The sequence below is a fragment of the Bacteroidota bacterium genome (assembly GCA_005882315.1).
In the GTDB taxonomy this organism is placed as follows: domain Bacteria; phylum Bacteroidota; class Bacteroidia; order Chitinophagales; family Chitinophagaceae; genus VBAR01.
The window spans coordinates 1-57,671 of sequence record VBAR01000006.1 but is presented as its reverse complement, the minus strand read 5'-3'; the positions used below and the strand labels follow the sequence as shown (position 1 = coordinate 57,671).

Here is a 57,671-nt window from a genome sequence, read left to right as displayed (position 1 = left end):
AGAATGAAAACATACAAGTGTCCATTTCACTTGGGATTCTGAAGCTAAGTTTTACAGCTTCGCCATTTTCTATTTTGTAAAGGGCAACAGCACTGCCTGTATTGTTATGCACTTTAAAAGTAACCGTTGTTTCAGGACCATTGCCACCATAAACATGTACCGTTACCAGGAACAATAAAACAGTGGTTATTATTTTCAGAGCTTTTTGAAACATACAAATGATTATTTAAGCTTGTTTTTGATTTGCTCTGCGATATAGTTGAGATGATCTTTTGAGTCTTTATCAGTAATTGTAGGGATCGCAGCTAAAATTTCTTCACGCAATTTCTTAAGGTGCAGTGCAAGGAAAGAGCCAGTATCAGTACTAATAGTAACAGGCAGGGCTTCTGCTGCTGCAGGCCCACCAAATAACAAACCAAGGTAATGATCACCTACTTCTGCTTCTTTGATCGAAGCCAATACATTCGATACATAATTCTTCTGTAATCCACGACGGTATATGTCAATTGGTTTTTTATTTTTAAGCTCGGTCCACACACCCGCTTTTACATCGTCCATAAATTCAATGATGGAATATGTATTACCCTTGCCATACCGGTTCTCCTCCAGCAGCAATGTATTGAATACCCTGTCGCTGAGTAAAAGATCAAGTACCCTTGCCTGGCTATTTGCCACTGAACCTATCCTTACAGGATTGCTGATCTTATTCAGCATTTCATTATCGAGTAACCAATCAGGAGTGGTAAAAACTTCTTTATTTAAAAAGGCAACGGCTTCTTTTGATTTTTCTTTTGGTGAATTTACATACACATCACCGGGCTGTTCTACTGTTTTCCATGTTTCATATACACTGGCAACATTGGCAGTTACGTGCATGCAATAACGCAGGTACTGTGTTGCCACCTGGCGATACATATTCCCTAAACCAGTATAGCTGTTGTCATTACTATCCTTAGTCCACTCAGGCAGATGCGCCATTACATATTTCAGGTTCTTAATGCCGTACTCACTTGCCTTCATGCTGTTGTCGCCTACATCTTCTGATTGGCAACGAGCATCATTGTTAAGGCCTTCGCCACCGAACCATAAACGTGGGTTTGCTTTTAAACTGTCAACGATCCATTTAGTTACCACTTTGCGATCTTCTTCATCATCTGATATTCCAGTATATGTGTAACCCCATTTGATAGCCCATTTATCATAATCATTAATGCGTGGCATAATGCCGGCCTGGCCAATACTGTCTTCTGGTTGTGCTACATAGTTAAAACGTGCATAGTCCATGATCGAATTAGTATGTCCATGTTCTTCCACCCATTTTTTATTACGAAGGTTTTCAACAGGTGTAAGACTGCTGCTACCCATGTTATGACGCAGACCTAATGTATGCCCTACTTCATGTGATGAAACAAAACGGATCAATGTTCCCATCAACTCATCACTGAATTTCATAGTACGGGCACGGGGATCGTTTGGTGCAGCCTGTACCATATACCAATCGTGTAACAAGGTCATTACATTATGATACCAACCTACATAACTCTGCAACACTTCACCACTTCTTGGATCATGTATATTCGGACCATAAGCGTTTGCAACTTCTGATGGGAAGTAACGGATCACTTTATACCGTGCATCTTCCAGGCTCATTGTTGTATCATCCTCCGGCCATTCTTTTCCTATGATAGCGTTTTTAAAACCGGCAGCTTTAAATGCTTCATTCCAATCGTTGATACCAGCAATGATATAAGGACGCCATTGCTTGGGGGTAGCAGGATCAATATAATAAACGATCGGTACTTTAGGTTCTACCAATTCACCACGTTTGTAACGTTCCATATCTTCCGGCTTTGGTTCAAGACGGTAACGAACAATAAAAATTTTTGTATCTACTTTTTGTTGTGCATCGGCATATTCCTGGTATGCATCAGCAAAATAACCAACCCGTGCATCAAACCGTCTTGGTGTCATTGGCTTTTCAGGCATCAGCATAATGGAAGTAGAAATTTCCATGGTAATAGCACCACTCAACTTCGCCGCTTCGAGAGGAGCAACTGCAGGGCGACCAGGTATTGCCGGAGGAGTTGTTGCACTATAAGTACGCATCATTTTTATTTCTATATTAATAGGATAAGCTGCAAAACTTTTCAACGAACTTCTGTCGGCTGCCATCGATCCTACGGACATTCTACTCTTAACTTCGGCATTCAACATCGTAAATGAATTTTCTTTTTGCAGAAAATCTGTTGCATCAATTAATGATGTGCCTGTATTGCCACGAGCCTTTATGTCAAACAACATTGCCACAGAATTTACATTGGCATTTTTTACGGCTGTTGAAATAACATTGGTAGTATCAACCTGGTTAATAGTAGCCGTAACATTCAAAGCAATTTTACTCCCACCATTCCATTTTGTAAAACTGATGGTCCTGTTATTCATTATTTCTCCACCAAACTTTGGACTTCCGCCAGGCACTTTTACCAGCCATGTGGTTAAGAGTAATTCTCTTCCCAATAATGAATCGGGAATTTCGAAATAATATTTTTCACCTACCTGGTGAATGGAAAACATTCCTTTTTTGCTGATCGCTTTTGCGGTAACAAAATCACTGATCGTTTTAGGTGTGCTTTTAACCGAATCAGCTTTTGGTTTTTCAACCGGTTTTTTATCCTGCGCCGAAGCAGCATTAAAAAAGCCCGATAATAATATGATGAGAATAATACGTGTCATTTAGTTTCAATTTATCTGGTAGAAAATTGTGTTGTCGTACCGTTTAGTTTTTTGGATAGAGGAATTTGTTGATCTTATTGTATACATATTCTAAATGCGCCAAGGTCATTGTGTCTTTGCAAGCAGGAATAGCCGCCTTACATTGCTTCATTATTTTATCTAACTGTACACGCAGCACTACCGGTATATCTGTTGTTGAAAGATCTGGCGATGTAGATCCCGCTTTGGGTGGCTCGGCTGATTCACTTACAACCCTAAAAATGTTAACGAGCTCTGCTTTTTGAACAAACCTTCTGTATGGATCAATTACAACAGGTGTTGATGTTTTTAATTCGCTCCATAAACCATTATTCAGGTCAGTAAGCATTTCATCAACTGTGTACGTCTTCTCTTTGCCAAAACGCATGGTCTCGATCGTCATTTTGTAAAGAACAGAAGCTTTCAATACCTGGTAAATTGCATCGTCCTGGAATCTCTGAATTTTTTCTTTACTGGCAGGCTTAGCAAATTTATTCAGCAGGTTTTTATCATAAAGCCAGGTTGGTGTTTGAAATACTTCTTTATGCAAAAATGCCATTGCCCTTTTTTGTACATCCTTAGGCACAAGTGTATAAACATCTCCTTTCTGGTCAATACTTTTCAGGTTTTCATTTGTACCGCCTATTTGTGTGTATGCATGACGGGTAAGTATCTGGTACCAGTCAACTACATTTCCATACATGGCGTTAGCGTTATCATACATATCCATATCTTCTTTTGTCCATTCAAGCAAATTGGCTGTAACAATTTTCAGGTTTTTGATACCGTACTCAGCCGCTTTTACAGGATCATTGCTCAGGTCTTCTGTTTGACCTGATGGATCACTGGGATCATTCAGATTCAAATCAATTTCAGGACTGAATTTTAATGCGGGGCTGGCAGCAAATGCATCAACAGTCCATTTCTGTACTAACTTTTTATCGTCTTCAAAATTATTTTTACCAGTGTAGGAGTAGCCATATTTAATAGCCCATTTATCATACTCACCTATTTTCGGCAAAAGGTCTTTTGGAGAAATATGATCTTCAGGTTGTGCTACATAATTGTAATGAATATTGTCCATGATGGAAGCAGAAAAACCATTTGCCTCTAACCATTTTTTATCTCTTAATTTTTCTACAGGATAAGCGCTGCTTCCTGCCATATTATTACGCAGGCCTAATGTGTGTCCCACTTCACGGGCAACTGCTGCCCTGATCAATGAACCCATCAACTCAGTGCTGAACTTTGTTGTTCTTGCACGACTATCAACTGCAGCCGCCTGTACAAAATACCATTCGTATAATGATTGTAGTTTACTATGCGACCAACCTATATAAGTTTGTAAAATTTCACCGCTTCTTGGATCGTACACTCTTGGACCATAAGAAAATGATTGCTCGGTCGGGAAATAGCGTACTATTTTGCAACGCACATCTTCCATACACATGCTGCTGTCATTCTCAGGCCACTCTTTACCAATGATAGCATTTTTAAAACCTGCGGCTTTAAATGCTTCATTCCAATCATTGATGCCGGCAATAATATATTGTCTCCATTGTTTCGGTGTAGCAGGATCAACATAAAACACTAATGGCTCTTTTGGTTCAACCAATTCACCTTTCAGGTAACGTTGTATATCTTCCTGTTTAGGTTCCATACGATGACGCACAATAAAATTCTTGTCTTCTACTTTTTGTTGCGCATCAGAAAATATCTTGTAGTTCTCGCTATAATAACCTACACGGGGATCCGAATGTCTTGATTGCATTGGTACAGCAGGTAATAACATGATGGAAGTGCTTAACTCAAATGTTACTCCAACGTTAGCTGAAGTAGAAGCAGGTGCAGCTTCTCCAGGCGCAGCCCCGGCTGCTGGTGAAGCAGCACCCATGCCAAAGGTCTTCATAGTTTTGATCTCGATGTTTTGTTCATAAGGATTAACAGACATGATAAATGATCTGTCTGCCGCTACAGCTCCCAACGACATGCTCTTTTTTGCATTAGCGTCAAAACCCGTGATCGAATTATCTTTTGCAATAAAATCAGTGACTTCAATAACAGAACTCTTATTATCTTTCTTTGCTTTAATATCAAATATCATTGCGATCGGGTCAATGGTAGAGTTGCGTACAGCTTTTGCAATTGCGTTTGTTGAGTCGGCTACTGCAACGTTTGTGATCACCCGTACATACAACTTATCTTCTCCCGCTTTTTCAAACGAAACAATAATGCTGTTTACAATTTCGCCACCAAAGCGAGGACTGCCTGTTGGCACTTTTACCAAACGAGTGGTAAAAAGAACTTCTCTTTTCAAAAGAGAATCGGGGATCTCAAAATAATATTTGTCATCTATCTTATGAACAGAAAACAAACCCGGTTTGGTTACAGCCTGGGCGGTAATTACATCTTTATACGGCCTTAGTTTAGCCGGAGCAGGAGCCTTACTTGCGGTATCCTGGCCGAAAGCGAAATTTGTTATCACAGTCATCGAGAGAGCAAACAAAACATTGAACAACTTCATAAATATGATTTTTAGCGGTCTTTTAAAGTTTACGGATTAAAACTACTATGGTATAGCCCGGATTTTCAGTCTATAGTACCAACGGGTAAAAGCATTTGACGAATTTCTCTGTGGAAATGACCATTTCGGGGCTGGTTTAAGGATTGCTTCGTCTCGCCCAAGGCGAGATTCACAGGGGCGGGAAGGGAATAAAAAAGCCCGCCAGGTTCAACCCCGGCAGGCTAATAATTGAGAACGGACTTTCAAATTTTTATCAGAACCCTAACCCTTTTTAAATGCTATATCAACTATTTTATCAAACCTGGAATACACACAATCCTTTTTAGTTTCAGAAACAAAATTACTATGCTATACGCCGGATTTTCGGTCTATCGTACCAACTGCTAAAAGCAGTTGACGGAATTTTTCCGGCAACTGTACATTTCTGGCTCCGTCTAAGGAAGTGTGAATAAAAGCATAAAAAAAACCTGCCAGGTTCTTTACCGACAGGTTAATAATTGAGAACAGACTTTCAAATTTTTATCAGAACCCTAACCCTTTTTTAAATGCGATATCAACTATTTTGTCAAAACCGGTGTACACATTCGCAGGTATAGTATTTATTTCGCCAATTGCAGTAAGATTAAAGAAATAAACTTTATGACCAGCACCGCTTGTTGTTTCATCTGTAGCAACTACCAATACCCTGCTTTCTGTAGAAGGAATAGATACAGCATTGTATCCCGATTTGAAAACCTTCATGGTTTTAATAACTGTTCCTGCAGGAAAACTGTATCCCAAATGCGATGTAGTTGTAGCGGGCAAGGTGCCGGTGTAACTTGGATTACAAACATAAATGCTATTGGTACTGTTGCCGGGTACATAATAAAACACATTGCTTACCGAAGCCGTTGAAAAAGCTGGCACAGCAAAAATTGAAGCGGTATTAATGCCAGTAACGTTGATAGTAGCATCCTTCAAAAAATACCTGCCTGTTATAGCGTTATTTGTAATGCCTGTTGATCCGGAAGTGAACTGGTATAGAAATGTTGAATCATTGGCAGAATTCCGGAAAATGCAATAATAACCCGGGGCTGCAATAGCTCCGTCCAACAACTGTGCATTTTCGCTGTATATCAAATTACGTCCAATATTATTCAGATCAAATCCCTTACCTGTTACCGTTAGATTAGTAGCGCCGCCTGTTCCTGAATAAGCCGGCCAGTGCTGGTTAGCTATGTCGGGTAGATTCGTTGGGATCAGCGTGTTACCAGCCATATTAATATGCAAAAAACAGCGGTTAACCTTGTCGTAGAAAGTACAATAAGAGCTGTTTGAGTTGAACATAAAATAGGGGCTTAGTGAAGGCCACGTACCGATCAGCGGTGCGCCAAAAACTATTGGTGGCGTTTTTATGGTATTTGTATTTACAATTTGGTATTGCAATTGTCCATTGTTGAGCATAACCTCATATTGGCCATTAACCGGGGCTGCCCCTGTCGACTCAAAATTTACTACTGAAGGAAGATTTACGAACCATCCATTTGAATTACTGGAATCAAGGAAATCCGTTGACCTCACCTGCAATCCACCATTGGGATAAAAGAATGAAACCTTTTGAATACGCAATGTATTCAGGTAATTAAATACATTCATTTTATAAGTACCGGTGGGAAGTTTATGACCATTTGCCAACGAATAAACATTGGAATAAATATTTCCCCGTACAACGCCGTCACGTGTTGTAATAACAGAAATATCGCAGCCCTGTGCAGCCTGGTCCTGCAAAACAACCCATCCTTCACCACCCCATGGAGATGTATCAACATTCAACGAATAAAATTTATAAAAAGAAACACCAGTTGTTTTGTCGGTTACTTTTATTACAAGCTTATAAAGATTTGGTGAAAGAAGGATCTTTGTTCTTAACTGCGCTGTATTACCAACAACATATTGAGCAGGATTGCCAATAGTGCTGGCACTCTGAATGATCATCCACTCGTATGCCAGGTCATTTGAAGGCTTTGTTTGAGAAATAAGAATATTTACTTTCAAACTGTCGTTCTGTTTTACTACAAGGGAATCATTGTTTATCACAACAGCCGGATCCACATTGGCCATATCAGTAGTAATGGTAATAACGTTGGCATCGGTATAATCATAATTACCTTTGTCCTTTGAACAGGAGTATAACGCTAAAACGATCAGCGCCGGTAACATTATATAGCTAAAAACTTTTTTCATTGTATGTTTATTGAGCTTTTTTAGTTTAATCAATAATTAGCTTTTCCTACCAGGATCACACTGTCTCTGTAATCAGGATCTCTTAAGGTTGCCCCAATGCCACGTGGTATTGAAAAATTTCCCGGGTATCTGGTTCTGAGATAATTTTTTACGAGTTGCAGGTATTGAGTATAGACAACAGGTGGTCCAAATCTGGTGTAAGGAAACTCACTGATCGTTGTATCACTTACCGGATCATATAATGCATCCAATATTACTTTATATTTTGTCTTTGTCCAGGTTCCGAAGTTGTCGCTATAGCCTGCCCATTGTTGGCCAGTAAAATCTCCCCAGGTAGGTGGTTTTTGAAGGTAACCCACCTTTATTTTCAATGCGGTCTTTGCAGAAATACCTGAAACAAAATTTTCATTAGCCTTCAATTGAAATTTGAAATTGAACGAAAGGCTATCCATGTCGCCGGTTCTGTAGATCACAACAGGTAATGTAGTTGAAACTTTACCTGCAGGCAGTGTATAAGGTTGCAATAATTTGTAATGAACACCCTCAATGCCATTAAGATCAGTCCCTGAAAGTTTTTCAATACTTATCGTTCTGTCTGTGCCTGAAGCATTCCCCAATACAGTTACAGGGATCTTGAGCGTATCTATAAGCCGGTTGGGATATTTAGCAAATGTATACGTCATGCTATCGGCAGGAGTACTAAAATAGATGCCATCAGGTTCCGCAAAAAGCGTTGGCACATCTTCCTTACATCCCGGAAGTATGGCAGCGAATAAGATCAAATAAAAAATTCCCTTTTTCATTTTATGATTTTAAACTGAGTTTAATTAGTGATTATATTCTTTTTCTTTTTCAGGTATAGGGAATACATACGCATCCGCAGGTATTGCAGCAGGAGTTCCCGTTACAAGTTTCAGATCTTTATTCAGTCTTTTATAATAAAAAAATGTTTGGCCTTCCTGTATGAATTCTTTTTGATACTCTCTCATTATTTCCGTTGACAAACTGTCTGTGTTCGTGATACCCGCTGCATTCAATGCACCCAGGCCACGGGCCGCTCTTACCTTGTTGAGTAATGCAGCACCTGAACTGATATCATTTTTTTTGTTTGAACACTCTGCGGCGATATAATACATTTCAGAAGCACGGATCACTGGCACATTGCCCTGCAGTTCAAATGGCAGGTTATTATCCTGGAAAAATTTTGAGGGGACATTTAAGGCTGCCTGGTTATTGTCAAACCAAGAGATATAACGGTAATCGCTTGCATTACCGCTACCTGTTGTATAAACTGTGTTCTTACCTGCGGGCAGCAACCGAAGCGGTACAGTACCTGTATAAAGAGCAGAGTTATAATCTTTGATCTTGGTTGAATAAACAGAAAACAAATGCTCCTGGGAAAAAGTTCTGTCACGAATGATATTGGTTGCAGCAGCAACATTGGATGTGATCAGCGGAAATTTATTACTGCCAATTACAGCTTTTGAATAGAGGTCTGCATTTTCAAGATCTCCTTTATATAAATACACACGGGCCAGCAAAGCCTGCACAGCCCAATAGTTCAAATGATTTTGAGTATAAGAAGTAAATGGATCATCCACTCCTTTTAATACTGAAGAAGTATCAGTAGCAGCGAGTAATTCTTTTGCAGCAAGGAGATCAACTATACAGGAATCAAGACCTGCCTGGAGTGTTACAAAGGAAGTTGGTTTTATAGTGAATTGTGTAACATAAGGGATCGCTTTATCTGCAGAACCTGTTAATGGTGATTTGCCAAACATTCTCAGCAGATCAAAATGAAACAATCCTCTTAAAGCGATCGCTTCTCCTTTAACCCGGTTATAATTATCACGATGGAATACTTCACTTTTACTCTCGATCTGAATTAAGATATTATTCAGGTTGGCAATATTATTATACAAGCCACCCCAGATAGCATCAATTTCCTTTCTCACCTCCCCGTCTAAATAAAAATAATAAACCACATTATTATAGAAAGCGCCGCCAGTTCCGGCATTTGCTACGGTAGCATTATCATAATTATAAGCCATTGTCGATAGCATACCCATGGATAGATCAGTAGTGTATAACCCATAAGTGCTACGGTTCTTATCCATTCCAAGATAAACACCGATCAAAGCATCTTTAAAACCCTGTTCATCTTTAAAAAGAGTTGATTGAGGCACCTGGTCTATCGGTGGTACATCCAGGAATTTTTTGCATCCCGGGGCAAACAACATGATCACTGCTATCAAAGCGATCAGTGTAAGTTTTGGAAAGCATTTCCCGGATATTTCCAACAGTTTATTATTCATAAATAATTTTTTTAAAAAGTAGTTGATAAACCGAAATTGTATTTCCATGCAAACGGGTATCCTGTTCCTCTTTCTGTTTTTATGGTGGCAAAACGAAATAGATCGTTAAACGTGACAAAAAATCTGGGAGTTGATATGTGCATTTTCTTTACCCAGGCCAAGTTTGATGGAAAAGTATAGCCAGCTGTAATGCTCGATGCTTCGAGATAATTATTATCCTGCACAAAACGGGAAGTGACATTCGTCTGTTGTGAGCTACCTGAAATGCCATCCTTCACAAGTGATTTAAATGATACAATATCACCAGGTTGCTTCCATCTTTCAGTCAATACTCTTTCATCAGCATTTGAGACAAGCAGGTTTACATTTTCAATTTTATCTACCAGCGTTTGATTATACATCTGGCCGCCAAACTCGAAACTTAAATTAAAATTGAATGTAAAGCCCTTATAATTGAAACTGGAACCGATCATTCCTTTCAGTTTGCTGAAGGCATCACCGACAGGTTTTTTATCATTTGGATCCCAGGTAAATGTTTTACTGCCATCCAATTTTACAAATACTTCTTTTCCTGTTGCCGGATCAATACCCAATGAAGGCACTGCCCATATTTGGGTCATGGATTGTCCAACTACATACCGTGGCAATGGTGAAGTTTGCTTTATGGTAGGGTCATTGGTGGTATTGTTGACTTTATTCAAAGCATCAATTGCCGGTGAAAGTTTGGTGATCACATTTTCGTAATGACTAACATTGAACGACAGTGACCAGAAAATATTCTTTTCCCTGTTTTGTATGATAGGGGAAGTGATGGAGAATTCATAACCGGTGTTTTTAACCGAACCAAGATTATCCTGGTAATTTACAAAACCTGTTGACGGCGCTACATCAAGTGGTAAAATAAGATTATCCGTACTCTCAGTCAAGTATTCAAATCCAATACTTATTTTTCCTTTGAACAATCCTCCTTCAAAACCCAAATTATTCTTTAGTGTTTGTTGCCATTTCAGGTTTGGATTAGCATAGGCCTGAACTGCTGCCCCAAGTTGAAGCCGGTAATTGTTAAAGAGATTATACTGGAAGATCGGCTGCGACATGTGTGCAGCAAAATTCTGGTTACCGGTAATCCCTGTCGAAAACCTTATTTTCAAATTCTGGATGATGTCATTTTTTTTGAAAAATTTCTCTTTGTCTACATTCCATGCAACACCACCTGACCAAAAAGGTGCTAATCTATTATTGGATCCGAATTGGGAAGAGCCACTTGCATTCGCAGTGATCTCCGCAGTATAGCGACCAGCATAATTGTAACTAACGCTGGCATAAGAAGAAAGACTTCGGGTAACATTGTTAGTTGACACAGGTTTAGTACTAGTGCCATAACCATACGCCATTCCTAACTGGTTAAGGTAATCGTTTGGCATACCTGAAACCTGTAGAGTGGTGGAATTGCTTTCCGTAGCTTGTCCCGAAACACCGAATGCAGACATGATGGTGTGGACTCCAAATTTCTTATTGTAACTAAACCCTAATTTACCATCGATCACAGTATTTTTTCCCTTGCTTTGTGTGTATGACCCCAGGTCGGTAAATCCGGCAGATATAGCATTTACAAACATGGTATGATCAGCAGGAAAAAATGCTTCAGAACCCGGCAGGTTATTTCCAAAACTGATAGCAGCCTGCATCCGCATTTCTTTGCTTATTGTCCATTCAAAGTTGGTGTTATTGGTAATTCCCATGGAATAACCATAGTTGTTCATATCCAATCCTGCATTATACGCGGCATTTGTAAAAATGCCTCCCGGTGGTGCCACGGGAATTCCCAAAGTTGTACTAGTGGGTTCAAATATTTTTATTGTGTTTCCAGCAGAATCGGTTGGTTTGAAAAAAGGAAACTGGCTCGCATATGAACTATAACTTCCCCATGGAGTAGCGTTTCCTTTGACATAACTAATACTGGTATTATTCGAAAAGCGTAAACTCTTGTTTATATAGCTAAGGTTATAAATTAATCCGAACCTATCCCGTCCGGAACCTTTCATTACGCCAACTCCATTACCATAACTAAGCGAAAGAGCATAACGGACCGATCTTGCGCCACCGCTGATATTGAGACTGTGATTAGTGCTAACTCCTGTACGTACCGGTTGTGAAAGCCAGTATGTATTCACACCACTCTCTGCCTGGTATTTGCGGTAATCATACCATTGCTTTAAAGCAATATCATTATAATGATTATTTACATCGGTATAAACTCCTGCAAGGCGCTGTGCTTCCAGCAACCCTTTTGCATCCAGCAAGTGATAGGAAGTAAGATCGGCAACTTCCACTCCCACATTGATCGCATAAGAGATCTGTGTGCGGCCTGCAACAGGTTGCTTGGTTTCCACTACTATTACACCATTTGCTGCTTTGGAGCCATAGGCAGTAGTAGCCGCCGCATCTTTTAAAACTGTAATGCTTGCGATCCTGTTTATATCCATATCATAAATAGTCTGCAACGTAGATTGGAAACCATCAAGAATAATAAGTGGTTGATTAGGATTCAGTAAATAAGTTGACATGATATCTCCATTGGAGACAATTGAGGCACCTGCATTAGCGCCACCTTGTGTAGATATGGGTAAATTATTCTGTCCTCTTATTTGAATAATTGGTAATTGGTTGGGATCGCTACCCAATGCATTGTTTTGTTCAATGCGGACAGCAGGGTCTATGACTGCTAATGCCTGCAATACATTCGAAGGATTCACAGATTTTAATTGTTCGCCTGTATAAGTTTTGGCGGCACCTGTAAAATTTCCTGCGGGTCTTTTATATAAACCGTTATTAACAACCACTTCAGCGAGCACCCCACTTGAAGAAGTCATTTTTATTGTTACATCAGCCTGGCCGGGTTTTAACTTTAATTCTATTCTTGTATGTCCAACATAAGAAACTGACAATACTGCTTCTTCCGGCACATTTTTTAATTCAAATGTTCCGTCATTTTTAGTGGTAATAGAAATTTTTGTCCCTTTGATGATAACGGTGGCACCTGCTAAAACTTCGCCAGCATCATCTTTCACAACACCCTTTACAACCGGAATTGTTTTTTCCTGTCCATAGACAATGCTTGTTGCCATAAAGAACAGGAACAACGTACAGCTTGTCACCATTGAAAAAAATCGATGCTTACCGGGAAATTTATTTTTGAAGTAATTCATAACAATAGTTGTCTTTATTCAGTCGGTTTATTTTTCTAAAACAATTTGTTTCTTATTCTGGTTTTATAAAAACATAAGATGCATCTGCCATAACCGGAACCTTGGTAAAAGGCAACGAAGAGAATGGCAGATCTTTTCTTTTATAGAAATAAAACATTTGTCCTTCACTCAAGAATTCTTTCTGGTATTCCTTTCTTATTTCAATATTGAGACTGTCTCTTTTCAAAGCAGGCAATATATACTTTGGTAAACCGCGATGCACTCTTACTGAATCGAGCAGATCAGTTGCTTTGAGTGAATCAAGTGCAGCCGTAGCACACTCCGCAGCGATATAGTACATTTCTGTAACCCTGATCATCGGAAACACATTGGCATTATTGTTTCCGAACGTATAACACTTTCTTGGCATAATAGTATTGCCAAGAGCTACTGCTGTTGCAGGATCCAAAAAAGCACGGCGGAAGTCACTTGTTGCACCACCACCTGTAACAAACAGTGCTGTCTGGTTTTGAGTGGTAAATCCCAGCGGAGGGGTTGTATTCAACACGGATTTATAATACTCCGTTGATATGTTAAGGCTGATGTACAGTGAGAATAAATGTTCTTTTGTGATCATCCAGTCACTATTAACTGCAGTGATCATCGGGAATTTATTACTGTTGATCACCGATAAAGCATAAGATTGTGCATTTTGAAGATCGCCTTTATAGAGATAGATACGGGCCAATAAACCCTTCACGCCCCAATAAGTTAAACGTGAAGTGGTCATATCCGTTTGGCTAAGTAAAGACTCAGCTATTTTCAGATCAGCTATACATGAATCAATAAATGCACCTGTAGTTAAAACAGGAGAAGCATAAGGACTGATCTTAGATACGTAAGGAATAGCTGGCGCATTTAAACCTGCAGCGGCAGGAGATGGAGCAAACATCCTCAGCAGATCAAAATGCAGAAATCCCCGTAATGCTAAAGCTTCACCTTTAATAGTATTGTAGTTATTGCCTGTAAAAACATTTTGTCTTGTCTCTGCATTTTCAAGAAGGTTGTTCAGGTTGGCGATACTGATATAAAAACTTTCCCAGATATTTTTAAAAGTTGCTTTCACTTCCGCATCCTGGAAATTATACCGTGCACCCTGGTAATATAAATTAGCAATTGCAGGCGATATAGTTGTGTCATAACTTCTGCCGAGCACAGACATTAAGCCAAAGGTCATATCTCTTCCATAGACACTTTTGCCGCCCATCTGCAGATACACTCCGTTCAATGCTTCTTTAAAACCCTGTTCATTTGAGAAAACAGTATTCTCACTAACCTGCAAAGGGGGATCTGTGTCCAGCCACTTTTTACAGCCGGTCAAAGACACGATGATCAGTGCAGCAGCCAGGAAATAAATTTTGAAACCTCTATTATACATATCAATACTTTTAAAATATTAGAAACTTGCTGTAATAGAAAATGAATACATTCGATGAACCGGATAATAAATTCCTTTTTCAGCTTTTATACCTCCTGAACTGAATACATTGTTTGCAACAAAACCAAGCTTTGCATTTTTAGCTTTGATCTTTTCAGTTATGCTTTGCGGTATTGCATAATCCAATGAGATCGCCGAACAGTTTATAAAATCATTGTTTTCAACAAAACGGGTAGTAGCATAAGTTGGCGATGTAGCCATGCCATTTAATGATAATGGCTTGTACAATGCATTATCACCAGGTTGAGTCCAGCGATTATCTGCAGATCTCCTGTCTAAATTATAAGTGAGATCAGCATTCTCCAGCCTGTCTGCCAATGTTTGATTATAAATTTTTGCACCAAACTGGTAATTGAAATAAATGCCAGCTGTGATATTCTTAACAGATACACTTGTTCCGAAAGAACCCAACCAGTCAGGCGACATATCGCCGGCAGAAACTTTATCGGCTGCATCCCATGTGAACGTCTCTGTTCCATTTGCCTTCAGAAATTTTTCTTTGCCTGTAGCCGGATCAATTCCTAATGAATTAACAGCCCAGATATTAGTAAGAGATTTTCCAGTTACATAATGGGGTTGTGGTCTTGTCTGATCAACAGACATTGCATCGTTAGCATTATTAAGTTTATCCAGGTATTCTGAAGTTGCTATAATGCGATCTTCATTATGAATTCCATTCAAACGGATATTCCATACAATGGCTTTTTTTACATTTTTGATTATAGTGTAATTAAGATCAAGTTCGATCCCTTTATTTTCAATTGCACCCAGGTTATCATAATAAGTAAAGTTTATAAAGCCTGTTGATGATGGAGAAACTACGGGTAAAACGATGTCTTTTGTTTTATTCCTGTAAGCATCTATACGAACTGATAACCTGTTCTGTAATAACACAGCATCCATTCCAATATTTTGCTTCTGTGTTTCCGGAGCCTTAATATCTTCATTGGCAAAGCCTGTTAAGAAAGCGCCTAACCCGATACCTCTTGTTCCAAAACCACTACCACCTTGTATATATTGCCTGTCAGTATAATAATTATAATAAGAGTGACCGAGGTATGATTGAAAAAACTGGTTGCCTGCTGTACCAACACTGGCACGAACACGCAATTGATTTAAGATCTTGTTCTCATGGAAAAATCTTTCCTGGTGAAGATTCCAGCTTGCACCGGCAGACCAATGTGAAGCCACCCTGTTATTTTCACCAAACTGAGAAGATGCATCAGCATTCACAGAAGCTTCAAACTGGTAACGGTTATCATAGCTATATGCAAAGTTTCCATAACCCGATACTAAACGTGTTTCAATTATACCAGTTGTTGGCCTTGTGTTGGAATAAGCATTACCAAAAGCAAGATCAGATAGCTTATCAGTAGTAAATCCAACTAATTCAATACCTGTAGATTCACTTCTTGTTTCCAAAGCTGTTACGCCGGTTGATCCATAGAACTGGTGCAACCCTGTTTTTTTAGTGTAATCCAGGTTTAGTGTTCCCTCCATACTTAAAAAATCACTAACGGTTTGATTATACTTTCCCCTATTAAAAAATTGGCTGGGAGTATAACCAGCAAAAGCAGTGTGTGTCGGTGGAAGGAAATAATCCTGTTGATCCGATTGTTTACTAATCCCAAATCTTCCATTCAAACGGAAGCCATGGCCGATTGCCCAGTTGATGTTGGTTAAATTGCTTATCCTTGAATATGCTGTTTCATCTGTTGTTGAAATAGTGCCGTTGTATGCAGGATTATAATAACGCACAGTATTACCCTGGTAAGTATAGTCTTCTAATACCCTGGCCATTTCACCCGTTATTGAATCATAAGGATTCCAGTAAGGATTTTGCCTGGCATATTCACTAAAGCTGCCATAAGTTGAATTGGAAGCGTTTGATCTTTGATAACTGAGATAATTATTTATTACAACATTCTTAAGCCGGGTACTGATAAAGCCACCAAAATTTACATTCTTCCTGTCTGATCCTTTCATCACACCTTTTATATCATTATAGGAAAAATCCATCCCATAATTTATATCATCATCACCACCTTCAAGTGATAAAGAATGTTTGCTGCCAACTCCTGTTCTTGTTGGCATATCAAGCCAATTGGTATTGATCCCTTTGTTTACCTGGTATAAACGATCCTGGTATAAAGAAGGATTGTTAGTATAATATCCAGCGTCGTGTTCCAACTGTAATTTTTCCGGAGCATTCCATAAACTGTAAGAAGAAAGATCAGGAGTAGTAACCTGTACCTGTCCTGAATAAGTAACACTGAAATCACCTTTTTGAGGTGCTTTGGTTTGAATTAATAAAACTCCGGTTCCGCCACGTACACCATATATAGATGTAGCTGCCGCATCTTTTAAAATGGTGATCTTTTCTATCCGGTTGATATCGATATCCAGTGCTGTCTGCAATGCAACCTGCACGCCATTTAATAAAATAACAGGTTGATTTGGATTGGCAATATTGCTGGCAACATAATCACCAACTGAAGGATTGATCTGAGCACCAGTAACTACATTTCCTGATTGGCTTGCAATAGTTGCTGAAGCTGGAAAATTATACGAGCCCCTGATCTTTACAGATGGAGTAACATTAGGATCATCGCCATTAAGATTATCTCTTGTAACAATAAAAGAAGGATCATAATATTTCAATGCTTCTGTGAAATTCAGCGGATTTATTTTCCGCAGATCATTGCCTGAAACGATAGTAGCGGCACCTGAAAAATGTTCAATTGGTCTTTCAAATAATCCGTTTTTATAATTATTAGCTGAGGACCGCATATCTCTTTTTCCGATCCGGATCTGCATATCAGCTTTTACTTTTTTTGATTGAACAATATAACCGCTCTTGCTTACAATGGCCATAGTTCCGGCTGGTATACTGTCAAACTCAATGATCCCTTTATTGTCAGTATAACCACGTTTAAGTCCAACGCTGACGTAAACACTATCCAATACACTTCCGTCCATCAGATCTTTTACGGTGATCTTTACTTTTCCAATTATTTTTTTGGGAATACTGTCTTTTGGAGCCTGCTGGTATCCGCTTTCTGCAAACACTTTAGAAGAAATACTGCTAAAAAATAAAACAGCAGTTAATAAAAGCATTAAACGTTTCATGAAAAAATTTATAGGTTTTGACTTCTTCAATTCGATTTTGGTTTTCGTTAGGGGTTTTCGGAAAAGATATCTTCTTCTTGACTCGGATCAACGTTCAGTCCATTTTTGAATAACTATTAATTCCTCTTTTGTAATTCCTGCTTTGGTAGATCCGGTGCAATTGAAAAATTCCTTTAAGACAAAATTCAGTGCGGTAAGTTAGATGAGTTTGGGAGGTCCGATGCGGACTATTAAACAAAGGTCAGGTTTCAGATGACCAAATTGTTAATTCGACGTATGAATTTTTTGGTGAACCGAGGAGTCAAATTCATCCTTTAAAACCCCCCGAATGTCAGTTAGTCGGAATTGGCGTTCAATAAATTACCAGATTGCAGGCATATTTTTCAAATAATTGTACATTGTGGCCGCAGTAACACTAAATACTGATCTCTTGCTAATATCTCCCTTTAGAAAAGGCGGTTTGTTTGTCTTTATTACCCATTGGCTGGCATGGCTCGCACTACATTTTATTACATTTCTTCCCACTCTCGTTAATATGAATATCTCTGTTATGTGGGAGTCTTTGATATTTAATCACTTCGTCCTTGTTACTATCAATTTTTTACTGTTTTACATTGTAGCATTTTATATAATGCCCAGGATGGCAACCCTTCAGCAAAAATGGCTCTGGTTAGTTGCATCTTCCTTATTACTGGCTATCATAGTTACATACCTGAAATTTCGACTCGAGACGTCCTTTAACCAGTACCTGATGCATAAAAGCCCAATGTTTGATAAATTTTCCAGGAAGCCGGTATCGGAGTCTCTCGGCATTTTCAGTTATCGTTTCAGAACCTATTTTCAGATCCATATCCTGACCAATGTATCCGTTGTTATTGTTGCATTTGCTTACCGTCTTTTGTTGCTCTGGTTTCAACAGGAGAAGATCAGGAAGGAATTGGAGAATCAAAAATTGAAAGCAGAGTTATCTTTTTTAAAATTGCAAGTCAATCCGCATTTTTTGTTCAATGCCCTGAATAATATCTATTCACTGTCTGTAATGGAAAAAAGTACAAAGACAGGACAGAGTGTTATGAAACTTTCAGAACTGATGCGCTATGTATTGTATGAAAAAGAAGACGCCGAAAACAGAGTGAGCCTTGATAAAGAGATCCGACACATCAACAGCTATATCGACCTTGAGAAACTGCGACATCCCGGGGATGTTTACATTAATTTTTCAATAGAAGGAGATACGAACGGAAAGAGAATTGTGCCTTTATTGCTTTTCCCGCTTATAGAAAATGCCTGCAAACATGGCATCTTAACTGATGCACAGAAGCCAGTTGATATCAATATAAAAGTCAGCGATCACCAGCTGAATTTCTCAATTGAGAACTCTATTAATTCTTATCAAAAAGATGATGTAGGAGGCATTGGTATTCCCAATGTGCAGAAACGTCTTGACCTTCTTTACGGAAAAAAATATACACTCGACTTAAGTAAAACAGCAGACAGGTTTATTGTGAATTTACAGTTACCTTTATAAGGAACAAACCTACTGTTTATGCTTAAATGCATAGTACTTGACGATGAGCCGCTGGCCGTCCATTTGCTGGAAGACCACATCAATAAAGTTCCATTCCTGCAACTGGAAGGTTCCTTTAATAATCCAATGGAAGCCCTGGTCAGTTTAAATAACGAACCTGTTGATCTCGTTTTCCTTGATATACAAATGCCACAGTTAAATGGAGTTCAGTTCATGCAATTATTGCAAAACAGGGCACAGGTCATCATTACATCGGCTTACCAGGAATATGCAATAGATGGCTTTGAGCATAATGTCATCGACTATTTGCTGAAACCAATTGCGTTCGAGCGGTTTTATAAAGCTGCGGAAAAAGCATTCAATCAAAAAAATCCAACACAAAAGCTCAATCGTTCCCAGGAAATGCTTCCTGAAACCGGTGGTTACATATTTGTAAAAGTAGAAACCAAAATGGTGAGGGTTGAGCTGGATGATATTTTATATATAGAAGGCCTGAAGAATTATGTATCCATATATACGAAGACACAACGGATCATCACCTTGCAGGTGATGAAACAACTCGAAGAAATATTATCTCCTAAACGTTTTGTACGGGTTCACAGATCTTATATCGTGGCTTTAGACAAGATCACATCCATTGAACGACAGGAAATATATATCAAGGACCGCATCATCCCGATCGGCAATACTTACCAGGAACATTTTAATAAATTATTGGAAACAAGAAAGGCGTGAATTTCTGAATATCCTTAATTCATTTATGCGGTCAAATATTTTTTTTGTTTGATACATCAATAAATATCCTCTCTTATTTGCTTCACTCAAAAATAAATGGCTCACCAATGTTTCCATAAAGGGCTGTTTCTTCAAAAATGGAGTCATCAATTTTTCAATTCTCCCTTCTGTTACACCTATTCTTTTTGCAATTTTTTTAAACTCATAAATCAAAAGTAAATATGTAATCAAAAAAAGTATAACTTACAGTAGTGCCCTGTGTTTAACGCAAACAAATATGATCATTAACCTTATCAACTATTGAAAAATGCGTTTTACCTTTTTTTTTATTTTTTTGATGGCTACTGTTTGCCATCTTTCATGCCAGGATACGACTAAAAACAAAAATTCCGAAAAAGTCGGTGCTAATCAATCCAGTTTACTAGACACCTCTGGAACATTTGCAGTAACCCTAAGAGGTGACAGTATCTCTTATATAAATTGGGCTTCTGAAAATGAAATATTAGGATTGGCAAATACTGCATTTGGTGATCTCGATAGCATGATTGCCAGAAGATATATTCGTGTACTAGTTCCTTACTCAAAAACCTATTACTACATGGAAGGGATGAAGACCTCCGGTCTAGCCTATGACCTGCTTAATCTTTTTGAGAAAGAATTGAACAGGCAGTTGAAATTTTATCCACCCAAAGTACGTGTGATCTTTATACCTGTAAGCCGTGAACAGATCGTACCATTATTAACAAGCGGTCATGCAGATATGATCGCATCTGGTTTTACGATAACTTCAGAACGAAAAGAGCAAATCGATTTTTCAACTCCAACCGTAACAGGTATAAAAGATATTGTTGTAGGTGGACCCTCAGCACCAACAATTAACTCAATTGCAGATCTTGCCGGTAAACAAGTTTTTGTTCGCGAAAACAGCAGCTATCAGTATTCATTAAACAGGCTAAATGATTCACTTCAAAAACTCGGACTAAAACCTATACAAATTGAATTCTCAGGCCCGTATCTTGAAGCGGAAGATATTCTTGAAATGGTAAATGAGGGATTGATTCCCTTCACCGTAATTTCTGAGGATCTTGGAAAACTTTGGAATAGTGTCTATACAAAGTTAAAGGTATACTCGAAAATTGCAGTTGAAACTAATGTATCATATGGATGGGCATTCAGAAAAAATTCACCCAAGTTAAAAGCGGCTGTCAACAAATTTATACCACAAATAAGGAAAGGGTCAATGGTGGGAAATATGCTCTATGACAAATACCTAAAAAATACAAACAGGTTACGGAACTCTCAAAGCAAGGAAGCATTAGCAGATCTAAATCATTTCAGAGCTATGTTTATTAAATATGGCGATAAGTATTTTCTTGACTGGCTCTTGTTATCTGCCCAGGCATTCCAGGAATCCCAACTTAAGCAGGAAACTGTGAGTCATGCCGGCGCAGTTGGCGTTATGCAGGTGCTGCCCAGAACAGCCGCAAGTCCTCCAATCAGTATTCCCGATGTTAGAAATTCGGAGAACAATATCCATGCAGGTGTAAAATATATGCGCTATTTAATTGACAACTATTTTGAAAATGCTCAAATAGATTCTTTGAATATGCATCTTATGGCACTGGGAGCCTACAACTGCGGACCTGGCAATATGAGAAAATTAAGACGTGAGGCTAAAGCACATGGGCTGAATGAAAATGTATGGTTTAATAATGTAGAGATCATGGCGGCACGACATATTGGGAGGGAAACGGTACAGTATGTGAGCAATATTTACAGGTACTACTGGTCTTACCAGGCACTTCAACATTTTAAAGATTCAAGGGACACTCACTAAAGTTTTGAACTCTCAGACTTTTTTATTCTGGGATAGCGAATAGATGCTAATCACTAACGGTTCGAAACCCAATTCTTGAAATGATGCGGGGGAATTTATTAAGTGCAGCTAACCAGCAAGAAAATTTTAATTTTTACAAAGTGGATCAGCAAGATATTTTTTACCATAAGCATAAATATTTATCCATTATAATTCTATAATCTTATTCTTACACTGAAATTGACTACACGACCGTCAATTGGCGCCCATAATTGCTTAAACATTGGATTGGTAACAGGAGGAATAACGATCGATTCTTTTTTTGTTTGTCGATAATCAAGCAGGTTTTCGCAGTTCAGAACAAACGAGACCGGGTAAAAGATCAGTGTCCTCGTCCTGATCTCTTAGACAACTTTTGTAAGGCCCAAAAAGAGAATATGACCCAGGCAAATCCTAAAGCGAAACCTGCCAATACATCACTTGCAAAATGATAACGTAAGACTATCCTGCTAATGCCAATGCTTATCGAAAAGATAACAAGCAGGCAGGCCAAAACATATTTTAATAAAGAACTTAGATCACTTTTCCAGATCAAATAAATCAATATGCTGCAAAAAATAAATGAGCTTAAAGCATGACCACTTGGGAAACTATAATCGTGTAAATCCCTGAGTAACGGCAATTCGGGGCGATGACGTCCATAGATCGCTTTTAACCCAAATAAAAGTGCAGTGCTGCTCAAAACGATAACTATTATATTAATGGCATCTGACCTTCTATGCCTGAGAAATAAAACTGTGACCATTAATATATAAGCAGGAATAAGGAAGAAATGATTTCCGAAAAAGCTCAGTCCATTCATAAGTTTAACAAGAGGAGGTGTTGTATGAGCTTTTAGAAAGTGAAACACACTTGTATCAAACATATCTTCTTTTTCGCCAACGACCTCATGGGCTAAAAATGCAAAAACAAAAATGGCTATAAAAAACAAAGATGAAACCAACAATGTTTTGAAGGATATGTCTTTGATTATTTTCTTATGAAGAGCTTTCATTAAACTTAATCTAGGCCTTTTTCATGCAATGATCTTTGAATTCATTTAGCATCTGCCTAAATTAATTTTTTTTGTTGTGATTTGTATTATCAATTCGATAGTTTGAGGATATTAAAAGCCTGTTTCTGTCAGAGAAGGCATTTTCCGATTCCAATCTCTTAGTCTGTATACATAAGACCTGCGAGCCAATTGATTGTTAAATCAACTTTCTGGAAGAATGTTCCATACTTTATTTATTGAACAATTACATACCGGAGACGGACTTCGGAAAACTGAGTTATTGGTCCTGCGACCCACGATTATCAGACTGAAATATACTAATTGGGCATGCCTCTTGTATTAAGAATAGTATATTCATTACTTAATTATGAAAAAATCAGCGATCATATTACTTCCCTTTTTACTGTCGGGATTGGTACGGGATCTTGAAAACAATCATCCTGGCACACCCGGTATCACAAACCAGGTCGATGGACCTTATGTGTTCTATAAAAAGAATAGGGTATCCGTAAATTATATTCTGGATAGCAGTGATCATAAATTGGTTCAAACCGACACAGCATCCCTGGAAACTAAAAGGGACCTGGTTCTAAATATAAATACAGACATTTTGAATCAGTCATTTTCAGTCAGGTTGAAGGATCAATTACAAAATGAAAAAAGCGAATTTGATTCGGTGAGTAAACTATTTGCAATATCAGATATTGAAGGGGATTTTAGTTCTTTCCGGCAATTATTACAGGCGAATGGCGTAATGGATGAAGAATATAACTGGACCTTTGGTGATGGTCATCTTGTATTGACTGGCGACTTTGTTGACCGTGGTCAGCAGGTTACAGAAGTACTATGGCTTATCTATGCATTAGAAGAAAAAGCGAAAGCTGCAGGAGGGTATGTTCATTTTATACTTGGTAATCATGAGATCATGAATTTAAGTGGCGATCTGCGTTATGTAAATAAAAAATATTTAGATCATGCAAGACTCATACATAAAAGCTATGAAAGTTTTTATGATAAGAATTCTGAAATTGGAAGATGGCTTTTCACAAAAAATATTGTCGAGAAGATCGGGAAAAGGCTTTTTTTGCATGGTGGCATTTCAGAAGAAGTCAATAATATGAATCTTTCGGTTTCACGTATCAATCAATTGGCCCGGCCTTATTATGCCAATAGTTTGGATGAACAATTTGACAATAATTTAAAGATCATATTGAGTACTAAAGTAGGTCCTTTCTGGTACAGGGGTTATTATATGGGAGACCAAAGAGCGACCCCGGAACAAATTGACAAGACACTTTCCAAATTTGATGTTACAGAAATTATTACGGGCCACACGGTTGTAAGTGAGAAAATAAACTGGAATTATGGTGGCAAAGTAATAGATCTGGACACACATGACTATCGCGGAAAAATGGAAGCCCTTTTTATTGAAGGCGAAAAATATTATCGCACAAATACAAAAGGAGAGCGGGCCTTACTATAATTTTCCTTGGTTCCTTGTAAAGCATTTCTCTATTCTGTAGCCACTCGCATTGCAAGGATATTTAGGTATCGCTCTTTTCATCAAGAATGATTTCTTTTGGAGTTTCCGATGAGTTGTATCCAAGTTAATTTTTTTTGTTATGATTTGTATTGTCAATTCGTTAGGCCCTTTCAATCTTAATATTCTGGGCGGATTCTTTTATTCAAATTTTAAACGGCTGTCCTGACCGGTTTCGCTTTTTTATAAAGCAACCTAAGCATACTTGGTAATACAATCAAAAGAAGAGGTAAGGCAATTATAAATCCCCCGATCACAGCTATTGCCAAAGGCTGATGCAGTTGTGCTCCTGTGCCAATTCCTAAAGCCAGAGGCATTAGGGCAATAATCGCTCCCAATGCCGTCATTAATTTGGGCCGGAGCCTGGTCGATATAGCAAAGATGATCGAATCATCAACGCCTTTTTCATGTAATGATTCTTTGAACTGCAAGAAAGTAAATATTGAATTTTCACCAATGATGCCGACTATCATGATCAGACCGGTATAACTTCCAACATTCAAAGGTGTATTTGTTAGCCATAAAGCAAGATAGCTGCCTGATATTCCTAATACAGCGATCACTAAAATTAGCAATGCCACCTTGATCTTTTGGAATAAAAACAATATCACTGAAAAAACCAATAAGCTTGCAGCGATCAATATCATCAATAATTCACTGAATGATTTTTGCTGCTCTGCGTAAGCGCCGCCATATTCTATATAATAACCAGCGGGAAGAGTAAGCTCTGAGGTGATCTTTTCCTGCACATCTTTCATAACACTGCCCAGGTCCCTGTTTTCAAGATCCGCAGTAACGACTCCAATCGATTGCAAATTTGATCGTTGAATTTCTGCATCTCCGGGGTTAATAATAACGGTAGCTAATTCATGTATAGGGATCAATCTGCCGTTCGGTAAAAATATCTGTTGATTATTGATGTCAGTTATACTAAGCTTCCTGCTGCCGGGATAAACCAACCTGATCACAGAATATTGTTCCTTCTCAAATAGATTTCCAACAACATTGCCTTCTAATGAAGTTTGTAATTGATATTGAAGATCAGTTGGAGTAATGCCATACTGTGCAAGCTTAGAATAATTAGGTAGAATTGATATGGATGGCCCGGCTATAACAATTCCATCGAAAGGATCTGCAATCCCCGGTATATCTGCGATGATCTCTGAAGTTTGCCGGGATAATTCCTGCAATTTTTTTTGATCTGTGCCGAATATTTTTATTTCAACCGGTTGAATGGAAGCCATCAGGTCACCGAGCATATCACCGATCACCTGCCCAAAATCTATACGAAGAGCTGGTTGTGTGCTTTCAATTTTTTGGCGCAGTTCTTCAATTACATCGTCTGTAGTTTTATCACGGTTCTTTTTTAACTGGATAAGATAATCACCGCTATTCGGTTCGGTAATAAAAAACCCCATCTCAGTTCCTGTTCTTCTTGAGTAGGCCTCAACTTCGGGAACACTTACGATTATTTTTTCTGCTTCACGTAATATCTTATCCGTTTCTTCCAATGATGTTCCAGGTGGTGTTGTATAGTCAAGCACAATGCTTCCTTCATCCATTTCCGGCAAAAATCCAGTTTCGAGTTTTGGTAATATTAAGATGATAGATACTATAAGCCCCGCCATTATAACTAAGCTAATAACAGGATTTAAAATAAAAAACGAAACCCATCTTTGTTTTTTTACAGAAAGTGGTTTTTCTTTTTGCTGTTTTTTTGTGACATGTTTTTTTGAAAGCAATAAATAAACGACCGGCAAGCCGATCCAGGTAACAAAGAAGGAGCTAACCAACGTAATGATCATTGTATTGGTCATTACACTGAAATAAGAACCTGCTACACCTGTCATTAATAAAAAAGGAATAAAGATGACAATTGTGCTTAAGGAAGAACCTACCATAGCTGGAAATAGGTAGCGAATTGCTTTTTGTACTAATACAGGAGAAGGCTCCTCGGGATTTTCTTCATGTGTTCGATGGATCTGTTCCACTACTACAATAGCATCGTCAATTATCAATCCAATGGCAGCAGCAATAGCTCCCAATGTCATGATGTTGAAATTGTAGCCAATGACGTACAAAACGATCAGGGTAAGAAAGATCGTAACGGGAATTGTAATTAAAATAGTAGCACTGGCTTTCAAGGATCGCAAAAAAATGATGGCAACGATGATGGCCAGCGCAAGACCTATCCATAAACTATCGGTAACACTTTTCACAGAATCATTGACAAAATCTGCCTGCACATAATATGGTTTGACCAGCACATCTTTTGGTAAAATTTTTTTAAGTTGTTCGATCTTTACTTTCATTGCTTCCGAAAGATCTACAAGGTTGGAGTTGGGTTGTTTTACTACTGCAATGAGTAATCCATCTTTCCCGTTTGCATTGATCTTGATGAATTCAACTCCTTCTTTTACTTCAATAGCGGCTATATCTTTTAATGTAACGATGCGTTTGCCATCATTTTTAATAACAATATTCTCCAGTTCATCTTTATTATGCACTGTGGCGTCTGTTATGGTAAGGTATAGGTAACGATAATCAGATAAAAAGCCATTTGATTTAATAAAATTGGTTTGACTCAAAGCTGTATTGATCAGATCAGGAGTAATGGAAAAGGTGCTCATCTTTTGCATATTCAGTTGCAACCAATACTCTTTTGTCCGGCCGCCGGTAATTCTTATTTCTGAAATACCTTCTACCTGCGATAAAAATGGCTTGATAGTGTAAATAGCAAGTTGCTTTAGTTCGATAGGTGATCTTCTGTTACTTTCCACCGAATAACCCATTACCGGTAAGATCGAAGGGTTCATTTTTGCAACAGTAATATTTACATCAGGCGGCAATGTATTTCTTATCTCGCTGATCTTTGATTCTATGTGTTGCTGGTTGACATCAATATCACTCTTCCATGACATGAACGCAGATATTTCACAACTACCGCGACTTGTAGTGCTGCGAATCGTTTCCAGGTCGGGAACTTGTTTGATCGCCGCTTCCAATGGCTTCGTTACACTTACCATCATCTTATCTACTGGTTGCAATCCTGCATCAGCAATAATTTTGATCTTCGGAAAAGTTATCTCAGGAAATAAAGAAGTTTGCATTTTGCCATAAACGAAAATACCTGCGGCAATAATAAGAGCAAGAAGAACTGCAAGAGGATTTTTATGTGTGATAAAGAATTTGTTCACTGTGCTTTTAATTTATTACTCTACGATCTTGATCCTGGCGGTGTCAGCTAATCCATAATTGCCTGTCAGCAAAAATTTATCAGATGCTGAAAACTTTGGTGATATGATCTCAATTCTGTCATTGATCTCTAATCCTTTTGTCACCGGCACTTTTGCAGCTGTTGAATCATCAATTAATTTCATCACCCAAAAATTAGTTTGTGTTTCATCTGACAATACAGATTGTTTTGGCAATGAAACCGCATTTGTCTTCTCGGTTTTTATCACCTTTACTTTCGCAATAAGATTAATGGGAAGATTTTTTTCATTGACCTTCAGAATAATATTTTGTGTTTGAGACGCGGAATCAACGATGGGCATAGCTGAAGAAATGCGGGCCATCATTTTTTTGCCGTCAGGTAATAAAAGCTCCACGAAGTCTTTATTCATTACATATTGTCGCAGTTCGTAAGGAAGATTAAGAATGAAAACAAAACTATTTACGTCGTTGATCACAGCAAGTTGCTCTCCTTCCTGTACATAATCTCCCGGCTCATGATTGATCTCTGAAATATAGCCGGTTGTTCCTGCCTTAATATTAATGATGCCAAAAAATTTAAAAGTACTGTCCAGCGCATTGATCGCATTTCCGATGCTTTGGGCTTCTTTAGTTTTTAAAACGAAAACTCTCTGTTGCGAAGACACCATTTTTCCAACCTGGGCATTGACCGATTGTATATAACCATTGGCGCTGGCTTTTACAAATGCTTGTTGAAGATATGTGGATGTTGCATTCAGCTCAATGTACTCAACCATTGATTCTGTATTGATAGAAGTGGCAGTAACAGGAGTGATCGTTTCCTGTTCTTCTTCTATTATTGTTTCTTCAGTTTTTTTTGATTGGCAAGAACTAAGGATCGTACCAAGGATCAAAAAATATAAGCTGATCTTTTTCATACTAATTTATTTACCTACCCCAGTAGTTGAGTTGACTTACAATTTTCAAACGAGCAATATGATTCTGTGTTACCAGGTTCCTTGCGTTAAAATAATTACTCAACGTAAGTATAAAATCCGTTAACCTGATATCACCGGCGGCTAGTAATTTTTCATTCACAATTATCAGTGTCTCGGTGTACTTGATCTGTTTATCGATCAGATCGATCAACCGGTCAGTTGCATTCAATTGTTGCATCAGCTGTAATATTTGCTGATTACGTTGCTGAAAAAAAAAGTTCTTTTTATATACTCTTGTCCTGTCCTGGATATCAATTTTGGAATATTGAAGTTTCCGTTGCTTTCCGTCGTAGATCGGAATGGTTAAATTAAGGCCTATGCTGGCGCCAAAATTTTTATAAGGCAGAAATAGTAAGGAAGAATTATATCCTGCATCGCCGTAAACATTGATCTTTGGCCGGTAATTAATATCAACCAGCATTTTGTCGTTTGCAAGCTTTAAACTATCCAATACAAACTGCTGGTAAAAAACAGAATTGGTAAGATCTCCAAAAGCTTTTGAATTCAATTGAGGATCTTCCAATCTTGTAGTTGTTGTATCCACGATCCCGGCCAGGTAATTCAAAGTAGCATAATCAAATTTGTATTGGGTCTCCAATTGAGCAGTAGTTAATAGCTGTTGTTGCAATATCACGACGAAACCCAGGTATTCATTTTGCTTGAATGCATTATCCTGTGTAAGTTTTTTTAATAAGCTATCTTCTTTTCGTAACAAGCCATTGATCTCATTGTAGAAATCAAGTTGCAGTTGTTCCCCATATGTAACGATGTATTGATCCGTGATCGTTTTAATCACGTCCTGTTCAGACATCTTAACATTGTTCGCCATCAACTGACTTTGCAACTGCAGATTTGCGATCTGCGTATTGATCGTCTTTCCCCCTAAAAATGATTTACTAACCTGGGCCAGTGCAGAAACTTGTTGACCGTTTGTAATGACTTCATCATACCCATAACCTTTGATGACAGGAGCGTAATAATTATTACTTATACCATTCACCTGTAATTTCAATCCGGCACGAATGATCTGGCTGTCCAGTGAAAATGAAAGGATCTGGTTTTGGAAATCCTTCAATAAAGGACTATTGGTGATCGCCTGGTTAACAAAATAATCAAGATTATTTTGTTGTGCCCGTGAATCAAAAAAGAGAACTGTACAAAAAAATAAAATAAATACCCGTATCATTTTTTTACTTTGATCAATAAGGCCATTCTATTTGCCTACAACTAATACCTGGAATGTACCCGGTATCATTCTCGGTCTTGCATTAGGAGTATTTGGATCAGTCTTTTCAAAATCTGCTGTCGGTAAATATACCAAATGAGTTTGTTCGTCAATAGTGATGGTTCTTGCACCTCTTTTAGTAGTAACTGTAGCAATAGCTTCCAATTTATCTGCTGACTTTTCATTGAACACAGACATAGTTCCCTCCCCATTGGAGGTATAAATGTTTTTTGTGTCGTTATCAAAAGCTACGCCGTCACATCCATCGCCTATCGGCATACTTGCAACAACTTTGCCAGTAACGGTACTTACAGCAATGAGGAATTTATTGCCACATCCGGCAAACAGCCTGTTCGTTTTTTTGTCTATTACCAGGCCGGTAGGTTCTTCACCCGGACCAATTGGCCAATGAGCTTCTACAACCATTTTTCTCAGATCCACTTCCACTATTTCATTTTTATCTTCAATATTTACAAATAGCTTGCCCATTCCGTTTGAAACGGCAGTTTCGGGTTTGCCTCCCACATCTATACTATCAACTAATTTATTTGTAACCGGATCGATAAAGCTTAAGTTCTTACCCCGGCCGTTGCAAGTGATTATCTTTTTTGTAAAAGATTCATACATGATTGCATCAGGATTTGCACCTGTAGGTATTTGAGTGATCACGGCATTTGTGTTCAGATCAAACACGGTAACATTATTTGATCTGCCGTTACTGGTGTATCCCCTGTTCTGTGATTTATCAAAAGCAATTCCATGAACACCTGGAGTATTTTCAATGACACCGATCGAATCACCTGTTGTTTTATCCAAAATATTTACCTGTGTGCCATGTGATACATATAAACGATTATTGCCAGGCCCTACAGCAATATAATCCCAGCCACCACCGCTTTGGATGTGAAATGTTTTAAGGATCTGAAAATCTTTTTGGGCCCACAAGCTTGTACTTGCAGTAAGAAAAAATATTACCAGGAGATTGATTATTTTTTTCATAAAGATGTTTTAAAGGCTATTATCAAATTGCAATTTTTCTTCCCCCTGTTTTTTTATCAATTTTCCAAATCTATAGCTTATTCCAAGGTAAATAATTCTTGCATCTCTTCTGCTAACAGAGTGTTGTTTCATATACTGTGTGTTTATTTCGGATTTCTGTTTATTACTATTAAGAATATCCGATGCAGTGAGTATCACCGATAATTTATTTTTGAAAAGATCCTGCCTGATCCCTGAATTAAGGACAAAGGTTCCATAGTACTTGCCCTGTGGCGTCAAACGTGCCGACCGATAACTACTACTTACCTGCCACATCGTTGTTTTTGTAAACGTGACAGTCGAGTTGAAATTGACACTCATTGAAATAATTGATTTCTGATCGCTAAAACCAAGATTTGATGCATCGATCTGGTTATAAAATGTATTTGTACTAAGATTGGCGGTTAAAAATTTTCCAGCTTTTGCAGAAAAAATTAATTCAAGTCCTGCGGATTGGTCATTAGATAAATTCTGCTGCGTAGAAAGCAGAACAGAATCGTTCAGGCGGATTATTACATTGGTAAAACCGTCTTGTTTATACCTGTAATATATGCTTGGAACAAATGAAAACTGCTTATTCTGCCACTTATATCCAAACTCAGCAGAGTGGGTAACTTCAGGTAAAAGATTTGGATTACCCGCTCTTATATTATAGGGATCCTGGTATTCCGGAAAAGGATTCAATTCATCACCTTCAGGCCTATGTACCCTTTTGCTGTAGTTCAATTGTAATTCACCATTCTTTAGTTTGTATGAAAGATGAAGTGTGGGATAAGCTTTAAAATACTGGTTATTTATTACAGAATCTTTTGTTACAAGATTGCTGTTAACCAAAGCCTGTTCAAATCGTAGCCCGACAGAATATCCAAAAGATTCATAACTGTGCTGGTAAGTTCCGTAAGCTGCATGTATTGATTCACTATACTTAAAATGATTGGACTTTGTAATATCTTTTATAAATATTCCCTGAGTTGTATCATAGTATTCGATATGAAAATTCATATCTAACTGGCTAAAGGAACCATCATACCCGGATTCAATTTTGGAATCTTCTGACAAAGGATTGGTATAATCAACAGTCAGCTGTTGCTGTTTTTCACCCTGCTTGATCAATGTATTATCATAAGAAGGTGGCAATACCGGGAAATGATAAATATTGGTATAGTGATTATCTTCTACTTCACTCTGAGAGGAAGCTGTGAATTCAGCACGCAGTTCATGATCTTCTTTTGAAAAATTATGTTGCCAGTAAGATGTTATAGCTTTTTCATCTTCGTATTCCGGGTCATAACGTAAGCGGTCATAGTTGCTTGTCAGGATATGGTTTTTATCATAAAAGAATTTTTGCACCACATCATTCCGGGTTAGTTTGCGATAATAATAATCCCCGGAAATTCCCAGGCTATTATATTTATCCATAATATAGTCTATGCCAAGACTAACTTTATGTGAAACAGGCCGGGCCAGTGAGTTGCCTGCTTCATTATAATAGCTTGAAGTTTTACCTACTGAATCAATGTACTCTCTATCTATCTCGTTTTTTCTGATACGTCGGTCCTGGCGTATACTGTAATTACCAAAAAGATTCAACTTGTCGGTTTTATAATTCATATTTATACTGCCATTATAACGGTCATTGTTACCGACGTTGCCAACTGCAGTGCCATTCCAACCTGCTTTGATATTTTTTTTCAACACGATATTAATAATACCCGATGTACCGTCTGGCTTGTAACGGGCAGACGGATTAGTGATGACCTCGATCCTTTCAATCGTATTGGCAGGAAATTGCTGTAATACTTCTGCTCTTGTTTTTCCCATAAGCGGAGAAGGTCTGCCATTAATTAGGATCATTACATCCGCCGAACCCCTGAGGCTTACCTGACCTTCGATATCAACTTCTACAGAAGGAATGTTTTTTAAAATATCGCTGGCGGTACCACTTTGTGCCATGATATCCTGGGTAACGTTGTAGATTTTTCTGTCAATAGATGTATTCAGTAAAGATTTCCTTGCTGCTGTCACTACTACTTCACTCATGTTATTTGCCAGCAGTCCAATTTCAACAGTTCCGATATTTTCTTTTTGCTGATCTACGGTAACAGCCATTACAGTTTTTTCATACCCTATAAAAGTGAAATGAAGAATATAATTGCCAAATGCAATTTTATCCATTTCAAATTTTCCTTTACGGTCTGTGATGGCTGTTTGAATAATTGAACTGTCGCGGTTGTGCAACAATTGTACGGTAGCAAACTCAACGGGTAGTTTTGATGCTTTATCCTGAACTATTCCGATGACGAGATGATTGCCGTCTTGTGAAAAAAGATCAGTTGAGGAGACAAAAAGACATATGATGAAAATTATTTGTTTTTTCATTTCACTGATACTTTAAATTCAGACGTCATCCAATAATGATCCCTGCAAATATTTAAACTTATTTTGCGATACTGCCATCCGGGTTTAGCTCCAGTTCCTTCTTTTTGTTATTCACGGTTATATTGACTTCATAAAGGATCCTGCCGCCCGGCTTCTCGATCTTTTCTGTTCTACCATAAACTGCTCCCGGATATTTTGTATTTACGGTATTGGTAACTGCGGCAGGAAGTTCAGATGAAGGAATAGTTGTTTCAGTTTCTACCCAGGCTCCATCTAAACCGAAATTGGCCGATACATCCGCATTATTCATTTTGAAATTGGCTTCGAGTTCTTTTTTATTTTCCTTTTCCCATTTAATATCTGTTGCGCCAGGAAATTTATTATTAAAAGCAGTTTTTACCGGGGCTGGAACATCCTTTTCAGTTATTTTTTGAGAGTAGCCTATTGTTACAAAAGAAAAAATAAAGCAGGCTAATGATAATAACGATTTCATAAAATTATTTTTTGCAAACCTAAAGGGTGATACTGAATAAAAACTGATTTTTTCTTTTAAAAAAGAATAGAAAAATGATGCGCTCCTTTTTTGAATTCATACTGAAGTAGAAATCCGTAATGATCGCAGATCTGTTTGGCGATAGCAAGACCGAGACCTGTTCCATCGGAGTATTCTGATTTCCAAAAACGATCGAAAATCCGATCCTTATCCAATGCTTGTGTGCCCGGGTTGCTGATGGTTAATATATTATTGTCAGATCGAAGCAGGATGCTTTCTTCTTTGTTTGAATGTTTAATTGCATTAATGATGAGATTAGTGATCAGCGTATTTGCCAGATGAGGATTCATGTTCGCTTTTAGATCATTGATCTCATTGCTTACTGTTAAATATCTTTCACTGATCCATTCATCAAGTTCCTGTATAATATTTTTTGCAATGATATGAATATCCACTTCCTGTTTTTCGGAGAACTGGTTATTCTCAATTCTTGCCAATAGCAGAAGAGACCGGCTCAATTTTGACATTTTATCAACGGCATCATAAATGACTTGCAGGTCCTTAAGATTTTTTTCATTCAAAGCAGGGTCCTGTATCAATACATCCAGCCTGGAATTAACAACAGCAAGCGGTGTTTGCATTTCATGAGAAGCATGATCAATAAAATGTTTCAGGGATAAATAATCCTTAACCACCTTCTCCGTCATCATCGAAATATTTTCATTGAGTTCATTGAATTCGTGTATAGTAGTTTTTTCAGTTTTGATAGCAGAAGGCGCATTAAGGTCAAAACTCTTGATAGAAGAAAGTGTTGTTTGAAAAGGTTTCCATAACCTTTTTACAAGAAACCTGTTTGCGAAAAATAATAATATGCTTAATAAAATGATCAACCCGAGTGTAATGAGCAGGATAATGCCAATTAATTCTTCGGTTGCTTCCTGTGATTTGGTTACAGAAGCAATATAATACTGCCCGTTTACTTCAACGGTAAAATCAAGCTGACGGCTCAGCTCATTCTCTTTTTCATCTGGAACATACAACATTAATGTCCTGAAACTTTGTAGTAAGAACTTGTCCGATTTTTTAAATTCTATACGTTGATCTTTATAAGTAGTTGCAGGAGGCAATGAATGATTTTTTTGAATAAAATCCTGGATCTCTACCTGTTCAACACGGAGTGTTTCATCCAGTTGTTCTTTGAGAACATATTGAAGAAGGAAATAATAGCCGGCGCCTGCTATCAATAAAACAAGAATTGTAGAAGCAATGGAAATTTTATTGTATTGAGCTTGCAGTTTCATTAATCGGTTAATTTATAACCCATTCCGTACAATGACTTGATGTAATCGCCGCAGCCTTTTTCAGATAATTTCTTCCGCAGGTTTTTCATATGAGTATAAATAATATCAGCACTCTCACCCGTTCCCATTTCCTGGCTCCAGAGATGAGAGATCAATGCATTTTTTGAAATGACCTTACGTTGATTGGAAAGAAAATAAACTAATAACTCATATTCTTTTCGTGTGAGTTCAACCGGATCCTCTTTCACCTTAACTTCTTTTGCCAACGTATCAATGGATATTTCATTGAAACGAATTACATTATTCCCGCTATACATTTTGCGACGTATGATAGCATTGATTCTTGCCGCCAGTTCTGACAAATGAAATGGCTTTACCAGGTAATCATCTGCACCAAGGCGCAATCCGTTAATACGATCTTCTATCGAGTTTTTAGCAGAAATAATGATGACGCCGTCTGTTTTTTTATTGTTTTTTAATTCTTTCAACAACTGCATACCCGAACCACCCGGAAGTGTAATGTCTAAAGCGATGCATTCATAATCGGATGTTTCAATTTTATCAAGGGCTTGTTTAAAATTTGAAGCAATTTCGCAAGTATAGTTCTCGTTTTTTAAATAGGACGCAATACTTGCCGCAAGCTCTTTTTCATCTTCAATAATAAGCAACTTCATAAACTGAAAACTACAGATTTTTTATAATACTATTCCAGGAAACCTCTTCTTCAGAATTTCTTTAGAATCCACGGCTAGTTTGTGTGTTAAATTTAAACCCCAAAGTAGGGCAGAATCGTAATTTATCCGATAATTAAACTTTTAAGGAATGAATAAAATAATCGTACCTCTATTGATGACATTCATATTTTTCATTTCTTCACTATCATTGAATGCACAAAAGGATTTTCAGCATGACACCACTTATTATGAAAAGCTCGCAGATAAGATCACTGTCCGTCTCTATTTATCAAAAAAATATGTAGGCCTCAAGTTCCCTTCCGGCGGTAACGGAGATGATCTTGAATATAATGCAAACCCTAAACTTAATCTTGGAGCAGGTGTTACTATAAAAAATATTTCGATAAATCTTTTCAATGGTTTTAGTTTTTTAAACAAGAACAGCGATGAAAAAGGAAAAACAAAAGGATTTAATTTCCAGGTGCATCTATATCCCCGTAAATGGGCCATTGACCTAATGTATATATCCCCAAAAGGCTATCATTTGGACCAACAGGGAATGGCGGGTGTACCGGCAGACAAGTATTACTATCGTGAAGATGTGAAAACAACTTTTTTTGGCATTTCTGCTTACCAGGTCCCTAACAAAAAAAGATTTTCTTATCGGGCTGCCCTCTTACAAACTGAGTGGCAAAAGAAATCTGCCGGGTCATTTATATACGGCGGTGAATTTCATCATGGCACAGTACAGGGTGATAGTGCATTGATACCAGGTTTCTATAGCAGTAAATTTCCCCAGGCAGGAATTAATAAGATCAACGTCCTGAGTTTTGGACCTGGTGCAGGTTATGCTTATACTTTGGTCATGGCGCAACATTTTTTTATTACAGGTTCAATGGTAATTAATTTAGATGTCAATTTTATAAGAGAAGAAGATGAAACAAGAAAAGAAAAAAATGTTTCTTTGAATCCATCGAATGTTTTTAAAGCAGCATTGGGGTATAATGGAAGAAAGTGGAATGTAAGTGCTAATTTGACAGGTAGCATCTTATCAATGCAAGGGTCTCTTACACCAGACAATTATAAATTCTCCTCAGGTAATATTCGGGTTGTAGTTGCACATAAGTTTGAGACGCATAAGCATAAACACGCTGCTTGAACTAAAGATCAGTTTAACTAGTTGAGTTTTGTTTTTCAGGCTAACCCAGATTAATTAAGCTTCATTCTTCTCAACAATGCTTCCAAAAAATAATAATCTGCATAAATGATAGGTGTATCAACTTCCCCGTTTGTTGGCTTATGACCCGTGCTATGCAAAAGAATAAATCCGTAATGTGATCCAATTGGTGAACGATAACTTTTAATAAGACTATTTAATATTTTATCAGCAAAACCCTTGTATTGTTTTTGATTAGCTGAATAGCCCTGCAACTCGTAAAGTGCAGATGCCATAATAGCTGCGGCTGAAGCATCCCTCGGTTCTTTTATGATCTCCGGTGCATCAAAATCCCAATAAGGAATTTTATCTGTGGGAAGCCGTGGATGATTAATAAGAAAAGAGGCAATATTTTCTGCCAGCTTTAAGTATGCAGGGTCTTTTGTTTCCCTGTAACACATAGTAAAACCGTACAATGCCCATGCTTGTCCCCTGGCCCAGGCAGACTTATCCGAATAGCCCTGATGTGTGCTTCCGCCAATCGCTTTTCCTGATACAGCATCATAATCCATAACATGATAACAACTGAAGTCAGAACGAAAATGATTCTTCATTGTTGTATTGGCATGGCTGACAGCAATTTTATAGTAAGATGAATCCCCACTCATTTTTGTAGCTTCAAATAACAACTCGAGGTTCATCATATTGTCTATAATAACAGGGTACTTCCAGGTACCAAAATCCCACGAACGAATGCAGCCCACATTTTTATTAAACCGGGTAGCTAATGTAGCAGCACCACGGATAACCTGTTTTTTATATTCTGCATTATTGGTAAGGCGGTAACCATTTCCATAGCTGTTATAAACTTTAAATCCTACATCATGTGAACCAGCGTTTCCCGGTTCCTTTTCCATTAATAGTGTAAACTCTTCTGCTTTTGTTCTCCATTCATTTTTGCCGGTATTCTCATACATCAACCAAAGTATACCCGGAAAGAAACCGCTTGTCCAGTCATTAGAAACAACAAGCTTTAAAGAGTCCTTATTTATGGAACGGGGAAATATTTTTTTATCTGCCCTGGCAGCTACTGCATTTTCATAAAATAACGATTCCTGCTTTTCGGCATCATGGAAAGCTTTTTTTATATTCTGCGCAGATAGACTATATGAAGAAAAGCTAATTGATATGAATACAAAAAAATTTAAACAAATATTTATCCTGCTATTAATTTTATTCATGTATTTCTTTTTTTTGCAAAAATCTTTAATGAGAGCCATGCTAATGGAACTAACACCGCTGCCAGTATAAAAAAGGAGACATAACTTGTTTTTGTGAGTACTGGAACCATCCATGTTGTAATTAATACTCCTAATACTGCTGCCGTACCACCCATTCCGGAAACAACCCCAACATTTTTTCCATTAAAAAAATCTGATGGAAGTGTTTGAATATTGTTTATCAAAAATTGAAAGCCAAAAAGTGTTACACCAATTAATGCTATGGCAACAGCAGGTTTTTCTTTTAACCCATCCAGCATGATCACAATAGTAACCAAAGAAACAAGCATGATGATGCAGCCAATTGTAATTGCACTCTTTCTTGCTTTGACTGCGTTTACACCTTTGCGAATTAGTTTTGATGAATAATATCCACCGATCAAACTTCCCATTGCAGCTAATAAGTAAGGCGCCCAGGCGAAAGCCCCGATCTGTTTTATATCAAATGTAAATTGCTCTTTTAAAAAAGTAGGTAGCCATGTTACAAATAACCACCATACAGGGTCAATAAAAAAACGGGAAGATATAATGCTCCAGGTAGTTTTGAATTTAAGAAGCTGTCTCCATGTATATACTTTGGATTCAACTGTCGAAGTCGCTTTATCTGCAGAACTGTCTAAAATATATTTCTGTTCTTCCTTAGTTATCCATGGATGTTTATCAGGTGTTGCTTTATTAATAATTAGCCAGGGAATGATCCATAATATACCCAACACCGCAATGCCAGCAAATGTTCCCTGCCACCCAATAGCAAGATATAATACAGCAATAACAGGTGCACTTACTACAGATCCCAGTGAAGCACCAGCCCCAAATATTCCCTGTGCAATGGCTCTTTCTTTTGCTGGAAACCATTCTGCATTGCTTTTAGTTGCACCGGGCCAGTTACCCGCTTCACTCATTCCAAGAAAAAAACGGAAAATATTAAATGAAGAAATTGTTTTTGCTACTGCATGCAAGGCAATGGAAACACTCCATGCTGCAATGGAAACAGCCATACCTAATCTTGTACCGATAGCATCCATCATTTTACCGGTAACTGTTTGCCCGATGGCATAAGCGATCATGAAGAAAGTAGTGATCAATGCTAACGCATTTTTATTATCTGCATCGGCAATACCAAAATCTTTATAAATATAGGGCCACATGATATTGATAGCACTGCGATCAATGTAATTGATAACAGTCGCAATGGCAATCAGGGTTATTATCCACCAGCGAAGCCCTTTAATTTTCATTATGCTGTTTTAAAATATTCTGAATTTGATCAACACTATTATTTGTAGCATCTCCTTTTTCCTGCAATTTTCCAAAAGCAGCGGCTGCGGCAAAGCTGATGATATCCTTTGGAGCATTCTCTTTTATAATTCCATAAATTAAGCCTGCCATAAAACAATCACCACTACCTACTTTTTCAATGACTGTTTCTGTCTGGAAGATTGGTGATACTGATTGTTGTTTTAAAGTATCTAATGCAGCATAATAACGAATGCTTTCTGTGCTGCTATCAAAACGAAAAGTATTGGCTACCCAATTACATCGTGGGAATTTTTCAAAAATATTTCGGGCTGTTTCGGTAGCTTGTTTCAAATAAGCTGCCTGTGTACCGACCGCATGAATAGATGCATCAAAAGGAATACCCAATAAAGAATTGGCCGACCAAACATTCCCCATCACGACATTGCAATATTTAACAAGCGCAGGCATTACTTCAATCGGTTCTTTACCATATTTCCACAATAGCGATCTGTGATTAAGATCTAATGAAATAGTAATATTTTTTTTTGAAGCAGCTTCTAAAGCTTCTGCACATAGTGCAGCTGCTGATGCACTAACTGCGGGTGGAATTGCACTCAGGTGAAACCAGGAAACCTCGTCAAATATTTTATCCCAATCAACTATCCCTGTCGCTAATGTTGAAAAAGAAGAATATTTTCTATCAAAAACATTTTCCCCACTTTTCATATCCGATCCTTCTTTTAAGTAATACAAACCTATTCGTTCACCCGAATATATAACCGGGGATGTATCTATATTTTTCTGTTGAAGGTAATCTGCAATATCTTTTGAAATAATGTTATCAGGAAGTGCTGTACAATATTTCACCGGGATTTCCCATTTTGCCAGGGCCGTGGCGACATTCAATTCTGCACCTCCAACGAAAACAGGCATTGTATTCTGGCGAAGCCATTCCCCTGCGTTTGCTGGTGGCAATCGTAAAAGCAATTCACCAAAACATAAAACCTTTTTCATTGAATTATTTATTCGATACCTGGTTTCAAACTATCTGCTTATAAAAGATTTACCAGTAATTTTCCATATTCGTCCCCAGCTATTTTTTTAACCGCACCTGCACAAGAACTGCATTTCAATTTTGCAGCGCCCCTGATGAAAAGTTGAAATCCTTCAGTAAAATTGAATGGCTTTATTTGCGGGCCAACCCATTGCTTTTCCTTAGCGATATAAGGAAAGATAGCTTGCAACCCTTTATTTAAAGATTTACCGGATTTAGTTTCAAGTGTCCAGAAATTCGTTCCTGTTTTTTCTGATAGTTGTGCGATAATGCAAAATGCATCTAAAACGAAAACAGTATAATGCAGGGATATTGTACGTTCCATTTCCAGGGGAAAAAAACCATTGGTATCCATCTGTGTGTCCAAGCGATTGACAGAACGGGCAATAATTCTTTTTGCTAAATCAATACTATCAACAAACAATGCCATTGAAAGCGTTTGTGCATCATACCAAACACCATGGTTGTTTTTTGCGTTCATTTCATCAATGCCAATTTCACTTGTATTGAGCCAATGTAAAAGATCAGAAAACCATTTTTGCATACCCAGATGATTCTTTGCCGTCCATGATTTTGATTTTTTTAATAGCTCCAGTGCATCAATTACAAAAACAAAATGCCGGGTATCAATTATTCCTGCTCCCCTGCCCTCTGTAACACCTTTTATAGCCTGCCCATATTTTAAATTAGGGTTCATTTTTGTGTCACTATCCAAAAACCAAACCTGTAAAAGTTTACTTGCATGAGCAGCATATTTTTCATCACCGGAAAAATAATATGCCAGGCTAAGCATATAAACATTCTCACATAATCTAGGCATATTTACCTTATCGGTATAGTTTTTTACTTCAGGGTTTGTTTCGCCATCCTTTCTTATATAGGGAAGCCCGTTGGGTTTAGATGGATCCGGCCACCAATAAGGAGCAAGGCTCATATAATCATGCTTATCTCCACTGGGAGGAAGATCTTTTTTCCCCATGACACTCACTGGTTCATATTTCAACAATTTTTCCGCAGTCTTTAACAATTGATCATAGGCAGGCATCAATAATGCGTCTTTTGACTGAACAGCTTTTTTCTTCTCTGCTAAAACATTAAAATCAAGTTTTATTTTATCAACACTTACTGCGCCTTCCTGTGCATTTATTATGCTACACGCAAGTAAAAGGAATACTATTAGTACCGGTTTCTTATTAATCATTATCCAATTATTAATCGAAATTTTTTAAACTCTTTATGAAACTGATAATCGCCTTATTGATCTCACTGTTTTTTTCTTGTTCAAACTTGCCATGTAATCCTCCTTTCACTGTTATAAATTCTGTCTTGACACCTGCATCCATTAATTTTTTATGGAGATCAACTGATTGCTGGTAAGGCACTATAGGATCAGCATCGCCATGCACAATAAAAACAGGTGGGCTGTCTTTTGTAATATAGTTTATTGGTGAAACAGATCTTGCAAATGTTTCATCCTTCGCTTTAGCACCCAACCAGGTTATAGCAGATTTGCTGGTAAGAATTTTACCGTAACCCCAATCCCACACATCAGTAATTCCATATTTATCTATTATAGCCGCTACTTTGATATTTTCTACACCGGGGCAGTTTGTATCAAAACGATGATCATTTCCCAACAAACCTCCCATTAATGCAAGATGTCCTCCTGAACTACCACCCATGATCACAATTTTGTTTACATCAATATTTAATTCTTTTGCATTTTTAATTAAATAGATCAATGCACATCTTGTATCCTCAATTGCTGCAGGTGCCGTAGCCTGGCCCGTTAAACGATATTCAATATTTGCAACAGCAAACCCTTCTTTGAAAAAAGTATTAAAGCCTGTTTGTGATTCTTTCTCTCCATGATTCCATCCGCCGCCATGAATATTTATTACAACCGGTGTGGGTTTCTTTTCTTTTGAGGTAAAATAAATATCCATCTTACCCTCCCAGTCATTTACTCTTGTATATACTGCGTTCAATTGTGCAGTATAGCCTGCCGGATACTCAACTGGTTTGTAAGTTGTGTCTGCATTTGTTTGAGCCTTTATACAAAACGGCGAAAGAAAAATCAGTATAGCCAGGTATGCTTTATTCATTTTATAATCAATAGCCGGGATTTTGTGGAATTACCAATTGTGTATTATTATCAATCTCTCTCTGAGGAATAGGCAACAGCATTTTTTCCGGAGTTACTAAAGCCTGCATTTCCGCTAACGTTAGCCTCGGTGATGGATAATTAACATAATGCAACGGATACATTACTGCGAAATGATTTTTTAATGTTTGTTCTGCCGTAATAGTAGTGAACGTTGTATTAAACCTTACTAGATCATACCACCGCTGATTTTCAAAAGCAAATTCAAGTCTTCTTTCTGTTGCAAGAGCATTTTCAAATAATGCTGTCGTGTTTATTAATAATGGATCTAATGGTGTAAGCGCCGCTCTTACCCGAACCTGGTTTATTAAACCAATACTAGAAGTGGAGTTTCCCTGGGCTTCCGCAAGCATCAGTAACACATCCGCATACCTGATTATCGGCCAGTCATTTTCTGCATCTCTAACTATAGCTACTGCAGAAATATGTTTTTTGGGATACAGTTTTGCTGAGCTGCCACTTCCGAATACACCAATATTTACTGCCTTTCTTGCATCGGTGGCCGTATACAAATTATTTAACTCTGCAGTTGGATAATTTAATCCAAGGCCATCACCATTTACAACGGCAGAACCACTATTTAATGGGGCAAATGAATTTGCAAAAGTAGAACCCAGTCCAATTCCCCCGGCCTTATAACGAACGTTAAAAAGAATTTCTGAATTCATTTCTGTAGTAATTGAAAATACATTCGCATAACTAGCCTGGAGGCTATAGCCACTGTTTGTAATGATATCCTGCAATAATGTGGCGGCATCTGTTTTCCTGTTCAACGTAAGATAAACTTTGGCCAATAATGCTTTTGCACTCCAACTATTTGCCCTTCCCAGATCAGTTGCAGGAATCTGTGCAAATTTTGCTGTAGGCCCGTTAGCAGATGCATTTAATAGATCAGCTATTATTAATTTATAAATATCTTCTTTGGGGCTCCGGTTTAAACTTTTTGCATCTATTGGTGAAACAGGCTCATGTATTAAGAAAACACCACCATATAATCTCACCAGGTTAAAATATTGATAAGCCCTTATAAAAGAAGCCTGTGATGCCATTTTTTTACGATCAGCATCTGCGAGGGTGAATGGTGTTTCATCATATGTAATTGTGCCAGGAGCTTCATTATAATTTACTCCAAGACTGTTAAGTACTATATTTAAATTACGGATATTATAATAAGTACTGAGCCAGTAATTGTAATTGCCCGCATGCGAAGTACTCGGGAAAAACATATCGAGATCGCTTAAATCCCTATTGGGTGTTGAAGTACTGCCCGCTACACCCTGGATAGAATTATCACTCCGGAGTTCCGTCAATGTCCATTCTTCCAGCATTGGTTTTTGCATTGCATTATAGCAACCGGTTAATGCGGTGTTGACTTCACTTGTATTTGAATAATATGTAGCCGTGTTAAGATTAGATTGCGGGTACAGGTCGATTGTTTTTTTACAGCCGCAAACTGCAACCCCGGTTAACAGAATAATATATTTAAACGCTTTCATAATAATTATTTTTTGTTTTAAAAATTTATATCAACTCCAAAAACAAAACTCTTCGGTATTGGAAAACTTCCTCTTTGATACCCGTCTATAAGAGTTGATGCATAGGCGCCGCCATTGGAACGCCCTTCAGGATTTAGTGCCCGGTATCCTTTAGCCATATTGAAATAAAGATTTTGTGCGGCGAAATAAACACGCAATGAAGTCATTTTTAAAAATTTGACAGCTGATTCGGGCAACGTGTAACCAAAGTTTATATCACGCAATGCAAAATACGAGGCGTCCTCAACAACATAGTCTGTCAGCATCCAGTTAAACCCGATTGTAGAATAAGGAGTTTTTCCATCACCTGGAAACTTAGGACTAAGCCAGCGATTATTATTAAACACTCTCAGCATTCTTCTTGATTCATTGTAATTAGCATCTCCGTTTATCAATGATCCACCCTTTACGCCCTGGAACATAAAACTCAGATCAAATCCTTTATAAGATAAATTATTTGTAATACCCCAGGTAAAATCAGGATAAGGATTGCCGATTATTGTTCTGTCATTATTATCAATAATATTATTGCCATCTACATCAACTATTTTTAGTCCACCGGCTATAAATACATTCGCCAGGCTACTGGTTAAACCTCTTGCTCTTGCTGCATCTATATCAGCCTGTGAAAGCCATACGCCATCTGTTTTAAAACCGTAGAACTGTATTAAAGGGTCGCCAACTTTATTCTGGTACACTTCAGTTCTTTCTCCCTGGTTCAGCAAGTATGCTTCTTTGCCTAACTCAAGAATTTTATTTCTTGTACGTGAAAAATTAGCCGACGTTGTCCATTTGAAATTTTTTGAAGCAAAATTGGTAGTGGACAACTCCAACTCAAACCCTTTATTTTCCAGGCTTCCTATATTATTCCAGAACTGCGGAACACCAGTAAAGGCCATAGAAGATTGTTGTAATAATAATTTATCCGTTTTTGATTTATATACATCAACTGAAAGATTGATCTTATTTTTTATGATCGAAAGATCCATACCAAAGTTTGTCTGGAATGTACTTTCCCAGGTAATATCCTTGTTACCTATGATAGTAGATGAAGTAACCTGTCCGGAAGTGATCGTGCCCGTATTGGACCCAAAAGAATAGTTTGCAGAATTCAACAGATCAAGGAAGCCGAAATCAAGTATCCGGTTATTACCTGAAACACCATAACTGGCCCTGAACTTAAGCCTGTTTAGCCAGCTTGCATTTTTCAAAAAATCTTCTTCAGAAGCTATCCAACCTACAGAAACAGATGGGAAGTTCCCCCATTTATTTCCCGGGCCAAAATAAGAACTGCCGTCGGCACGGAAACTGGCAGAAAGCAAGTACCTGCTTTTAAAACTATAATTAATTCTTCCAAGGTAAGAGATAAGACCAATTGAGTTTTTAGTTCCAAAAGTTCCTGCCTTGTCTATTGAAGTTGCATTATTAAGTGTCCTTATATTATCACTCGGATAATCCAACCCCGTCGTTTGATCCTTGTTTATATTTGTTTTTTGTGCCGTAAAACCAAATAATACATCAAAAGAATGTTCCTTAAACTTCTTTGTGTATGTCAATGTGTTTTCTGATAAGAGATCCATATATGTGTTGTTAATATAAACACCTTTATTAACTACACCGTCAGCAGTTGCATTCCGGTTGGCCCAGTTGAGTGCTGTTGTATAATTTACATAAACACTTGCAAGCGATTTGAAATCTAAACCGGGTATTATATTAACAGAAATATCTCCTGCGGCCTGTAACCTGTATTCATTGGATTTATTATCCTGGTTAAGTGTAGAAGACTTTGGTGTGTTTTGAGCTGAGCTGAATGGATCAGCAACAGTTGGCCCCCAGGTGCTACCATCGGGCATAGTGCCTGAATATGCTATGGCACTAAAATGCCTTGGCTGTGCGAAATCTCCGGGTCTTATATTAGCCCACTGTGGTATCTGGTTTACGTTTGCAGCCGTCAGTGCATTATGATATACCGGTATGAAACTTGGGTAGCGATAAAAATTTGTCAGATTTTCAGAAGGAGATTCTCTCCTTGTATACGATGGATTTAGATTCATTGAAATTTTTACCCTATTGCTGAGATCCACGTTCATTTTGGTTCTTAAATTAAATTTCTCAAAATCACTTTTATACATCATTCCCTCATCTCTCTGATAGCCTCCGGAAATAAAGTACCTGGTATCTTTTTTTCCACCGGATGCACTTAGTTGTAAATTTTGAAACATTCCAGGTCTTAAAGATTCTTTCTGCCAGTCTGTTCCTTCTCCTCCCATCATAGTTGTTTCTATAATGTAAGCTGCCCTTTCTGCATTACTTGCTATAGCAGTACCAGTTGGAGGTGTTATGCTTGGGTCGGTTGCTTTGTATGCAGCTTCACTAAATAATAAATTAGTGTATTCGGTAGTCGTCATAATATCATAACGCTTATAATCTTCTTTTCTACCAATTGAGTACCTGAAATTATATTTTGGTTTTTCTGACTTACCGCTTTTTGTTGTAACAAGTATAACTCCACTTGCACCTCTTGATCCATAAATAGCTGCTGAAGCTGCATCTTTCAATACTTCAACAGACTCTACATCAGCAAGGTTTATATATCCCAATCCATCTGGTATTGGTTGACCATCTATTACAATAAGTGGGCTTGCACCTGCATTTACAGAACTGATACCCCGTATACTGATCTTTGGTGCAGCACCTGCTTCCGACGAAATATTCTGTACCTGCACACCAGCGATCCTCCCCTGCAGTGCCTGGTCCAAACGTGATACAGGTGATTGATCCATTTTTTCATTTTTATATTTAGAAACAGCACCCGTCACATTTGATTTCTTTTGTGTACCATAACCAATCACCACTACCTCTGCCTGTTCCGTTGCTTCAGTTACCATCGAAACATTGATATTTGTTTTCCCTTCAACAGGAATATTCTGCGAAGCATAACCAATAAAAGAAAAAACAAGTGATTTGGTAGCAGTTCCGACAGAAATAGAGAAGGTGCCGTCCTCTTTTGTTTTTACACCCACTTTATTATTATCACTTAATATGGAAACTCCATTTAGTGGCAGTCCGGTACTTTGATCAATCACCTTACCGGTGATTTCTTTGTTTTGAGCAAATGCTGATGTAATCAAAATAAGCATTGGCAGCAGCAGCAGCAAGCATCGTATTTGTTTCATAATCGCAGTTTTTATTTTAAAAATTTTATACGCTTTTTTTATTTAATAAAATCTTCCCTCATAGGACTAAAGACATCAATTAATACCCCGGCTTCAAGGCATACAGCACCGTGCATAACATTGGAAGGAATATAGAATGCATCACCCGCCCTCAGGATCTTCTTCTCATCACCTATCTCCACTTCAAACACACCGCTTTCCACATGAGTAATTTGGGAATGATAATGCTGGTGCAAAGTCCCAATGCCACCAGTTTCAAATTCCACTTTTACTACCATCAGCTTATCATCATAAGCCATGATCTTTCTTCTCATGCCTTTATCAACATTTTCCCATTCGACACTCGCATTTTCTATAAATACTTTTTCCGCTTCATTTGTCTTCATAACATAATTTTTTATTTATAAATCTTTTATTTCAATTCTTTCCCGTTATATAAAACTGAATAGGGCCCTGTCCATTCAAAATTTTTACCGCCGGCATTTACGGTATGTTTATTTCCTGCTTTGAAATCTTTATTACATTGAACTACAACCAAGCTCTTGTCATTTAATAAAATTTCAGCTACTGTAAACTCATTATCCTGTTTTAACAGGTTTATTTTCTTAACTGAGGGGTATGCATTCGATGAATATTCATTTACCGTGTCAAACTTGCCATGTATTTCAATTACGTTGATAAAGGATGGACTTGCGGCTTTCTTCCGGATAATATATGAAGGCTCTCGTCTTAAATTGAAATCTGGATCATTCGCACCGGTCCTGGCAAAAAATAATTTTGCCGAATCCTGTACAAGTGATGAAATAGAATAATAGGTACTGTTATTTAAGAAAGTGAATTGAACAGTTCCTTCATTGACTGATGCTTCAGCCTCTTTCCAGATAAATTGGTACCCATTTTTTGTACCCAGCGTTTCCTGTTTCTTTGTTGCTGGTGTATATTTAAATGAAGTGGCTATGAATTGTCCGTTATATTGAAAAGGAAGATCGTATTGATGAAGTTCATTCGCTGATGTATTAAAAATATCTATGATCATTTTTTTGCCTTCTGGTAACTGAACCATATATAAGTTACGCTGGAGATGAATATTTTTATAAGCATTATTTTCTTCCGCTGCAGCAACAAGTAATGCCGGGTTTTTTGTATCGGAAAACAATTTTTGTGAATGAAATTTTTCTCCGATATCTCCATCACCACTAAAATGACTTGTCTCATCAACTATAATTGTGTTATGTGCAATTGTTTGTGAAGCATAGGCTGTGTTTTCCGGCAAATACCTGCCGCCATACTTTTGCTCAATACCCACAAAACGTGCAGAACCATAATCCTGCAGTATTTCATTTCCCTGGTCAAAAAGATTAATATTTAATTTATCAAAATGTCCATGCCCCATTCCCTGCGATGTATATTTAAATATCAAACTTGTTAAATCGTCATCTATACCATTCCTGAAAATACTCACACCGCCTTCATCGCCGTTCACACCATCTTTACTTTCGATAGTTTTATATGGATAGAATGCAGAGATATTTTTGTTTTTTGCAAGAGCTGCTGCAACTAATACGCCGCCCTTGTTAAGCATAACCTTGTTTTGCTTTTTGGCAACTGTAAGTAAACCCTGATCCCCCCCATATACCGGCCAGGCTATATTTATTGCTGTAATTAATTCGTTCGTAGTATAATCTTTATCTTTTATCGCATCATTCAAAGGAAAGAATGAGCCATTAGTATTGGTCTGCTGTAAACAAGTCATCAATGCCTTTTGAAGAATTTTATTCCGGTAGTCAAATATTTTTAAAGATGGACTTGTATTATTCAGCGCATTCGCAAAAAGCATATATGGAAGAATGGCATACCGTACATAATAGGGCCCTTCTGTATAATATCCATCTGGCGAAAAAAGATTATCCATCTGTGCCAGGAAACCTTTTTTCTTATTCTTCTTTGTCCCATACAAAGCCATATCAATATAATCCTGGTTATTAGTAGCAATGCCTACAATTCCTACACCTGCACATGCCCATACAGCATGATTATGCAAAAGATCAAACCATTTATTCAAATCCTTTGTGAAATAATCTACTTCAGGTTTAAAAGCACCTTCCTCAATGGTTTTTCTTTCTACTGGTGATAGTGAATTGTAAATAAGATCATAAGCCATGCCTGTATATACCAACCAATTTGCGTCATTTAATGCCTGCCAGAAAATTCTTCCGGGTGAACTGCTGGTAGCCTGAGGATGATTTTTTAATGTTGGATTTAATACAGCATATTTTAAAAACATTTCTTTTACCAGTGTTGCATATCTTTTATCGCCGGTCAGGTTGTATAAAATACCACTGTTAAACATCAGCGTATAGTTGGACTTATGTTTATCATGAGTATAACCGCCTGCAGGATCTTTTGGAAAGGGAACATCGACATCTTTGCCTACATACTCATCTACTTGTTTTTTTAAATTGCTATATGACTGAGATAGTAATGGATACACTGCAATATTTCTTTTTACCTCAGCTGCTTCTGCTTTGGTAAAAAATGTAACCGGGTGCTGTTGTGCAGAAGACAGCAAACAGGAAATCATTAATAATAAGACAACTGGCAATCGAAGCATTCGTTATATATTCAATTCGCTTTATGCGAAATAAGTACCACCGTTAATTTCAACACTCTCTCCATTAATAAATGAAGAAGCATCACTGGCTAAGTAAAAAGCAAGATCACCTACTTCTTCAGCCTTACCTTCTCTGCGCAATGGTGTAGCAGCAGCAACATTTGTTCTAACCTCAGGTTTTGTAAATGTGTCGTGGAATGTAGTATTGATCATACCAGGTGAAACGCAGTTAACACGTATTCCTTTTGGACCTAACTCTTTTGCAAGCCCTCTCGTCAATGTAAGCACACCACCTTTCGATGTTGCATAAGCCAATGCACCGAAACCACCGCCGTCTCTTGCTGCCTGTGAAGAAAAATTTACAATTGCACCGCCTGAAGTCATATGAGGAACCACTTCTTTAGTCGCGAGATAAACAGATTTCAGGTTAACATCAATTACTGAATCCCAGAAATCCTCACTTAGATCAGCCAATACTTTTCTTCCCATGATACCGCCTGCAACATTTACAAGAATATGAATGACTGAGCCATACTTTTCAATACAGGTATCAACCAGTTTTTTTACATCAGCAGTTTTTGTCATATCACCATACACCGCAATTGCATCTCCCGCATTGTTCTTAATAAGCTGAATTGTTTCATCAGCTAATGCTTTATTGCCAAAATAATTGACACAAACTTTTACTCCTGCTGCTGCCAGCTTTAATGAAACCTGCCTGCCGATATCCCTGGCACCGCCGGTTACAATTGCAACTTTATCTTTCATATTATTATATTATACGTCTGTTTAATTAAACGTTATAAAAAACCAAAAACTAAGAGGGTGTAATATTAAAGGAGAAAACAAGCCATCCGAATTTTATAGTCGTTGTATAATCTCAAATTTTTATTTCAATTTGTTAGATACTGTCTACATAATTTTATATTTCGTCATATATTTTCTAAATGTTTTTGCCGGCATCGTTACCGGTATCGCTGCCGGGATTCTCGGTATTTTAAATTCGTTTACATTTACGCCTCAATGATTGCGACTTCGAATGAATAAACCCGCTACAATAAAAGATATAGCAAGGCATCTGAATATATCTATCTCTACTGTATCAAGAGCATTACGAAATGCGCCTGATGTAAATAATGATACAAAAAAAGCCGTAATGGCGATATCAGAGGAGCTTAGCTATCAACCTAATAAATTGGCATTAAGCCTCCGGCAAAAGCAAACACATACGATCGGCGTGATCGTTCCCAACCTCGATTATGTTTTATCAACAATGGTAAAAGGTATTGATGAGGTAGCACTGGAAGCCGGTTACACTGTAATGGTTTGCCAGAGTAATGAATCGTTTGGAAGAGAGATCGTAAATACAAGGAGATTGCTGGAAAGTTTGGTTGATGGTTTTATCATTTCTGTTTCCAGCGAAACAAAATCATTTGAACATTTTAAAAAAATACAGGAAAGAGATTTACCAATGGTGGTCTTTGATCGTGTAACACCTGACCTTATAGCACCGAGTGTACGATTAGATAATGAAAGCGGTGGCTTCATGGCTACTGAGCATTTGATAGAACAGGGTTATAAACGTATAGCCATATTAGCCGGACCAAAAAACCTTGGCATCAGTAACAGCAGGCTTGATGGTTACTTGAATGCATTGAAAAAGCACAAGATCAAAAAAGACAATGACCTGATCGTTCATTGTGATTTTAACCAGGACTATGCATTCTTTGCCACCCGTGAATTATTATCAATGAAAAAAAGGCCTGATGCAATATGCACCATCAGTGATCGTATGGCAATTGGAGCAATGCTTGCCATTAAAGAAAGAGGATTAAAAATGCCACAGGATATTGGGCTCGTCGGATTTAATAATGAGCCTGCCCTAAGTCTTGTTACGCCAACAATATCAAGTGTTGAACAACCTTGTTTTGAATTAGGAAAGGCAGCAGCAAAACTTTTTATTGAATCCATGCACCATAATGAAGATATGACTGGTGTGGAACAGGTTTTAAAACCCAAATTATTTATCAGGGAATCCTCTCAAAGAATTACTCCCGGAAACGGAACAAAAAAAATATAACTCATGTGTAGATTTTTTTTATTGAATTATTTTCTCATCCTTGTATCAACAATTTCCATAGCCAGAAATATCCCGGTAAAAAATATTGATGAATTAAATAAAGCAAACAAGGAAGCAAAACCTGGCGATACAATTGTTTTACAAAATGGTGTATGGGAAAATGCAATTATAAAACTGGATTGTAGTGGTACAAAAGAACTTCCGATTATATTTAAAGCACAAACAGCAGGCAAAGTTTTAATATCAGGAAACTCCAAACTCAATCTCGGTGGAAACTATATTATCGTTGATGGTTTATATTTTGAAAAAGGTTATGCAGGTAATGATGCGGTTATTAAATTTTGTATCAATAAGGATAAAATAGCTAATAACTGCAGGGTAACCAATACTGTTATTAATGATTTCAATAACTCCAAAAGACTGGACGAAAATTATTGGATTGCATTTTATGGAAAAAATAACCGGTTGGATCATTGCAGCTTTTTAAATAAGAAAAACTTAGGAGTGCTGCTTGCCGTTATTCTTGATGATGAGAGAAGCAGGGAAAATTTTCATTCTATTGATCATAATTATTTTGGAGTGCGACAACCTCTTGCTTCAAATGGTGGAGAAATTATCCGTGTAGGTGTATCACAGCATTGCGAGTTCAACTCCAACACACAGATAACCGATAATTTTTTTGAAACCTGTGATGGTGAAACAGAAATTGTATCAATCAAGTCAGGATCAAATATTATCCGTAATAATCTTTTTAAAGAATGCCAGGGTGCAGTAGTATTCAGGCACGGTAATTTTAATACGGTTGAGAATAATACTTTCCTTGGCAATAACAAAGAAGGGACGGGTGGCGTACGTATTATTAACAAAGGACAATGGGTCGTAAATAACTACTTCTATCAATGCCGTGGTGTGGGATTCAGGTCACCTCTATCAATAATGAATGGAGTCCCTAATTCTCCGGCTAACCGTTATGTAGAAGTAACAGATGCAGTCATTGCAAATAACAGTTTTGTTGAATGTACTCCAATAAGCTTTTGCGAAGGAAGTGATACTGAGCGATCCGTACCTCCAAGCAAAGTTTACTTTGAGAATAATATTTTCTTCAATTCAAAAGACACACAATTATGCCACATCTATGATGATATAAGTGGTATTAAGTTTTCAGGCAACCTGATGAGTGCTATTTACAACCCGAACATTACTGGCTTTACTAAAAACGCTTTCACACTTACCAAAACAACTTCACTACCATTTCCTAACCCGGTTCCCGGTAGCAGTGCAAAATATATTATAGGTGATTCCTTAAAAACAATAAGTAAAGAGAGGCTTGGTTCGCCACTTTCAGATAAACCAGGGCATGCAAGTACAAAACGATTACAGGAAACCTGGATGAATGCTGTTTCTTCATGTGGAGCAAAATGGTACAATCCAAAAAATAAACAAGTAGTCAAACAAAGAAAAAAAGACTGCAAAACAGCCAAAGAAATTGAACAGCTATTATCTGAAAATTCGAGTGCCGAATTGACAATTAATTTGACGGGAACCGAATATGTTTTCAGTTCCCCATTAACAATAATCAACGATGTATCATTAACAAGCACTCAAAAACAAATCATCAGGTTTTCTAACTCTTCTAATTCAGGTTTTTTTATTCAGCTAAAAGCAGGAAAAAATCTAAAGCTTACTAACCTTAACCTGGATTTAAATTCTGTATCAGCCGGTACATTTATTACTACTGATACTTCCGGTAGTTCTAATCATTCAAATCTGTACATGAACAATTGCGTTATTAAGAATCTTAATGGAGCTTTTTTTACGGCAGCTAAATCAGCTATTTCAGATAGCATTATTATCAATAGATGTACATTCAGCAATGGCAACGGAGTGTTATTTAAATTCGATAACGAAATTGATAATAAAGGATACTATAATGTAGAGAAATTAAAAATAACTAACTCCTCATTTAAAGAACATAAAGACCAGCTATTAACAATGCTTCGGGGTGGTAATGATGAAAGCACCATGGGACCACATTTGATTTTTTCAAATAACTCAGTATCGAACAGTAATACTAAGACTGACCTGGCTTTGATTCACTTGTATGGCACCCAATATTCATTACTTGAAAAGAATAGTTTTTCTAATAGTAATATCGGCAAATCGCTGATAGTTTATGAAGATGCTGTAAGGGCTGCACATTCAATCAGGAATAACTCATTAACAAACTCAGGCAAGATCGTTACAAACAAATATGTGAAGGAGAAAAATAACATAGCTGGAAAATAAAAATCACTTTATTTCTATTATATTTTTCACACTCTCATTCCCTGTTCTATCTACAGCTGTAACAATAATGCCTGATAATGTCTGACGTTGTGCATTTTCGCCGACAACTTTTCTTATACTTAGCGATCGTTTAGAATGATCAAGAATAGTATAGCTCCAGCGGTTATTATATTTGTGATAAACCACCCATTGAAAAACGTCTTTCTCATCCGGGTGTGTCCAGCTGATTTTTAGAAGATCGTTTTGCGTTTCAGTAATAACAGCCGGCGCTGCCGGTGCATTTTTATCAAGCCAGGGACTTGACGGCACCAATGCCTGTTTTTTATAGACAGACTTTAATAGCGTATCCGCCATTCTTGGATTCTTTGTTAAAGATGAAATACTCCAATGAACGACTCCCATACTTTCCGGTATCATACCACGGTCAATCATTATCTCGTTGATGATCTCATCCAGGTTTTTATCGGTACTATCACGGCCCACACTAATACCAGGCCATAAATGACGGTCCATTTTGTTTTCGCCGGCCCACCAACCCAATAATACGGGGAAGCTTTGTGCATAGCGGTTCACTGGCCAATATAGTTGCGGAGTAAAATAATCTATCCATCCTTTATTAAGCCAGAGCTTTGCATCAGCATAAAGCTGATCATACTGATCAAAACCTTCTACCATATTAGGATAACCGGGTCGCCAGATACCAAAAGGACTCAAACCAAATTTTACCCATGATTTTTCGGCCTTGATATTTGTATATAAACGTTGGATCAATTTATTCACTGCATCACGACGCCAGTCTCCACGAGACAGTTTGCCGCCACTGCGTTGATAGGCAGCCCAACTTACTGAATCAGGAAAATCAACACCGCCATTGTAAGAAGGATAGGGATAGAAATAATCATCCATGTGAATGCCATCAATATCATAACGCTTTACAATATCCATGATCACATCATTGGTCATATCCTGCACTTCTTTTTTTGCCGGATCCATCCACCAATAACCTTCTTTAAGATAAACAACCCAGTCAGGATGTTTTTTTACAACAGAGAGTTCACTTATTTCTTTTCCATCCTTATGATGTGCACGGTAAGGATTGAGCCAGACATGTAATTCAATACCGCGGTCATGGGCTTCTTTTACCCAAAACTCCAGCGGATCATAAAATGGTTCGGGAGCTTTTCCCTGTGAGCCGGTAAGATAATAAGACCATGGCTCCAGGTCACTTTTATAAAGTGCATCAGCCTGAGGCCTTACTTGTAATATGGCGGCATTGAAATTATGTTTCTGCAAAAAATCAAGTAATGCAATGGCTTCTATCTTTTGTGAATCTACCGCCAACCCCGGTCTGCTGGGCCAGTTAATGTTGGCCACTGTTGCCACCCACGCGGCCCTGAATTCCGTAGTTACCTTCGGCAGAGTTGTAGTTGTCGTTGTCGTAAGTTGCTTTGCAGGTTTGCATGCTTGTAATAAAAATAAATAGGCTACAACCTGCAGAGCAGAAAACACTTTTTTGTTGAACATAATAAGTTTTTTGAATGAGGTGACGAACTAAAATTAAAAGAAAAAATGATGTAGACTTTCAATTATAGTAAAAACAAACCGAAGTAAATGCCTCGGTTTGTGCCCAAAACTGAAATCTTAATCCGTACTGTCTTAATCACTGCTCGTTGTAAATTCGCCGAACGTAAAATTCAAAATAAAAAAGATAGATCATAAAAAAGGAGCTGCCTGTTTCCAGGCAACTCCTTGGATTTAACACATGATCCGTTTTTATCTGATATTTATTAATTTACCAGTTGTCTCGTAATTACCAACTCTCAATTTATAGATCATATGAACACGTTGTAATTCGGGAACTACGAAATCAACATTTAGCTTTTTGTTCGCATCAACATGCCCTTCATATACTGTCTGGAGTTTTGCGCCAAGTAAATTGTATACTTCCAGAACAGCCTTTCCTGCGATATCCGATTCAATTACAAACCGGATCTGATCGCTGAAAGGATTGGGAAATGCTGTAACTTTTAGCTTGGCATCTACCCGAAGTGTCGCTGGACCATTCGTTGGAAGAATACGTTGGGCACCACTCGTTGCCGAACAATCCGCTTCTAAATTACTTGCCCTAACGGAATATTCTCCATTAAACGTATGCGGCCCAAAGTTGATCTCGCTGCCGGTACCATTTACAGGAGAACCAACCGCAACTCCATTGCGTAACAGTTGATACCTAATTCCTTTGGTGGACCTGTCCATCGTGATCTCCATCATTTCTCCTTCTGAATAGTTTCCCGCAAGTCTTCCAATCACTCCTGCTGATAGTATTGTTATAGAACCTAAAGCTGTACCCGTACAACTATCGGCTTGGATAACCGTATAGGTGACTGGATAATTACCTGCTGGTATACCAGTAGAGTTGAAGGTCGAGTTGCTGTTATTGATAGCAGCCTGGATCAGCGGATTCGTACTTGCCCATACACCACCTGCAGGGCTACCAACCAATGTGCCAGTTGAATTTGGACAAACAATAACATGTGCCGCACTTACTGTCAAAGGAGTCGAAGTAACTGTCAATTCGCAACTGGTAGGGCAGTTACCATACATTACAGTTGCACGTATAATGAACGTACCTGGTCCTATTGCCTTAATGGAAACTGTTGCTGTTGTAGCGGTACCCACGATGATGCAATTTCCACCCTGAATGCTCCATTGAATATTTGTAACACCCGGTCCAGTTTGTACAGTGTATGTATTCCTCGTGCCCATGCATACACTTGTTGGCCCTGTGATCATACATGGAGTAACTACAGTTTGAGCAATTGTTACATTGCCAAACACAGTCATACAATTCGAACTTATATTAGTTGCTACAATCTGGAATGTACCGACTGGAATATTTGTAAATGTAAGGTTAGTACCAGCAGCACCGCTTTGTGCTGCACCTATATTGGCCCCTCCTACAATACGAACCTGGTAAGAAATACCAGCCTGTATATTCTGTACAGTAATTGTACCGCTTCCGCCTGGGCAGAAGTTATTACCGACTACGATTAGTGTAGCGGGAGCACTGGCTACTGTTATTGTAAATGATCCGGTGACAGGACAACCATTCACTGTTGCACTATAGTTCACAGTATATGAACCACCAGCAGCAGGTGCAGTAAATGTTGTTCCACTTACACCTGTACCACTCCATACAACACCTGTTACTGTTGTACCAGCAGGGAACGTTGCACTTAATGTTGCTGTCGCACCAGGACATAATGTTCCTATTGTTCCGAATACCGGAGCTGGAACAGTTGATACTGTTATTGCAAATGAACCTGTGACAGGACATCCATTCACTGTTGCACTATAATTAACTGTAAACACACCACCAGCAGCAGGTGCAGTAAATGTTGTTCCACTTACACCCGTACCACTCCATACAACACCTGTTACTGTTGTACCAGCTGGGAAAGTTGCACTTAATGTTGCTGTCGCACC

At 37.9% G+C, this 57,671-nt stretch carries 36 protein-coding genes (1 of these 36 running past the window's edge); 7 read left to right on the top strand and 29 right to left on the bottom strand.

The genetic code is table 11. From position 1 onward, the window contains the following. The 9 genes from E6H07_18565 to E6H07_18525 all read right to left on the bottom strand — a co-directional run. Positions 1 to 214: the 5' end (the start) of a TlpA family protein disulfide reductase gene (locus E6H07_18565; protein ID TMI61527.1), read on the bottom strand. The gene continues 1,208 nt to the left of window position 1, outside the view; only the first 214 of its 1,422 coding nucleotides appear in the window; its start codon is at positions 212 to 214; the stop codon falls past the left edge of the window. Positions 215 to 222: 8 nt separating this feature from the next. Next, on the bottom strand, positions 223 to 2,733 hold the full coding sequence (locus E6H07_18560) for a zinc-dependent metalloprotease (protein TMI61526.1): 2,511 nt from the start codon (positions 2,731 to 2,733) through the stop codon (positions 223 to 225). Positions 2,734 to 2,776: 43 nt separating this feature from the next. Then, positions 2,777 to 5,275 carry a zinc-dependent metalloprotease gene (locus E6H07_18555; protein TMI61525.1) on the bottom strand — a complete coding sequence of 833 codons (2,499 nt, stop codon included), beginning with the start codon at positions 5,273 to 5,275 and terminating at the stop codon, positions 2,777 to 2,779. 522 nt (positions 5,276 to 5,797) lie between these two features. Further along, the gene (locus E6H07_18550; GenBank protein ID TMI61524.1) at positions 5,798 to 7,498 is read right to left on the bottom strand and encodes a hypothetical protein; all 1,701 of its coding nucleotides are present in this window, start codon (positions 7,496 to 7,498) and stop codon (positions 5,798 to 5,800) included. Between the two features lie 29 nt (positions 7,499 to 7,527). Then, positions 7,528 to 8,301 (bottom strand): DUF4843 domain-containing protein, encoded by a 774-nt coding sequence (locus E6H07_18545; protein ID TMI61523.1) that lies wholly within the window; start codon positions 8,299 to 8,301, stop codon positions 7,528 to 7,530. Between the two features lie 24 nt (positions 8,302 to 8,325). Further along, on the bottom strand, positions 8,326 to 9,861 hold the full coding sequence (locus E6H07_18540; protein ID TMI61522.1) for a RagB/SusD family nutrient uptake outer membrane protein: 1,536 nt from the start codon (positions 9,859 to 9,861) through the stop codon (positions 8,326 to 8,328). Continuing rightward, positions 9,825 to 13,022, bottom strand: coding sequence for a SusC/RagA family TonB-linked outer membrane protein (locus E6H07_18535; GenBank protein ID TMI61521.1), 3,198 nt, complete (start codon positions 13,020 to 13,022; stop codon positions 9,825 to 9,827). Before E6H07_18535 ends, E6H07_18540 begins: the two co-directional genes overlap by 37 nt. Before the next feature lie 52 nt (positions 13,023 to 13,074). Beyond that, positions 13,075 to 14,439, bottom strand: a complete 1,365-nt coding sequence (locus E6H07_18530; protein TMI61520.1) for a RagB/SusD family nutrient uptake outer membrane protein — start codon at positions 14,437 to 14,439, stop codon at positions 13,075 to 13,077. Positions 14,440 to 14,457: 18 nt separating this feature from the next. Further along, on the bottom strand, positions 14,458 to 17,628 hold the full coding sequence (locus E6H07_18525) for a SusC/RagA family TonB-linked outer membrane protein (protein TMI61519.1): 3,171 nt from the start codon (positions 17,626 to 17,628) through the stop codon (positions 14,458 to 14,460). Positions 17,629 to 18,064: 436 nt separating this feature from the next. On the opposite strand from E6H07_18525, the gene E6H07_18520 reads away from it, so the two are divergent. From E6H07_18520 to E6H07_18510, 3 genes are all read left to right on the top strand, one after another. Then, positions 18,065 to 19,156: a histidine kinase gene (locus E6H07_18520; protein TMI61656.1), complete on the top strand. Its 1,092-nt coding sequence runs from the start codon at positions 18,065 to 18,067 to the stop codon at positions 19,154 to 19,156. 18 nt (positions 19,157 to 19,174) lie between these two features. Then, a complete protein-coding gene (locus E6H07_18515) occupies positions 19,175 to 19,891 on the top strand; it encodes a response regulator transcription factor (protein ID TMI61518.1) in 717 nt (238 codons plus the stop codon). Positions 19,892 to 20,198: 307 nt separating this feature from the next. Next, entirely contained in the window at positions 20,199 to 21,728 is a 1,530-nt protein-coding gene (locus tag E6H07_18510; protein ID TMI61517.1) for a lytic transglycosylase F, read from the top strand. Between the two features lie 361 nt (positions 21,729 to 22,089). Here E6H07_18510 and E6H07_18505 read toward each other — a convergent pair whose 3' ends face one another. Beyond that, positions 22,090 to 22,761 (bottom strand): phosphatase PAP2 family protein, encoded by a 672-nt coding sequence (locus E6H07_18505; protein ID TMI61516.1) that lies wholly within the window; start codon positions 22,759 to 22,761, stop codon positions 22,090 to 22,092. A 367-nt stretch (positions 22,762 to 23,128) separates the two neighbouring features. Between E6H07_18505 and E6H07_18500 the strand changes: the two genes are divergently transcribed. Further along, on the top strand, positions 23,129 to 24,244 hold the full coding sequence (locus E6H07_18500) for a metallophosphoesterase (GenBank protein TMI61515.1): 1,116 nt from the start codon (positions 23,129 to 23,131) through the stop codon (positions 24,242 to 24,244). A 209-nt stretch (positions 24,245 to 24,453) separates the two neighbouring features. On the opposite strand, the gene E6H07_18495 is transcribed toward E6H07_18500, so the two are convergent. From E6H07_18495 to E6H07_18460, 8 genes are read right to left on the bottom strand one after another with little or no spacing between them, the layout of a single operon-like run. Further along, positions 24,454 to 27,498 carry an efflux RND transporter permease subunit gene (locus tag E6H07_18495; GenBank protein ID TMI61514.1) on the bottom strand — a complete coding sequence of 1,015 codons (3,045 nt, stop codon included), beginning with the start codon at positions 27,496 to 27,498 and terminating at the stop codon, positions 24,454 to 24,456. A 15-nt stretch (positions 27,499 to 27,513) separates the two neighbouring features. Beyond that, positions 27,514 to 28,434: an HlyD family efflux transporter periplasmic adaptor subunit gene (locus tag E6H07_18490; protein TMI61513.1), complete on the bottom strand. Its 921-nt coding sequence runs from the start codon at positions 28,432 to 28,434 to the stop codon at positions 27,514 to 27,516. Between the two features lie 10 nt (positions 28,435 to 28,444). Beyond that, complete coding sequence (locus E6H07_18485) at positions 28,445 to 29,680, bottom strand: hypothetical protein (protein TMI61512.1); 1,236 nt, start codon at positions 29,678 to 29,680, stop codon at positions 28,445 to 28,447. Positions 29,681 to 29,707: 27 nt separating this feature from the next. Continuing rightward, complete coding sequence (locus E6H07_18480; GenBank protein ID TMI61511.1) at positions 29,708 to 30,718, bottom strand: YncE family protein; 1,011 nt, start codon at positions 30,716 to 30,718, stop codon at positions 29,708 to 29,710. 9 nt (positions 30,719 to 30,727) lie between these two features. Further along, a complete protein-coding gene (locus E6H07_18475) occupies positions 30,728 to 33,136 on the bottom strand; it encodes a TonB-dependent receptor (protein TMI61510.1) in 2,409 nt (802 codons plus the stop codon). A gap of 58 nt (positions 33,137 to 33,194) precedes the next feature. Next, positions 33,195 to 33,629 (bottom strand): hypothetical protein, encoded by a 435-nt coding sequence (locus E6H07_18470; GenBank protein ID TMI61509.1) that lies wholly within the window; start codon positions 33,627 to 33,629, stop codon positions 33,195 to 33,197. A gap of 56 nt (positions 33,630 to 33,685) precedes the next feature. Further along, positions 33,686 to 34,930, bottom strand: coding sequence for a HAMP domain-containing histidine kinase (locus E6H07_18465; protein TMI61508.1), 1,245 nt, complete (start codon positions 34,928 to 34,930; stop codon positions 33,686 to 33,688). Continuing rightward, positions 34,930 to 35,604 carry a response regulator transcription factor gene (locus E6H07_18460; GenBank protein TMI61507.1) on the bottom strand — a complete coding sequence of 225 codons (675 nt, stop codon included), beginning with the start codon at positions 35,602 to 35,604 and terminating at the stop codon, positions 34,930 to 34,932. The genes E6H07_18465 and E6H07_18460 overlap by 1 nt, the downstream gene beginning before the upstream one ends. 148 nt (positions 35,605 to 35,752) lie before the next feature. On the opposite strand from E6H07_18460, the gene E6H07_18455 reads away from it, so the two are divergent. Next, positions 35,753 to 36,763, top strand: a complete 1,011-nt coding sequence (locus tag E6H07_18455; GenBank protein TMI61506.1) for a DUF4421 domain-containing protein — start codon at positions 35,753 to 35,755, stop codon at positions 36,761 to 36,763. 50 nt (positions 36,764 to 36,813) lie between these two features. Here E6H07_18455 and E6H07_18450 read toward each other — a convergent pair whose 3' ends face one another. From E6H07_18450 to E6H07_18405, 10 genes are read right to left on the bottom strand one after another with little or no spacing between them, the layout of a single operon-like run. Further along, positions 36,814 to 38,001, bottom strand: a complete 1,188-nt coding sequence (locus E6H07_18450) for a glucuronyl hydrolase (GenBank protein TMI61505.1) — start codon at positions 37,999 to 38,001, stop codon at positions 36,814 to 36,816. Beyond that, positions 37,998 to 39,278 (bottom strand): MFS transporter, encoded by a 1,281-nt coding sequence (locus tag E6H07_18445; GenBank protein TMI61504.1) that lies wholly within the window; start codon positions 39,276 to 39,278, stop codon positions 37,998 to 38,000. The genes E6H07_18450 and E6H07_18445 overlap by 4 nt, the downstream gene beginning before the upstream one ends. After that, the gene (locus E6H07_18440; protein TMI61503.1) at positions 39,268 to 40,293 is read right to left on the bottom strand and encodes a sugar kinase; all 1,026 of its coding nucleotides are present in this window, start codon (positions 40,291 to 40,293) and stop codon (positions 39,268 to 39,270) included. Before E6H07_18440 ends, E6H07_18445 begins: the two co-directional genes overlap by 11 nt. A 38-nt stretch (positions 40,294 to 40,331) precedes the next feature. After that, positions 40,332 to 41,534, bottom strand: coding sequence for a hypothetical protein (locus E6H07_18435; protein ID TMI61502.1), 1,203 nt, complete (start codon positions 41,532 to 41,534; stop codon positions 40,332 to 40,334). 10 nt (positions 41,535 to 41,544) lie between these two features. Beyond that, positions 41,545 to 42,438, bottom strand: coding sequence for an alpha/beta hydrolase (locus E6H07_18430; protein TMI61501.1), 894 nt, complete (start codon positions 42,436 to 42,438; stop codon positions 41,545 to 41,547). Positions 42,439 to 42,445: 7 nt separating this feature from the next. Beyond that, the gene (locus tag E6H07_18425) at positions 42,446 to 43,993 is read right to left on the bottom strand and encodes a RagB/SusD family nutrient uptake outer membrane protein (GenBank protein TMI61500.1); all 1,548 of its coding nucleotides are present in this window, start codon (positions 43,991 to 43,993) and stop codon (positions 42,446 to 42,448) included. Between the two features lie 17 nt (positions 43,994 to 44,010). Continuing rightward, entirely contained in the window at positions 44,011 to 47,208 is a 3,198-nt protein-coding gene (locus tag E6H07_18420; protein TMI61499.1) for a TonB-dependent receptor, read from the bottom strand. Between the two features lie 38 nt (positions 47,209 to 47,246). Further along, positions 47,247 to 47,594: a cupin domain-containing protein gene (locus E6H07_18415; protein ID TMI61498.1), complete on the bottom strand. Its 348-nt coding sequence runs from the start codon at positions 47,592 to 47,594 to the stop codon at positions 47,247 to 47,249. Positions 47,595 to 47,620: 26 nt separating this feature from the next. Continuing rightward, on the bottom strand, positions 47,621 to 49,819 hold the full coding sequence (locus E6H07_18410) for an alginate lyase family protein (GenBank protein ID TMI61497.1): 2,199 nt from the start codon (positions 49,817 to 49,819) through the stop codon (positions 47,621 to 47,623). A 21-nt stretch (positions 49,820 to 49,840) separates the two neighbouring features. Continuing rightward, a complete protein-coding gene (locus tag E6H07_18405; protein TMI61496.1) occupies positions 49,841 to 50,587 on the bottom strand; it encodes a glucose 1-dehydrogenase in 747 nt (248 codons plus the stop codon). A gap of 271 nt (positions 50,588 to 50,858) precedes the next feature. On the opposite strand from E6H07_18405, the gene E6H07_18400 reads away from it, so the two are divergent. Next, on the top strand, positions 50,859 to 51,899 hold the full coding sequence (locus tag E6H07_18400) for a LacI family transcriptional regulator (GenBank protein TMI61495.1): 1,041 nt from the start codon (positions 50,859 to 50,861) through the stop codon (positions 51,897 to 51,899). Positions 51,900 to 51,902: 3 nt separating this feature from the next. Continuing rightward, positions 51,903 to 54,185, top strand: coding sequence for a DUF4957 domain-containing protein (locus tag E6H07_18395; GenBank protein TMI61494.1), 2,283 nt, complete (start codon positions 51,903 to 51,905; stop codon positions 54,183 to 54,185). A gap of 3 nt (positions 54,186 to 54,188) precedes the next feature. On the opposite strand, the gene E6H07_18390 is transcribed toward E6H07_18395, so the two are convergent. Then, positions 54,189 to 55,709, bottom strand: a complete 1,521-nt coding sequence (locus E6H07_18390; protein ID TMI61493.1) for a hypothetical protein — start codon at positions 55,707 to 55,709, stop codon at positions 54,189 to 54,191. Between the last annotated feature and the right edge of the window lie 1,962 nt (positions 55,710 to 57,671).

What these genes read in the sequence shown, in the direction of transcription:
- E6H07_18530 (TMI61520.1), bottom strand. Translation starts at nt 14,439, where the DNA reads ATGTATAATAGAGGTTTCAAAATTTATTTCCTGGCTGCTGCACTGATC.
- E6H07_18475 (TMI61510.1), bottom strand. Translation starts at nt 33,136, where the DNA reads ATGAAAAAACAAATAATTTTCATCATATGTCTTTTTGTCTCCTCAACT.
- E6H07_18485 (TMI61512.1), bottom strand. Translation starts at nt 29,680, where the DNA reads ATGATACGGGTATTTATTTTATTTTTTTGTACAGTTCTCTTTTTTGAT.
- E6H07_18535 (TMI61521.1), bottom strand. Translation starts at nt 13,022, where the DNA reads ATGAATTACTTCAAAAATAAATTTCCCGGTAAGCATCGATTTTTTTCA.
- E6H07_18545 (TMI61523.1), bottom strand. Translation starts at nt 8,301, where the DNA reads ATGAAAAAGGGAATTTTTTATTTGATCTTATTCGCTGCCATACTTCCG.
- E6H07_18430 (TMI61501.1), bottom strand. Translation starts at nt 42,438, where the DNA reads ATGAATAAAGCATACCTGGCTATACTGATTTTTCTTTCGCCGTTTTGT.
- E6H07_18550 (TMI61524.1), bottom strand. Translation starts at nt 7,498, where the DNA reads ATGAAAAAAGTTTTTAGCTATATAATGTTACCGGCGCTGATCGTTTTA.
- E6H07_18445 (TMI61504.1), bottom strand. Translation starts at nt 39,278, where the DNA reads ATGAAAATTAAAGGGCTTCGCTGGTGGATAATAACCCTGATTGCCATT.
- E6H07_18455 (TMI61506.1), top strand. Translation starts at nt 35,753, where the DNA reads ATGAATAAAATAATCGTACCTCTATTGATGACATTCATATTTTTCATT.
- E6H07_18510 (TMI61517.1), top strand. Translation starts at nt 20,199, where the DNA reads ATGCGTTTTACCTTTTTTTTTATTTTTTTGATGGCTACTGTTTGCCAT.
- E6H07_18540 (TMI61522.1), bottom strand. Translation starts at nt 9,861, where the DNA reads ATGGAAATACAATTTCGGTTTATCAACTACTTTTTAAAAAAATTATTT.
- E6H07_18420 (TMI61499.1), bottom strand. Translation starts at nt 47,208, where the DNA reads ATGAAACAAATACGATGCTTGCTGCTGCTGCTGCCAATGCTTATTTTG.
- E6H07_18400 (TMI61495.1), top strand. Translation starts at nt 50,859, where the DNA reads ATGAATAAACCCGCTACAATAAAAGATATAGCAAGGCATCTGAATATA.
- E6H07_18395 (TMI61494.1), top strand. Translation starts at nt 51,903, where the DNA reads ATGTGTAGATTTTTTTTATTGAATTATTTTCTCATCCTTGTATCAACA.
- E6H07_18410 (TMI61497.1), bottom strand. Translation starts at nt 49,819, where the DNA reads ATGCTTCGATTGCCAGTTGTCTTATTATTAATGATTTCCTGTTTGCTG.
- E6H07_18465 (TMI61508.1), bottom strand. Translation starts at nt 34,930, where the DNA reads ATGAAACTGCAAGCTCAATACAATAAAATTTCCATTGCTTCTACAATT.
- E6H07_18425 (TMI61500.1), bottom strand. Translation starts at nt 43,993, where the DNA reads ATGAAAGCGTTTAAATATATTATTCTGTTAACCGGGGTTGCAGTTTGC.
- E6H07_18490 (TMI61513.1), bottom strand. Translation starts at nt 28,434, where the DNA reads ATGAAAAAGATCAGCTTATATTTTTTGATCCTTGGTACGATCCTTAGT.
- E6H07_18460 (TMI61507.1), bottom strand. Translation starts at nt 35,604, where the DNA reads ATGAAGTTGCTTATTATTGAAGATGAAAAAGAGCTTGCGGCAAGTATT.
- E6H07_18435 (TMI61502.1), bottom strand. Translation starts at nt 41,534, where the DNA reads ATGATTAATAAGAAACCGGTACTAATAGTATTCCTTTTACTTGCGTGT.
- E6H07_18500 (TMI61515.1), top strand. Translation starts at nt 23,129, where the DNA reads ATGAAAAAATCAGCGATCATATTACTTCCCTTTTTACTGTCGGGATTG.
- E6H07_18525 (TMI61519.1), bottom strand. Translation starts at nt 17,628, where the DNA reads ATGAAACGTTTAATGCTTTTATTAACTGCTGTTTTATTTTTTAGCAGT.
- E6H07_18560 (TMI61526.1), bottom strand. Translation starts at nt 2,733, where the DNA reads ATGACACGTATTATTCTCATCATATTATTATCGGGCTTTTTTAATGCT.
- E6H07_18405 (TMI61496.1), bottom strand. Translation starts at nt 50,587, where the DNA reads ATGAAAGATAAAGTTGCAATTGTAACCGGCGGTGCCAGGGATATCGGC.
- E6H07_18480 (TMI61511.1), bottom strand. Translation starts at nt 30,718, where the DNA reads ATGAAAAAAATAATCAATCTCCTGGTAATATTTTTTCTTACTGCAAGT.
- E6H07_18515 (TMI61518.1), top strand. Translation starts at nt 19,175, where the DNA reads ATGCTTAAATGCATAGTACTTGACGATGAGCCGCTGGCCGTCCATTTG.
- E6H07_18450 (TMI61505.1), bottom strand. Translation starts at nt 38,001, where the DNA reads ATGAATAAAATTAATAGCAGGATAAATATTTGTTTAAATTTTTTTGTA.
- E6H07_18555 (TMI61525.1), bottom strand. Translation starts at nt 5,275, where the DNA reads ATGAAGTTGTTCAATGTTTTGTTTGCTCTCTCGATGACTGTGATAACA.
- E6H07_18440 (TMI61503.1), bottom strand. Translation starts at nt 40,293, where the DNA reads ATGAAAAAGGTTTTATGTTTTGGTGAATTGCTTTTACGATTGCCACCA.
- E6H07_18470 (TMI61509.1), bottom strand. Translation starts at nt 33,629, where the DNA reads ATGAAATCGTTATTATCATTAGCCTGCTTTATTTTTTCTTTTGTAACA.
- E6H07_18505 (TMI61516.1), bottom strand. Translation starts at nt 22,761, where the DNA reads ATGAAAGCTCTTCATAAGAAAATAATCAAAGACATATCCTTCAAAACA.
- E6H07_18415 (TMI61498.1), bottom strand. Translation starts at nt 47,594, where the DNA reads ATGAAGACAAATGAAGCGGAAAAAGTATTTATAGAAAATGCGAGTGTC.
- E6H07_18390 (TMI61493.1), bottom strand. Translation starts at nt 55,709, where the DNA reads ATGTTCAACAAAAAAGTGTTTTCTGCTCTGCAGGTTGTAGCCTATTTA.